Genomic DNA, 57,671 nt, shown 5'->3' on the forward strand with positions numbered 1-57,671 from the left:
GCCAAGAAGAAAATCGAAATCGGTTACTCCAGACATAAGTGTTGTTCCTCCAAAGTGTGATATTGTGGTTTCTGTGCTGTTATGGCCCCAGTATATACGCTTAAGCGGCGAGAAATGACCCTAATTAAGGCAGGATTACACAGAAATGTCTGCTACCTGGGAAGATCAATTATAAGCGATGTGAGTAGTCGCGTACACCAGTAGCAGGCCTGCTACTGGTGTACGCGACTACTTAGTTAGCGTGGGGTCAGGACTGCGCTGAAGGTCTGCCACATGCCGAGGAACATGGCGCGCGACATGCTGTGGAAGTTGGTGGGGGCGGAATCGGCGATATAGACGTTCTGCGCATCGCCACCGCGCACCACGAAGATATGCCCATAGGGGTAGTATGTTGGGTGGCGCACGCTCACAATCACAGGCTTGCCGCTGTTGGCGGTATCAATGACCTGTTGGAGCGTCATAGTGTGGCCCCAGTTGGTGTTGAACCCGAAGTAGTTGGCCGTCATGGAGATGCCCTCTTCACGTAAGAGGCCCTGATCGACGCTCCAGACGCCCAGGTTAAGCTCCTCTTGTAACACATCGGAGGCGATCAGGTGGCGTCCATAGGCATCCATGACCATCACCATAGCGAAGCCCGAGCAGGAGGAATAGACCCACGTCTGGCGCTCATAGAGCGTGGAGTACTGGCTGGAATCAGCGGAGTCGAGGCGTACCAGGCGCGCGCTCGCGTCGAGAAATACCGGATCGTTAGTACCTGGATTGCCTGGGGTGGTCTTCGCGGGCTGCTCCAGGACATGCCCAGAGGGCGAATAGCTTATGTTGTTGCTATACTGGCCATCCAGGGTGCCCTGCGAAAATTTCGCCAGCGTCCCACCCGCCAGGCCTACCTGGAGAAAGAGGGTTAAGCCAAAGAGCACGAGCACTCCTACGGAGACCAGCGAGCGCCTATGCGTCGACCAGGGAGAGCGCGTCGCGACTGATGGCAGCGAGGCCGTTGGACTCTCGATAGAGATGACCTGGCCCTCGTTGAGGTGCAAAATAGCGGTCACATGTCGGTCGAGCGGATGGGCCGGGAGGCGATTCTGCGTGGCAAGCACTTGCCTGTTATGCCTATGCTCTCGCCAGGCGCTTATCCCCACAACGGCGGTGATAAGCAACATCAAGATGGCCAGAAAAGACGTCATCGTAGCTGCCGACATAAATATCCCTCTATATATTCCTAATATATCTGGCGCCGCACGCCTCGGCGTTTCCTCTCGCCGGAAATGACGCCGCGCTTAGCATTTCTCCAGATTATATCGTTATCTATCAATAAGTATATGCGATAATGCTGGATATACTCCAGTATCTCCCCAAAAACGGCCATATACCGCGAGAAAAAGCCAGAATATTAACCACCACCATCCCAAATTTGAGAATGGCTTGCGAAAAGCGCTCAGTATACAACAAAGAGAAGAGGAGAGGGTGCAATTTGCATCCTCTCCTCTTCTGGAGCGTGTACGTGAATGGTTATCACGCACCCTCTACGTCACACGAGCTTATTTATACGCGCTCGTGTTGGCACAGGGGGAATCGCTGGACTTGTAGATGTTCGCCCATTGCTGTGGAGGAAGGATACCCTGTGCGTTGTCCACGATACCCTGGACACAGGGCTTGAGGACATAGCTCGAGGCACGCTGGTCGAAAGGAATCCAGGCCGCATCATCGACAAGCTGCTGCTCAATCTGGTTGTACTGGGCGAGACGCTCAGTGGTGTTCTGATTGACATCAGCCTGCAACATGAGATCCTGGGTCTGCTGCTGAAGGGCAACATCCTTGGCCTTACCCAGACCGTAGTTAGTATCATTATTGGCTGACCCCTTACCAAAGAGCAGGGTGGTCCAGTCCTCGGGATCAGGATAGTCAGCCCCCCAGGCAGAGGCCCACATCTGCAATTTGCCATTGCCGACCGTACCAGCAACATCAGCAAGGCGCTTGTTGAAGTCTTCATCGTTGATAGTGACGTTAACGCCCAGGGTCTCTTTCCACTGCTGCTGTGCGAACTCAAAGAGGTTCTTGGCAGTCTGTGAACCACTAGTGGCCGTCGTCATCGTGATGGCGGGGAAGTTGGCAGTTGTGTAGCCTTCCTCCTGCATACCTTCCTGGAAGAGCTTCTTGGCGAGGTCTTTGTCACCCTTGGTGCTGGTCACGCCAGCAGGGGCCTTCAGATCGGGGTTGTAGCCAGGCATACCCTGGGGAATGATATGGTTGGTCGCCAAACGCGCACCCTTGTTAATACTCTTCTCGATCGCGGCCTTGTCGATGGAGAGCGCGAAGGCCTGGCGGATCTTGACGTTGTTGAAGGGCTTGGCCAGCCAGTTCATGGAGAAGTAGTCGATGGTCAGCTGAGGTACCTGGCGGTACTGCTTGTTGGGCAGAGCGCGCGCCTCGGACAGGTTAGCACTCGGCACGCCAGCATTATCCAGCTGGTTGGTCTTGTAGGCTTTGTAAGCCGTCTGTGGGTCTTTGTAGAAGGCGTAGACGACTTTCTTCAGTTGTGGTTTGCCACCCCAGTAGTTGGTGTTGGGCACAAAGCTGATATACTTCCCGGAGGTGTACTGATCCAGCTTGAAGGGACCAGAGCAGCCACCCTCATTCAGGTGCTTCAGGAAATCAGTGTCGCCATACTTCTGCACAAAGCTCTTCTCCACGACCCAGGAGGTCGGGTAGGTCAGCGACTGCAAGAAGTACTGGGCGTTGCTGCTGGTCACGATTTTGACAGTTGTAGGATCGGGAGCAAAAAGGCTGTCACCGATCAGCGTGGGGACTTTGCCCGCGAAACGCTTATCGGAATCCTTGACAAGTGACAAATAAGAGGGGGCAACCGTCGACTTTAGTTCAGGCTTGAGGGCGCGATCGATGCTGAAGACCACGTCATCGGCAGTGATAGGATTGCCATCATTGAACTTCAGGCCGGAGCGCAGTTTGAAGGTCCAGGTCAGACCATCGCGTGAGACAGCATAGGACTGAGCCAGTTCGGGATACACCTTCAGGTTGTTGTCGAGCTGGACCAGGCCCGTGAACATCAGATCAATAGCGCCGATCGAGGGGCCGTCGGTCGAGAGGCCAGGGTCGAGCGTCGCGAGATCAGATAGACCTGCCTCCGGGTAGACATAGATTTGCTGATCAGCAGACAACTTGGTTGAAGAGGCACTATTCCCTGCTGAGTTGCCACCGCATGCTGCAACAAGCACAGCAAGCAGGGTCAGGAGCAATGGCAAAAATAGCGTCACAGGTTTCTTACCAGACTGCATTGAGTACATTCTCCTTAGAAAGGTATACAATTGGCCATGTCTGTTGAAATAGCAAAGAGCAAATATCGCCGTTTGAATCGGCCTATATAGCCTTTTCTTGGCTTTATCCGAGGATAAATTAGGCCCTCTCTATTCCCAAGTTCGCAAATACAACTGCCATGTAAGTCGAGCAAAGGCAGGATTAGCTCGCCTTTCTTGCCTTTACCTTTTCATATCCTTAGAAATGGATACTATCTTACCGCAACGTATTGTATATACATACGTCACGATTTTGTGTAATCTCTCGTTCCAAGTCCCAAAAACCAAAATTCACCTGCTTTGATAACTTATCTAGTGCAAGGTTATAAAGCCTTTTCTGGAAAAGATAAATGCTTTTCATAAACACATCCATATACTTCAGTTTTCCCCTAAAAACGGCCATATGCCGCCAGAGAAGACAGCGAAAATTCATCCCACCTACCCAAAAATGCATAAACATGAATGATACATGCATAACTGTAACATCTCTTCGCTGGTTGCTAAGTCGGGATGCGGGTCGGCGGAGCTATTCTCGCTCCTATCGTTAAAACCCATCTGAAATTGGTATCCAGGTTTGCCCAGCAGGGAAAAGAATCGTCTGGAGTGTGTGGAGGTCGAACGAGAAGAGAAGACAGGTTCATAGGTTCTCGCTTTCCGAATGTTTGATGAGAATCTATCTCCTCATTCTATCACGAAATATCCCAAAATCCCTTGTAGGCGCACCGAGAATCCTTATCATTTGATGTGCCTGCAAGAGATATGGCAAGCTATATCTATTCTGACAGCCTATTTTAGTGTCTAAGAGAGGCTTTGCTCCTGGTACCAGCGAATGGTTGCTCGAAGTGCTTCCCTCCAGGGCGTGGCATGCAAGCCAAAAATTTGCTCGATGGCACTACTATCGACAATTTGGGGCTCGGTATATTGATAGAACAACTCGGTATACTCATGCGCAAAGGTCTCGTCGAAGATACCAGTAGCCCTGGCTTGTTCTATGGTTGGCACATTAAAGATCTGGGGAAGTTGCCCAAGCTCCTGGCCAATGATCTGGAGTACCTGGCGCGTCGTAATGGTTGGAGCCACGGGTAAGAGCCATTCACGTCCCAGCGCATCATCCCGCTCTCCAAGTGTGGCCAGACCTTTGGAGATATCGGGCATATAGCTGTAACTATGGGGCAGATCGATGTTGCCAAGCGTCAAAACTGGCTGACCGGAGAGCGCTGCCGGAAAGACATACTGGCCCAACGATGAATTGAGGACGCGTGGTCCATAGAAGTCCGCCGCTCGCCCGATAGTCACGCGAGCCTTGCCCACACGATGGGCTTGCAAATATCCCCAGGCCAGTTGTGCTCGCATACGCCCCTTGCGTGAAGTGGCTGTATGGGCCATGGCCTCTGTCATTGGCTTCCCGCGTGTCTCGCCATAAAGGTACAGCGTATCGATCACCACTAATTTTGCTCCAGTAGCGGCTGCGCTTTCGATCATGTTTTCTTGTAGGCGGGGAAGCACCTCTGGCCACTGTTCATAGGGGGCGTGAGTGGCATTATAGATGACGGCCGCTCCTTGACTGAGTTCCTGCGCATTTGTGAGCTGGGACGCATCGCCTGCCATCAATTCAGCACCTGCGGGAATCTGCCCCTTCCCGCTACGGTTGACGAGGCGCACGCGTTTCCCCCGTGTGAGCAACTCCTCAGCTAGTGAGAGGCCAACCGGTCCGGTTCCAAAGATGACATGAAGTTCGTTCTGCGTATTCACTGAATTTTACCTTTCTCATTTACATCGTAAAGAAACCTAACAATGTTAAATAAAGAGAAAAACAACTAATGGACCTACTTAGAGAGGCTCCAAGCGGCCAGGAGATTTTGGAGTGTTTGTTGCGCCAGGCGCTCGGCTCGCAAGACCTCTTCCTGGGAGCGATCAATGATGTACAGGCTGACCAGTCCATGCAGAAGTGCCCAGAGAATCTCTACGGTCTCATCAGGATTGGCTAGTGTGACTCCATTGCTCTGTGTCCAGGCTGTCAATGCCTCTAAGGTAATCTGGCATACCTCCCTGGCGGCAAACATGCGCTCTTGCGCCTCTAAGGGAACACCTCCCAGGCCATTCATCACCTGGTATAACTCTGGATATGCGCGGGCAAACTGACAATAGGCGTTTCCAATGTTGAGTAGCCGCTGCTCGCTATCCTCGGTTGCGTGAGAGGCATGCTGCATCGTTGTAGCCAGGTCGCGGTATCCCTCGCGTAAGAGTTCCAGCAGCAGGTCATCTTTACTGGCAAAGTACTCATAGACCATCGGAGGACTGTATTCGATCTGCTCCGCTATTTTGCGAATCGTGACCGCCGACCATCCTTCCGTACGGGCCAGCTGGCGGGCCGCCTCAAGGATACCCTGGCGCATCGCCTGCTTTTCCCGTTCTCGTCGTTGTTTCAAACTCATTATCTAACCTCGTTTGAAAATTTAACGTCGTTAGAAAATAGCATACCCCTGAAAGAATCAAAAGTCAAGCCTTTGTGCTATGGGATAGTTTGTTTTTCTCGACGCCATCTCGCTGTGGCAAAAAGACCGTAAAGCGCAGGACTTCAAGGCGTCGTGTCAACTGTTCATTGAATATGCGCTCTGCCTGCGAAAAGAGAGGAGCTGCTAAGTAAATAAGCACTATTTTCTCCTATGGATCAAAACCAGTCTGAAGTTGGTATCCAGGTCTGCCCAGTAGGAAAGAGGATCGTGAGCACAGTGGCAAGATCATTGGGCAGTGTGCGCTCATATGCTTGTATCGCGCCGAGAATGGGGCGATACAAGCATATGGCCTGCGTGAAGGATGGCCTGATGATCAAGCTCTTGTGTGGAAAGGTCGTAGATATCACAAAAGCCATAGCGGTGGTAAAACTTGGGAATACCGTTGAGTAGCAACAGAGGATACTCATGAGCCTGCGCATATGCGATTGCGTCGTGCATAAGCGCAGTTGCTACGCCCTAATTACGAATTTCAGGGCGTGTATACACTCCTCCAATACAGCCAGTGACAAGCCGGGCGCTCCCTACTCGCAACACACGCTCATAGATCCTATAGCCACCCAATTGCTTGTCATCACGATATGCACTGCGTACCTGCTCCTGTCGATAGCCAGGTAGCGTTGTAAGCCTGTGGAGCAGGCGACTCGCGGTGTCCTCTGGCAATGGATCAGGAGAGAAAGATTGTGCAACCTCAACATAGCCCTGGATATGCTCTGATACTTCGTCTGGAGAGCGCGGAGGTCGAACGAGAAGAGAAGGCAGGCTCATAGGTTCTCGCTTTCCAATAGATCGCGTAACGCAACCAGTTCAGGGTCGCTCTTTGCGCGCTCTTTGAGACGAGGAGCGAGTGTCAATGCTTCCTGTAAGAGCGCGGCAGCTTTCTCCAGCTGGTTCTGTTGCGCATAGAAGCAGGCCAGATTATAGAGGAAACTCCCTTTCACCCATTCTGGCACCTCAGCCTCAATGATTCTGCTGACGCACTTCTCACGGATCTCAATCGCCCGTGAGAGATCGTGATGGTCGGAATAGTACTGCGCGAGATGCTCCTGGTCGTGCTCGTAGCAACCGCCCAGGAAGGCTGTATACAACGGCCTTTCCCCGGAAATCGAAGGGAAGCGACCCGGGGCTGTCAAATCTTCTTCGCTGAGTTGCTCAATTAACGTGATGAGTTCGGTGTGGACTCGCTCAGATTCGGTGTGTATCTCTGAGAAGGGGCGAAGCCTGTGCTCCTCAAAATTCCTCGAGTTGAGCTGGTCCTCGTCTTCTTCGCTCTCCGGGATCTCCTGATGCTGCTGGATGGCAGTCAACTTGCGTACAAAGTCCCGATGCCAGAACGTCCTATGAGCCACGTGATCTTTGGCAGACCAGAGTTCCGGCGTCCCAATGGCAGTCCGTTCGGTCTCGCTTAGCTCCTGCAAAAAAGCTTCTTTATCGCGATGCCCCTGCTGCAAGAGGTCGAGGACGATGGTCTTAAAAGGCTGTGCAGTCATGGAAGTACCCTTTCATATTTCGCAACGACAAATCTTCTAGTGAGAGTATCTCACGAAAAGCGGTCAAATTTGGCCCGCATTTGTGTGTACTTCCATAGTGAGGGGTGCGCTACTGGCGTACGCGGCTACTTTGGAGAGTAGCCGCGTACGCCAGTAGCGGGTTCGCATTACTCGCGTAGCGTGGTCAGGCGGCGGATGTCGGGAAAGGCGCCCGCGACGATGAGCACGACTAACAGGGTGCCAATGCCACCAGCCACGACCGCGGCTACGGGGCCCAGCAGTTGGGCCGTGAGTCCCGATTCAAAGCCTCCTAGCTGGTTGGAGGTGCCAATGAAGAGCGAGTTGACCGCGCTCACCCTGCCGCGCATCTCGTCCGGAGTGCGCACCAGCGCGAGGGTCGAGCGGATCACGACGCTGATGTTATCAAAGGCGCCGATGAAGATCAGTGCCAGGAATGAGAGCCAGAACCAGTGCGAGAGGCCAAAGACAATCGTTGCCAGGCCAAAGCCGGCTACCCCCAGCAACAGCACCGGGCCAGCCCTCTTGAAGGGAGGACGGCGTGCCAGGAAGAGCGCCATCGCGATGCCCCCAATAGAGTCTGCGGCCTGGAGCCATCCCAGTCCTACAGGTCCGACATGCAGGATGCCCGTCGCGTAGATAGGTAGGAGCGCGACGGACCCGCCAAACAGGACCGCGAAGAGGTCGAGCGTAATCGCCGCTAGCATGACCTTGGTCTGTCCAAGGAAGCGCACACCACTCACGAGTGAGCTGAGCTTGCGCCCCTCGCCCAGGGCTTTCTTTTGTGGCTGAACATGGATAAAGATTAGCAAGATGGCAAAGGTCAGGAAGAAGCCGCTGCTCAGGAGATAGACGGGAGTCGCGCCCTGAAAAAAGCCGATCAGAAAGCCGCCCGCCGCAGGTCCGATCACGGCTGAGAGCTGGCCGATGCTGCTGCGCCACGTCATGGCGTTCTCATAGGCCGTCTCTGGAATCACCTGCGAGACCAGCGCCGAGTTGGCTGGCTGACTGAAGCTCTGCGCGCCTCCTATCGCCGCCAGGCAGCAATAGATTAGCACCAGGGGACCATGCAGATAGGAGAGAAGTGCCAGGCTTAGAGCGGCCAGCACGTTGACGAGCTGTGCCACAAGTACAATATACTTGCGATTGACGCGGTCGGCGATATAGCCAGCGGGTAGGAAGAGGAGAATAAGCGGAATCACCTGGGCCAGCCCGACTCCTCCAAGCACAAGCGCGGACTTCGTCTGGATATATAGCTCCCAGCCAATGGCGACCGCCAACATCTGTTGCCCAAAACCCGCCAGGCCCACGCCAGTAAAAAGCAGGCGAAAGTCGAGGAACTGTAAGGCACTGGTGGAAGTATTTGGTGTCTCTACAGGAGGCGAAATATCTCTGGCTTGATCCTCTGATAATGCCGTTTCATCAGCGATAGGTTCCATGTGTTTTCCTTGATCTAGAAATTGTCTCCCGCGATAGCCTACTTAGGGTAGGGCTGGTGTGGAGTGGAAATGCCGAAGGCATTTCCACTCCACACCAGCCCTACCCTGCGAGCCACATAGTGGCGAGAAGTCTTGAAGAGATACTTTAAGACATAAGAGGTGTTAGGATAGTGGAAGAACAAAAAAGCGCCAACCTTCACATCCTACAGCCCTCTATGTTATCGCAGGCTATACCGATGTGCGTTGGTTGACGTTAAACGCTTACGTTTATTCAGTTTGCTGAATATAGTGTAGCCCCTGTTGAGTCTCCCTGTCAAGGAAATTGCCAATCTCTACTAAACACCCTTTGCCTTTGAGCGTTGCAGATAATGTGCTGCAGCCAATCCAGCTTGCCCATCAGTGTCGTTTGGTTACTCGCTCACACAAAGGGAGCAGCCAGGTTCCTGGTAACAGATGCAGGAAACAAGAATCCTGTCCCCTCAGAGAAGACCGCGTTCACGAGCATACATCACGGCTTGCGTTCGGTCTCGCAGGCCCAGTCGGCCACTCAGCACATTTGCACATCTGGACAGAGACACCCTCCTCTGCTGCACTCTGGATGAGACAGAGGTAAGGCTAGGATTTCTATAGAAATCCTAGCCTGATTTGGTGTGCTGGAACGCTGTTTTCTCTCCTGAGGGCTCGTTGGCTTGCTGTTCGTGGCTTTGACGCCATTCAGGTGAGTCCGCGCTGAAGACCACATGCGATCTCTCGGAAAATTCATCGAGAGCCAGGTATGGAGTCGTTTTGGGAGCAGGACTCAGCAGCGAGATGATCATTCCGAGCATGAACTTGAGCTGGATGGCGAAGCTCGGTTTGGCTCCCGGGATGGTGGCCACAGAGCGTCTCGCGATGGTCTCAAAATCCTCAGCCTCTCTCCCAGTGATGCGACGAACCACATCCGTCGGCGCATTGACGCCAAACGCATTCTTCTGGTAATCGATGGCGTATTGCTCATAAGCGGCAAGCTCGTAAAGAGACAAGCGCCCTCTCATGATCTTCGACAGCATCCGCATTGGCGCATTGCGGTACGTGACCTTCCGCCCAAGGACCTTGCCGAGGATGTCCGCGATGTCTTGCGGAGAGAGCATCTGTGGACCAGAGGGGCGATATGTCTTTCCTGCGTGTCCTTCTGGCCGCGCGAGAATCTCAGCCATAACACGGGCCATATCTTCGTTGGAAGGAGGCGCGTTGAGGCCAGAGCCATAGGGCAAGGACAGCAGCCCAAATTGAGCGGCAAACGGTAAGACTTGCATCTCGTTGTCCGCGAAAAATCCGGGGTTGATGTAGGTCACGGCGGTTCCTGGTAACAACGCAAACAGCCTGTCTGCCAGCCAGGCTTCGCGCGTGTGAATGGAAGGGTGATTGGGATTGGACAGCCACTGGCTCATAGCGACGACGGCTTCCAATTGTTGCTCAGCCGCGACCACTGTAAAGATAGCTGCCGCTTTGAGATACCCTGCCTCGTTGGGAGCACAGAAGTAGGCGCGCCTGGCACCTGCCATCGCTGTTCTCATATCGGTGATGTCGGTGAGCGAGCCAACGACGATATCGGCGCCTTTGGCCTTGAGGCGTTCGCTTCGCTGATCTGCTTGATGCACAAAGGCGGTAACGGGAAAGCCTTCGTCCAGGAGTTGAAGCGCAACAGGCATGCCGGTTCTTCCGGCGGCTGTCAGCACAAGAATTCTTGGTTTACTCATGGGATGTAGCTCCTGTTTGATACGTGGAGAGATGTCACTCTCCTCTGGAGGGAGGCACTCAAAGACAATTTTTCATGACACATGCGCTTCTTCCTCATCGCTCTGGAGCATGACGCAGGGGAGCAGGTGGCACGACAACCTCGACCAGCCCCGTCGTCACATCATAGACGAGTCCGGAAACCAGCCAGTTCCCGGGCAGGACGGGGTTCGCCTTGAGCGCGGCCACATCGACCGCTACCGCTGCGTGAGGATCAGTGACCGCTTTGGCCTTCAGTCCTTCTTTGCCGATGCCAAAATAGCTCGCCAGCATGTCAGGGTTCCCTTCGAGGTGAGCAATCCCGCATTGGGTGTGCTGAAGAACGATCAGGTGAAACTCGCCCGCAGGATTACCTCCTTCACCCTGAGCTATCCTCCTGAGCATCCCTATGGCCTGCAGCGTCCCTGGAGTGATTCGCCCACCAACATTGCGGATCACGACTGCCTCTCCAAGCTTGAGGCCGAGCAAGAGAGTCGGATCGACGCGCGGATCAACACAGCCAATGACCATAGCCCTTAAGGTCGGCATCAGGGGTAAATCCTTCAGGAAATGATGGGAAGCGAAGTCCTGGTTACGTTCTACCAATGTGTCAAGCATTGTCATGTTGCTTCTCCTTGACTAACACATTTCATGAATGCCAGTCAGCTCGTACGCTTATCTGAACATACGCCTTACAAGATGCCCGGTGTATTCGGCGATCGCGGCATGAAGCAAAAGAAAGCTTCATGCCGCTTCATGCCATGGATAGAATGAGCATACCGTTTGACGTAACGGCAATGTCAAGCCCCGCGTTCCAATCCCTCGACCGACGGCAGCAACTCAGATGAGGTGGGCAGGATGACCGAGCCTGGTCACGGGCAGTTGAATCTCGATCACCGCTTCGTCCTGTTCCTCCGATTGTGGCAGTTGGATCAGGATATCTCGCCCTGCTCCGCTCATCTGCCACCCATGGTGTTCCATCCAGGTAGCCAGTGCTCCATAACTCCTGTGGCTGTCGCTGACCCGCCCGACGTGTGCAAGTGTTGCCATGGTCTCAATGGCTGGCAATGTACGCAGCGTAAGCCGACATCCCTCGGAGAGTTCGACCGATTGTGGACCTTTCTGGGTGAGCAGGTAGCCGACTTCGACATCGAGTGCTTCGGGATCATACATGGGGGAATGGATGATGATGGTGATATGACCAAGGCTGTTGCGTCCCACCATTGCCGGAACAGCCGTAGCGATTCTGCGCACGAGATGCTGGATCGCGTCCATGCCGGGCAGCACGTCGCGTAACCCAAGAAACGGCGTTGCTGGCACCGCTTTCAGGATCACGTCAGGCTCCTGCATCTGCCCATGAGTGTCGATCTGCTGCAACCTGCTCTCCACAACGCGCAAGCGCTCCATCTCTTGCTGAACCGATTGCTCGATCTGGGCTTTGCGTAAGGTCAGCATCCCGCGAATTTCATCGACAGAGGTCTCCTGATCCAGGAGCCGAGCAATGTGTTCTAATGATAAGCCCAGTTCTTTCAGAACCAGAATGCGATTGAGCCGAGGCAGTTGCCGTGCGCTGTAGTAGCGATACCCCGTTTCCGGGTCGATAGACTGGGGACTTAACAGACCAATCTCATCGTAATACCGTAGCAGACGACCCGAAACCCGGGCAATTTGGGAGAATTCGCCGATACGAAGCATGTCAATTCCTCCTTGGAGAGTTCTCTACAGGGAGTGTACAGTTTGACGCTACGGCAATGTCAAGAGCATTTGCCCTTCTTCTATGAGTATGGAGGACATGGCGTTTATGAAGGAAGCTGACATTGCATCTAGTGTGGCTTCAACGGCACAAGGGTAGTGATGCAGCTTCTTGCAGCATATGAGCGGCTTCTTCGACAACGGCTTCCCACAATCTCTTTCCCAGCTCAGCACTCGCGTACGTCGGATCGCCGATCACACCGGTAGAGGAATAGCGAGCAAAATCCAGGTTGGGATCACTCCAGTCAACCTCTGTGGAATGGGGATTGGTGATCCACTCTTGTCGAACTGTTTCCGGTCTGAGATAGAGCGAAATCGATGTGGTAAAGCTATCTGCGTGCCCGACCGGAATCATGGGGTCAGCTAATCGGCACCAGATTTCATGAAAGGGATGAGGCGGTAAGAATGCTTGCGCCTTGCCCTGGTACATCCGATTGAAGCGCTCAACGACCCCGTTTAGAGCATGACCGCCACAGCCTCGCCAGATGACCATTCTCTTAAACCCCTGTGTCACCAACGAGGTCAAGGTCGCTTCGATCAATGCATCATGCAAGCTGACGGGGACATCAATAAATCCGCTGCCAAAGTTGCGATGTTCCGGCGTTGGCCCAAAGGGCATCGCCGGTAACACGACAGCCTGGACTGCAGCGTCTTGCGCCGCTTTTTCAGCGGCTGCAACCATGAGCGTTTCAGCAAACCAGGTATCAAAGTCGACCGGAAGGTGAGGGCCTTGCTGTTCGGTACAACCAGTAGGAATGATCGCTAACCAGCCCTGTTGAGCACGTTTGCCAATCTCCTGGTAGGTCAAATCACCGAAGCGCTTGCTTTTTTCTTCTATTGGGGACATATTTTCTTCCTCTCAGATTTCTCATTGCTTCTGAAGAGAGAATCTCTCTATTCCATTTGTCTGCTGTTTCTATTCTATGATATACTCATCCTTGTTGGGATGTTGGGAGGAACCTTTTTGTGGAACAAGGATGTATGCCAAAAACACCTGCAGCGACTCTCACCTGGTCCCCGGAGAGCAACGCCTACAAACTCCATGCCTCTGACCAACGGCCGATGTGGATTGAGTTGGGAATCGAGGGGCTGTGGTTTGCCTGGTTAACAACCCATACACTGCCCATATGGGCAGAGAGGCCACTGCCACCACGACACAGCAAGGCAGCGAACCTGATGAGCTGAGAACGACGATCGTGATGACCAGGCTCTCCCCTCCACAATTGCCTGCCACGCTGGTCGTACGAGAACGGTTGCTCGCAGCGCTGATCTCCTACGCGCGGACCCTTCTGTGTGCATTTGCCCAGGAACCAGGTGCTCAGCCAACCCGGGAGGCGCAGCCTCGCGGGGAGAATTCCCTGCTCCTGGACCCGCTCAGCGATCAAGAGCAGCGGGTTCTCCGCCTGCTGGCCGCCGGGCGCTCCAATCCAGAGATAGCAAACACCCTGGTGCTTTCGCTCAATACGGTAAAAACCCACGTCCAAAGCCTCTACCGCAAGCTAGACATTCACAGTCGTGTTGAAGCCAGCGAGGCGGCACGGCGCTTCTCTTTGCTCTAATCTCTCCTCTTCCCCTCACCCACTCACACATCTTCTCCAGCCATGTGATGACCCTGGTTGAGCAGCTCTGTGATCAGGTTGCGGTGATCGCTTCAGGGCGCGTGATTGCCTCTGGTTCCCTGAACCGAGCCTCATCTGCGAAAAAAGGATCTATTGCAGGCAAGTAGCGATATGGGGCAGGCCGTCCTTATGCTTGTACTGGTTCCCACAACAGCCATACCTGTGGCCTCCGTAGTGCTGGTTGGTATGATACAGAACAATGCCCTTCTCCAATGGGTGGGCGTTGGTGTGGGCATTGCTACTGGTGCTCTTTTCTCCTGGTTGCTTGGTCGTATTGCTTACCGACGACTTGAAGCTCGGGGATCTGAACTGCTGCATCTGATGCGTTCGGGATCGAGTAGCCCCTCCAGGCGCCGAGGCGCGAATGGCTTGCTCTCTGGTCTTTCTCCCGCAAAACGGCAAGTAGTTCTTCTTTGCTTAAAGGACATGCTCAACCTGGAGCATCAGACGTTCAATACTTTGCGTGCGTCGTTTTTGGCCTTTCCGGTTTTCCTTCGCGCAAAGAGAATGGATTGATATCTTCTCGCTTCCTGCGAGAGAAACAGAACGATTGAAAGGAGTTCTTAGATGAACGAACCCATCACACCACTCGACACCCAACACAGCGCCCCACGCGGAGGGGTCACGCCATGGGAGGAGACGCGTCAGGTGCTGGAAACAGCCGAGCTCTTTTGGCTCTCAACAGTGCGGACCGACGGTCGCCCTCACGTCACGCCGCTCGTGGCTGTGTGGCACGACGGGGCTCTTTACTTTACCGCTACCGACACCGCACAGAAGACTGTCAACCTGCGTGGAAACCCGCACGTCGTTCTGACAACCGGCTGCAACCAGATCGACTCGTTCCGCAAAAAAGAAGGGCTCACCGTGGTGGTTGAGGGCGACGCCGTGCGGATCACCGACCAGGACGCGCTCGAACGCTTAGCCTCGGTGTGGGCGACCAAGTGGGATGGAGACTGGCCATACCAGGTACGCAACGGTTATTTTTACCTCTACGATGAAGACGAACAAAGAGTTCTCACAGATTCGAACCTCGTGTTCTCCGTCAAAGCCACCAAGGTCTTCGCATTCGCCATAGGCCGCAGCCAAACCCGCCACCAGTTCTAACTGCTCGCGTCGCGTAGCCACGCACGCGGGGGAGTTGGCGGGGTGGGGTGGTGTCCCCCAAGTTGCCAGAGCTGGCCGGGGTGATCGTCGAGGCCTCGGCCTGGTCACTGGTGGTTTTCACTTGCCCTGATTCCCCCTTTAGTCAGGGCAGCGTGCCGCCCCCAGAGCGGGAGCAGGCCGAATTAGGGGCCGCTCCTGCTGCTCGAATTTACAAAAACGCTCCACACATGTTGGCTTGTGGCGTGGCCTGATCCGCTATCAATGGCTGAACTGCTCAACCTTCTGGGCAAATGTCAACCTTTGAGGGCAAAAACCGCTCACTTCGTAAGTCATTTACCATGTGCATCAGCTTGGCCGCTAGCGCTTTCCTCCGACCCGCTGCGCCTTCCCTTCGTGAGCGCCAGGGGCGCGAATAACTCTATTACATGCGAAATTTTTGAAAAGTTGTGAGCCTGATGCGTAAGAGGCAAAAATGAAAATTCATTGTGATAAGGCTATGATGATACCACCGGGATTTTCAACGCTGGTTGGCCCAAGAGAGAAAATGGCATAGGTAATCCCCTTGGTTAAGTTGATATCGTGTATGGCTTCCACTGAATCGTCGATATACGAGGTATCCTTTACCGTAGCCAGTAATTGAAACTGCTGATCATGATCAGAGATCAGGCGATACACATTGTACGCCGTAGCATTCTGCCCCGCGGACCAGGAGAGGGCAACCCCACCATTACTCGTGCGCTGATATTGCCCATGCCCAGGCGCGGCTGGTATCTGCTTTGCTTCTATCCACCTCACCTGCGTTGTGAAGGCAACTACTACCGCGCTCTCGCTTGCGTTAATCAGGATGGAAGGGGCGTATTGCTGCTGATAGGTGGCCGTCATCTGGTCCTTGAGCAATACGCCATTAAACGTGATAGTGACGGAGCCCGCCTCGGAGTTCACTACCTGGGTATAGTCGATAGCCGTGCCGCCATCTGTATGTAGCGTAACCTGGGCCGTTATGGGCGATGCTCCTGGACTGTAGACTTTGACGTGATTACTGTTGTCGACCACAAAGAGGAGGCGTTTCAGTTCGCCGGTGATCTCTGTTTTGATGGCATTTGGAGCCAGTGGTGTGATTGCTCCATTGTTGTCCTTTGTCGCCCCATCAGCGCTGGAAAAGTTGAGGGGCGTAGCGAGCAGGAAGTTTGTCGGCCCATGCAGGGCTGATGGCTGTAACGTTGAAGTCGGTACTGGTGGCGCAGAGGTTGGCACGGGTTGGGTCCGTGAGGCCGTGGGACCAGGGGGCAGAGAGGTCGTATGAGCATCGGTGCTACAACTGGCAAATGCTTGTAAAAGCAAGAGCATTGTTAGCGACAGAAGAAACCAATGCATGGCGCAACGACCATCACCCGCGTTTCGTGTAAGCAAGGCGCGACTCCTTTCGCAGCAGACTAAGATGGTTCAGGCGTGCGTGGTCCGACGCTATGAAAGTACGCGCCTACATATCCAGGCCATATGTAGGCGCGTACTTTCTCGTAGCGTCGTGCCAGTTGGCTTATTGCCCGGTGAATCCCTTAAAGCCTATAACTGGCCGGAAGCAGCTCAGGAGGTACTACATGTCGTGCCATTGAGAGTGAAGGACGTGGGAGGCGAATTGCTGCCACTCCACGAGCCATTGAAGCCCGGAGGGGAGCTCAGGGTCGCACCCGGAGCAATCGAGCCGTTATACGAGAGATTAGTGATCGTCACGTTGGCTCCACTCTGCGTGTAGTTCCCGTTCCATATCTGGGTGATGGTCTGGCCATTGGGGAAAGTGAATTTCAGCGTCCAGCCGTTGATCGCCGTGCTCCCGGTATTGGTGATCGCGATATTCGTGCCAAAACCGCCGGCCCACTGGTTGGTCACCGTATACACCACCTTGCAGCTCGTCCCAGGCGTGGGAGTTGGCGTCGTGCCAGGTGTGGGCGTGGGAGTCGGTGTAGTGCCAAGCGTGGGAGTTGGCGTCGTGCCAGGTGTGGGTGTAGGCGTCGGTGTAGTGCCAGGTGTGGGTGTGGGAGTTGGTATACCCCCGTTGGGGGTATTGCCCCAGACCTGCGTACTGCCATCAAACACCGGAATATTGGTGACCTTGACTGGAGTGGCGCCGGAAGGCGTAGCGACCCCCTGGTAGGACCAGTCGTTGGTAGGGTCCCACGCTCCCGAACTGGTGATGCGGAACTGCACCTGTTTCTGGTAATTGCTCTGCCCGCCAGGGTAGATTGGAGTGCCCGCGCAACTTACCGTTATATAGTAAATGTTGCCGGAGTATTGGGTTGGCCCTGAGAGGTGGCTTCCACACTCGGTATAATTGGTGTTCAATGAAAGCATGCTCGGGATCACTCCTGGCTCCAGCGTGAAGTAGTAGCGCAGGGAGAGATTGCTGGTTACGCGCGCGGGCCAACCGGTCTTATTGACGAAGATGGCTTTGATCTCGGTAAAATTTGTACCCGAGGCATTAACGGCGGCCGTCGCGTAGATCTCGTCGTCATCTTTGGCCTTGTCGGGCAGTGATGCCGCCGGACTGCCGCCATACTCATTGTACAGACGCGCCAGCGCGCCAGTGAGGGCTGCGTTGTAGTCGTCAGCAGGCTCATTGGTCTGATAATCCTGTCGATTATCGGTGAAGGAGTCGTTGGCTGAACTGGGACCACCAACCACAGCACCGTAGAGGATATGGCGCTGGTAGGAGGGGTCCGTGATGTTATCGTCCCATGAGCCATGCGAGGTACGATGATGCGGCGTCTGGGGAGAGCATGAGCCGAAGCCAACCATATAGCTACAGTTGCGCGGGTTCGCGCCCAGAATGTAATTGACCTGCTGAACGGCGAAATCATGGTAACGCGAGTACAGTGAATTGCTTGTTCCCAGGTAATCGGCATAGACAAGGGCTAAGAATGCTGTATTGGCCGCGTAGCGCAGCGATCCCCATTGACTGAGAAATGCCTCGCCACCAGGAGAATACGTAACCTTCTGCCCGTTTACCCCGACCGTCCACCAATCGAGGAAACGCTGGGCGTCGTCCTTATACTGTTGTTGGCCAGTGATCTGTGCCAGCAGTATGTAACAGCCATAGGAAACATCATCCCAGCTAATCGTCCACTGATAAGAGTGGATGGTGGTCTGTGACTGATAGCTGAGGTTGCTGTAATAGTTCTCAGCTTTAGTGAGATAGCTGGAGTCGTTCGTGGCGAGATAGAGCCAGAGGGCTCCCCAAACCAGTTCGTCATTATAGCCGCTATATGAGGTGTAGAAGCTGCTAGCGGCAGTAATGCAGGAGTCGTATTTGCCCCGGAAATTGTCGGCAAATGAGTAGAGCTGCTTGGCGTGGGTGAGGAGTGTACTGGCGTAGGTTGGATCGGTTGCTTGAAAAACAATTGAGGCCGAGGCCATCGCGGCGGCTGTCTCGCCTGCTAGATCTGAGCCTGGGCAGCTCTCACTGATCTTGTATGCTGGGCGAGCCATCTGCATAACCTCTGCTGGTCCCCAGAAGGAGTGATCTGCATTCGGGTCACCAACCTGGCCATATAAGACGTCAGGCGAAGGATGCGCCTTGATAAAGTAGTCGGTAGCCCACTTGATATTGTTCAAGCTATACTGTAACTGACCATCCTGGACATAGGCATTGCGGTTCGCGATGAGGCCCCAGTCGAGCATGGTCACACTATAGGCCATCGGCAAACCAAATTTAACATGGTCGCCGGCATCATACCAGCCACCAGTCAGATCAAGACCAACGTCTGAACCATCGTTCAGAGCGGAGTCTCCAACCCAGGGGACGCGGTTCCAGGACGGTTTAGGGCCAGAACTCTGCTCTTCGTAAAAGTAAATACTCTTTTGTAAGGCTTCCCCATAGTTAATGGCTGGAGCAGCATGTACGGTTGGGATATGCAACGGACCTATGAGAAAAACCACCAGGAGAAACACGCAGAGCAGGGGTAGGATCATCGTAAATGGTCGTTTCAACCTGCGTGTGCCGAGCGTCTTGAGCAACATCATATAACTCTGCATCCTTTCAGAGTGTACCCAGCTACGCCAGGTAGCATAGAGTACGTCAGCACAAATACTCGTATTTTGTGAACAGCGAGAACGACAGAGTAAATTGTTTGGGTCTTCCTATCTTGTCCCCCTTGTTCCTCTTGTCCCTTTAAAATCCAGGTATGATGTTAATATATCTAACCCCTGACCTGAGCACAAGAGCATATACTAGACAGTTGCTAAGCACCTGGCCGAGTATCCCATGTATTGTTGCTTTTACCTGTCTACAGGGTGTCTAGAGCATGTCATTGTGTATCAGAGAAGAGATTAGCTACAATACAAATAAAACCAGTCATTTTAGCATAGCAACATTACTTACACTCGCACGTGAACGTTGGGTGCCCGTCAATGTTTTGCAAGAGTTTTTCTATCCCATAGGCACTCGATTTATCGCGTGCAAGGCGATTTATCGCACAACTACGCAATAGCAGGCATCTTCCCCTCATAGGGTCTGGGGATATGACAGATACAGCAAAGGATCGTTTCTCGCGTTGCCTCTCAGGAAACAACCTGTCGTGAGAGGCAAAATACTCCCTATACCGTATTCCTGCGATAAATCGCCTTGCGCACGATAAATCGGGCGCCTATGGGATATATTATGCAAAAAGATGACATCCACACGTGAACGTTTACACGAACAAATTCACTTCTCGCTATGGGGATCGTCCCATCTGCGGCGCCCGATTACGGTACTCAGGCATCGAAGGAAGGAGGTGATGAAGCGATAGGTGAACTGCCCGCGATTTTTTATGATGGAACATCAATGTCACGAGCAGGCGGGCAATATTAGGATGACCTGCATCCTCTGGGTTAACATCTTTCATAACAAGGAGGTTAGAATGACCAGGAAGAGGATCTCTCAATCCATATCGCTGGTGATCATAGCAAGCGTGCTTGTGATTTCTGGCGTTTTAGGCGTCCAACGTATTCCGGTCGCGCATGCCAGTCCGGGCGCTACGCAAGCCACATCTACTTATACCCAGCGTTTCTTGACTTTGTATGGCGAGATCAAGAACCCGGCAAATGGGTACTTCAGCCCACTGGGCATCCCCTATCACTCGGTAGAGACGCTCATCGTTGAAGCGCCAGACTATGGGCATGAAACGACCTCGGAAGCCTTCAGTTTCTGGCTCTGGCTGGAGGCGACGTATGGTGAAGTGACGGGAAACTGGCAATCCTTCACGAGCGCCTGGGCGACGATGGACAAATACATGATTCCATCGCATGCCGACCAGTCGACCAATAGTGGCTACAATGCTAGCAGCCCCGCGCAATATGCGCCCGAGTCCCCCAACATCACCGATTATCCAACTCAATTGTCTACCAGTGTGTCTGTGGGACAGGACCCACTGGCGAGCGAACTCCAGCAGACCTACGGCACCGCCGACATCTATGGCATGCCCTGGCTGCTGGACACCGACAACTGGTACGGCTACGGCCATTGTGGGGATGGCACAACCAAGCCATCCTTTGTGAACTCGTACCAGCGCGGTGCCTCAGAGTCAGTCTGGAAGACGGTCGTTCATCCAGAGTGTGAGACGTTCACCTGGGGCAGAAACGATGGTACCGGCTTCTTGAGCCTCTTCAACACACCAGCTTCGGGTGGCGGCTACTCGCAGCAGTGGCGCTATACCGATGCTCCTGACGCTGACGCGCGTACCGTCCAGGCGGCCTTCTGGGCCTACACGTGGGCGAATGCCCAGGGGCAGGCGAGCGCCGTTGCCAGTCAAGTTGCCGAAGCCGCGAAGATGGGTGACTATCTGCGCTATGGTACGTATGACAAGTACTTTAAGACGTTAGGTTGTACGAGCACAAGCTGCGCTGCTGGTAGTGGCAAAAACAGCTCGACCTACCTGCTGGACTGGTACTACGCCTGGGGCGGGGCGGTCCCCTCTTCCGGTAGCTGGGCATGGCGCATTGGCTCCAGCGCGGCCCACCAGGGTTATCAGAACCCCCTGGCCGCGTGGGCGCTGAGCAGCGTGCCCGCGCTCGAACCGAAGTCTCCAAGCGCACCGGGTGACTGGGCAACCAGCTTGCAACGCCAGTTGCAGTTCTATACATGGTTACAGTCGTCTGAAGGCGCGATTGCCGGTGGTGCGACCAATAGCTGGAATGGCAGCTACAGTGCTCCTCCTGCCGGTACTCCGACCTTCTACGGCATGGCATATGACTGGCAGCCAGTATACCACGATCCACCCAGCAATAACTGGTTCGGCTTCCAGGCCTGGTCCATGGAGCGCGTGGCTGAGTACTATTATGAGACTGGTAACGCGACGGCCAAGTCGATCCTGGATAAATGGGTTGCCTGGACCAAGTCGGCGACGACGGTCAACTCCAATGGAACCTATGCCATCCCCTCGACTCTGAACTGGAGCGGCCAGCCGGGTGGTAACTGGACTTCCAGCACGACCTCGGTGAACAATTCAGGCCTGCATGTGACCGTGGTGGACACCACAACGGATGTAGGTGTAGCAGCTGCCCTGGCCAAGACATTGCTCTACTACTCCGCCAAGTCCGGCGATACCGCGTCACGCACCCTGGCCCAGACGCTGCTGGATGATATGTGGACCAACTACTCGGACAGCATTGGTGTTTCCAACCCGGAAACCCGCAAGGACTACAACCAGTTTAACGACTCCGTCTCCATTCCTTCTGGCTGGACGGGCAAGAACGCTCAGGGCGCGACGCTGGATTCTTCAACGACCTTCCTCACTGAGCGCCCCAAGTATCCATCGGACCCCGCCTGGTCGAAGGTGCAGACGTACCTGAACGGTGGTTCCGCGCCTACATTCAACTACCACCGCTTCTGGGCACAGTCTGATATCGCTATGGCCATGGCCGATGTCGATATCCTGTTCCCAAGTTCGTCAGGAGGGACGCCCACGCCCACACCGACCCAGACCATGACACCCACGCCCACGCCGACCCAGACCACGACACCCACGCCCACGCCAAGCTCAACACCAAGCCCGACACCCACCCCCGGCACTGCCTGTAAAGTGCAGTATACGGTGACCAACCAGTGGCCTGGCGGCTTTGGCGTAAACATCGCGATCACCAATACCGGGAGCACGGCAATCAACGGCTGGACGCTGAAATTCACCTTCCCCAATGGGCAGACGGTCACCCAGGTATGGAACGGGAACTACACGCAGAGTGGGGCCAACGTGACGATCACCAACCTCTCGTATAATGGCTCGATTGCTCCAGGGACTACCTTGAGCTCCCCTCCAGGCTTCAACGGTTCCTGGAGTGGCAGCAATTCGCCTCCCACGTCCTTCACCCTCAATGGCACGACATGTAGTACCTCCTGAGTCGCTTACATCCTCGCGTTGCGGCGCTCATAGTATATAGAGAGTGTTGGTGTGTTCATCCAGAACACACCAACACTCTCTATTGTGCACCTGGTCGAATGTCTACCTGGTCTGGTCCACTTTGCTCACAATGGTGAGGAACGTTCCTCTATGACACGCAGAACGATTTTCCCGCGTGCATGACCACTTTCGCTCAGTTCGTGTGCCTTATATGCTTCTGCCAGCGGTTGAACCATCGAAACCTCGACGCGTACACGACCTGTATCGATAAGCTTGCCAATCTCAGCGAGCTGTGCCGTCGTAGGAAGCAACAGGACTACGTCCTCAACGGTCAAAGAAGCCGAGGCCGCGCTCTCAGTGGAGTAATGGCCCCAGGTAGTTGGAATCAGCGTACCGCCGCGTTTGAGCACAGAGAGCAAGCGATTCCCGTTCTCACCGCCCACCGTGTCAATGACGAGATCAACGTCATGTGCAACCTGTTCCACAGGCGTGGTGGTATAGTCGATAAAGAGATCAACGCCAAGTTCGCGCAGAAATGCCTCGTTGCGTCCTGAGGCGACCCCGATTACCCGTGCCCCTTGCGCTTTCGCCAGTTGCACAGCAAAGTGCCCAACGCCTCCTGCTGCCCCATTGACGAGAACCGTCTGGCCAGCCACGACACGCGTACGCACAAAGAGCGTATGCCATGCGGTAAAGGCAGACATGGGCACCCCTGCCGCCTGAATGTGATCAATGGACACTGGCTTGAAAGCCAGGTGCGAAGGATCAGCAGTGGTATATTCCGCGTACGCCGCGCCGTGAGTGGTCATGCCATACACTGCATCTCCCCTCTGGAAGGTCGTGACACCGGGTCCAACGGCTTCCACAATCCCAGAGACATCATAGCCTGGAATGTAGGGGAGCGGGACGTCGATTTGGAATTTTCTGTGGGCAAGCCCTGAACGCATCTGCCAATCACCGGGATTCACCCCAGCAGCATGGACACGAACGAGCACCTCTCCTGCTTGGGCACTGGGCAATGGAATGTCCTCAAACTGTAACACTTCGGGGTCTCCGTAGGTATGAAAGCGTATGGCCTTCATGGTTTTGGGAATATCGATCTCCATCTATTTCTCCTTTGACGGTATTGCTCAAATAGTCTTGCCTGTCTGTCATTCCTGTTGCCAGGCCAGGCAAACGTTGTCTACAATAATAAGGAGAAAATGCACAGCAAGCCATGTGCAATCAAGCCCTTTTGTCGGTTAGGGAACAAAAGAGCCCGTCTGTCGGGAAAAAGGGTACAGTATCTGGCAGAATCGTGGCCAAAGAAAGCAGGAACAGGAGCACTTGCCAATGGCGACCCCTCCGAAAAACATCGATCGACGTGCCCAACGCACTCGTCAGGTATTATGGCAGGCTTTCCTTGAAATTATGCAAGAGAAAGGTTTTACCGCCATGAGTATTCAGGAGATTACCGAGCGAGCTAATGTCCATCGAGGAACCTTTTATGCTCACTTTGCAGATAAGTATGCATTGTTGGAGGCCATTCTCCGTGAGGAATTCCGAGATTTGCTGACAAGCACGCTCCCGTCCGAGTCGCAATGGGAGCGAAAGACCTTGCATTTGCTCATTGAGACTTCGTTGGACTATTTCAAGAGCATGCATCGTCAGTGCCCCCCATTGGATATCATTGACCCCTTGGTTAAACAGGTAACCCAGGAGGAACTGGCCACACTCCTCAACATCTGGTTGAAAAAGAGCAGGCGCACGCAGATAAGGTGGCGGATACCAGTGGAGATGGTGGCCCAGCTCATGAGCTGGACGATTCTCGGAGCGGCTATCCAGTGGAGCCAGGATACCACTACGATGTCATCAGAACAGATGGCCCAGAATGTCTTGCTGATGCTTTTAGAAGGTGTAACATATCTGGCTCCTGATGCGTTGCCAGAGTAACACCTCCTCTTTTTACAGCAATCCGAGTTCTCTGGCTTTGAGTGCCGCCTGCGTCCGGTCGCGTACCCCTAGCTTGCCCAGGATGTTGCTGAGGTGATTCTTGACGGTGCCGCTCGCGATGTAGAGGGTCTCGCTGATCTCACGATTGGAGGCACCACGCGTAAGCAAGGTCAGAATCTCCCGCTCTCGCTCGGTTAACTGCTCTACGTCGCACACGCCATCGAATGTAGGGGGAGCAGGAGCGGTCACGGCGGGCAAGCTTTGTGCAGAAGAAAGGGAAGTCAGGACTTTATGTGCAACATCGGGATGCAGAAGAACCTGTCCCTGTGCGACCACCCGAATAGCTGCCGCGAGTTGCTCTGCGGTAATGTCTTTGAGCACATAGCCCAGAGCCCCTGCTTGCAGACCAGTCTGGATCAGCTCTCGATCGTCAAAGGTTGTCAGGATGATGACGCGGATTTCAGGCCAGCGCTCTTTGAGAGCATGCGTCGCGGCGATTCCATCCAGACGTGGCATGCGTACATCCATCAGCACCACATCAGGAAGCATGTGTTCAGCCTGGAGGCGTTCGACGATCGCCAACGCTTCCTTGCCATCTCCTGCTATACCGATCACCTCCAAGTCCGATTCCAGCTCAATCAGCTTGCGAAAGCCCTCGCACAGCAGGCGCTGGTCATCCACAATCATGACACGAATCCGTTCTGCCATAGCTAGACGTTCTCCTTCTTTTGGCGTGCGTAAGTTGAGCTCCGCTCCGCTTGCCCTTGTTGTGTGAGTGGGATGATCACTTCAACGCGCCAACCGTGCCGGGGTTCCGGACCAGCCCGCAGTGTCCCACAAAGACTCGCGACACGCTCGCGCATGCCCCGCAGGCCGAAGCCAGATGCGCTGTGCTCGTGCTTCGGTAGATGCCCCTGGCCGTTGTCCAGCACCGTCAGTTCTACCTGCGCATCGTTTGTGGAGAGGCGTAGCAGCACTTTCGTCGCGCGTGCATGCTTGCGAATATTGGTTAGCGCCTCCTGTGCGCAGCGGTAAAGCGTCAGGCACACGTCTGGATGCAATGGGGGGAGCACCTCTTCCAGATCAAGCGTGATCCGGGGTTCTCGGCTGATGGCTTCGCAGGCCGTCACCAGCCTGCGCAACTGCTCATGCAACGAACCGCTGGTGGCTTCGTCGGGCCGGAGCGCCTCGACGGAATGACGAACGTCCGTCAGGCAGGATTTCGCCACCTGGCGCGCTTCCAGGAGCTCCTCGCGCAAACGGGGATCGCCGCGCATTTCGTGCTGCGTGGCCGTTTCCAGTTGGACCGCGAGCAGCGTCAGCGAGTGGCCAAGCGTGTCGTGGATCTCGCGGGCAATTCGGTTGCGCTCGCGGATGATGGAGAGTTCCTCCACCTGGGCGCTATACTCCCGTAGTTGTGCGTGGGCCGCCGCGAGTTCGCTGATGGTCGCCGTGCATCCACAGGTAGAGCTAAACGAGATCAGGAGAATCATCTGACCGCCAGCATCCCACTGCCGGGTGAGGAGGCCAAGCGCGAGGCTGGTACTCAGCCAGAGGACACCTGCCGCGAGCAGACCGAGAACGCGTGGTTTGGTCACCATCATCAGGCAAGCAGTCATGGTTGGGAGGATCGGGAGCCAATAGACGTTCGTGCGCGGCAAAGGGAGAAAGAGAGAGGCGCAAGCCAGACAGAACAAGGCAAGCAACCAACCGAGATGGGCGCGTCGTCTTCCGAGATGATAGATCAAGAGCCAGGCACCATAGATCCCCGTAAGCAGAAGAACGCTGACCAGGGTGCGCTGCACCAGAAAGAGACCGAAGAGATAGCCAATGCCAGCGACGCAAGAGGCAGCCGAGCGTTGGAACCAGCCGAATGGGATGGGATGTGTATGGATGATCTGTTCTCGCTTGCCTATCATGGATCCGTCCAGCTTCCTGTGAGAGATATGTTGTGTTTGTTTTCCTCAGTATACCCGACGTTTCTTCTCGCTCGCTAGTGTCTGCGGTCATAGGTCCGCCCGATTGACCTATGACGCAGGTCATACCAGAGAGGCGCAGAAATAGACCTGTGATTCGTGACCGATGGGACGGGCGTCAATGAGCTGATGCCGGCTATACTCGACCCATCGAGTTCACCGAATGGTCGAACCGAAGACAGAGAAACAACAGGCACGTTTGAAGAAAGGATTATATCATGACTGCCCGCATCATCACCGAAGAACACCTGAATCATCCGCAGAGTCAGACGGCATTCCGTAACGTGAAGCTGCTCGTTGGCTGCTACCTTGGCCTCAGCATGCTTACCCTCGTGGCCATCGTCTTGCTGCGCGACAACACCGCAATCGTGACCCCGGCGGTCTGGGTCCGTGGGACCATTGTCGTGGCCTCTGCCTTGCTCACGACCTTCTTCGCCGCCCAGATGGCCCGCGGCTCCCGTGGGGGGTACCTTCGACTCCGGCTTGTCTCCGCCATCATGTTGGTAGCCATTGTGGTCATCATCGCGCTCCCTGGCACCTTCCCGCTGTGGATGAAGATCGAACAGGGTGTCTGCGGACTGCTCCTGCTCGGCGTCGTGGTGGTTGTCAACAGCAAGCACCTGAGATCAACATTCACTACCAAGTAGAGCAAGCGCCCCCCGCGTCGTCGCTGTTTGAACACAGCGGCCCTTTACGGTGGTAATCGCTAAGGGCCGTTTTTGTTCGTTCCCGGCTTAGGTATCTCTACCTGCTTCACAGGCAGCGGCTTGAAATTCGGCTTTTTAATTCCGTTGTAAGGTATCAATGAATTAGTTGGTCGGCGTCCCATTCAGGGTAAACGAGGTCGGGGTAGGATTGCTTCCGTTCCAACTTCCATTGAAGCCCAGCGAGATAGAGCTTCCCGGAGCAATCGTCGCGTTATAGCTGGCATTAGTAATCGTTACCTGGTTCCCGGATTGCGTCACCTGACCATTCCAGAGATTGGTAACCTGTTGCGTTCCAGGAAACGAGAACTTTAATGTCCATCCATTAATGGCCGTCGAAGTATTGTTAGTAATTGTGACATTTGTCGTAAAGCCGCCCGGCCACTGGTCTACCACCTGATAGGCCACATGGACACTTCCAGCAACAGGCGATGGAGTTGGGGATGGTGTATTTATTGGGGTCGGCGTGGGAGTCTGGCCGATTGGCGTGGGAGTGACGCTTATCCCACCACCAAGAGCTTGAATAACAGCAGTGTATGCTGGCTTCGGGTTGTAGTTGTCATCAAAAAGCAGTGCCGCCCCTTGACCAGAGAAGGCGCCTGGTATCCATGAGTCCGGATCTCCAACACCCCATGTTGTAATATCGTTGCAACGAGTAACTGCCAGGCAGGCAGTTACAACCTTACTGTAGTCGGTCGCTTGCTGCTGAAGGTTCGCGCTACTGGCAGGAGTTGGCATACGAATATCCAGCTCCGTAATCTGTACATCAAGGCCGAGATCGGCGAAGCGCTGCAAGTTGGTCTGGAAGTCTGATGGCTCCTGACCCACGATCAGGTGCGACTGGAAACCGACACAGTCGATGGGGATACCCCGTGCCTTGAAGTCCTTGACCATGTTGTAGGCGGCTGTGCTCTTTGCATTAATGCCTTCGATGTTATAGTCGTTGTAGCACAGCTTGGCATTGGGGTCAGCCGCGTGAGCAGACACAAAGGCGTCTTCGATATAGGCGTTCCCGATTTCATTCTGGAAGATGTCACTCCGGCGTGTCCCATCATCGTTGAGTGCCTCATTGACGACATCCCAGTACCAGATCTCGCCCTTATAATGGCTCACTTCACCGGTAATGTGATTCTGCATAGCACTCAGGAGCGCCGTACCCGAGGTGATATTGCTGACCCAGCTTGCAAGCTGGTTATGCCAGACCAGAGTATGACCACGCACTTTCATGTTATGAGCCTGGGCATGAGCGACAATGGCGTCACCAGGTCCGAAATTGAACGTACCTTGCGAAGGCTCGGTCGTCTGCCATTTCATTTCGTTGCCGGGAGTGGTGCCTGTGAACTCACGATCAAAAATGGTCGTGTACGGCGTCGTGCCAAGGAGATTACCTGTGACTGCGGCCCCAAAGACACGGCCCTTTGTCGCTGCTGTTGAACCGAGCGTATCGGCGGCCGATGCCTTGAGCAAAGGCATGCTGCACACAAACGCTAAGAGGAGAAACACCAATGTTACGACGAAAAATCCTTTTCGAGTGAGACGATGAAACATCATTATTTTCCTTTTCCTTCCTTGGACCAAGATCTTATTCCGAAACCCAACGTCACTGGCGTGCCTAGCGCTTCGCGCTCAGGGTTTCGGATAAGTAGTAAGGAAACATCCAGGATTATCTAGTGTTCTGTCAATCTTCATGGAAAAGGTTTCATGCCGCCTGCGGCGGCAGGGAATTGAGACGCAGAGGAGCTGACGCCCCTCTGCACTCCCTACCTTTCCAATCAACTTTGATAGAGTACTAGTGGAATATCATCCCGTTGTCTCTCATGGTGGAACGAATACTGGAAATTATTTGTGTTCAGTGAGTCGAGCGGAAAATTGGGCGTGAGACGAGGGTGAGACGAAGCAGGTGACTGACCAGCCGCCTGCTTCGTTTACGATGTTTATCCGACGCTACAATGAGAACCATTGAGAGTAAAGGAGGTCGGCGGATTATTAGCGCTGCTCCAGGACCCATTAAAGCCAGGTTCCGAGCTTACCGTGCCTCCCGCGGGAATGCTTCCGTTATAGGAGAGGTTGGTGATCGTTACGTTGGCCCCGCTCTGCGTGTAGTTCCCGTTCCACAGCTGGGTGATCGTCTGTCCATTAGGGAAGGCGAATTGCAGGCTCCAGCTGTTGATTGGCGTTGACCCGGTATTGGTAATCGTAAAGGTCGCGCCAAAGCCACCCGTCCACTGATTTGTTACCGTGTAGGTTACCTTACAACTCCCGGAGGTCGGAGTAGGTGTAGGTGTACTCGTAGTGGTTGGAGTAGGTGTAGGCGTACTCGTGGTGGTTGGAGTAGGCGTAGGTGTATTGGTTGAAGTCGCGGTCGGCGTGGGCGTAGGCGTGCCACCCAGTGAGAGCAAGTGCGCTTTGTATCCAGCGCCATAGTTCGTCGGCGTACCGTTCCAGTCGCTGATCAGCGCTGGTGTGCCGCCGCAGTTGCCGCTGGCTGTCCAGGTCCAGGCCAGATATCCAGTATTATGAGAATCGAACCAGCTCGTCAATGTATTGACAAAACCAGAGGCGCAATCATTCTCGCCGATCTCACCAGCGATCACTGGTACCTGCGCGATGACTGGCGCGATCTGCGAATCCCAGCAACTACTGTTGGAGCACGCGTTAAAATTGTAGATGTGCACTGAGGCGGCCAGATTGTTCTGCGGATCGCTGGGCTTATTCGCCAGCCACTGCGAGAGATCATTTGACCACGCCAGGCCGCCCAATAGCAGGATATTGGTCGCCCCTGTGGCACGCACGGTGTTGATCAGCGTCTGCATTCCGGCCACGGCAAATCCCACACTGGAGCAGTTCCCCGATTGGGGGGCCGTACTACCGCTAAGCCAGCAGGCCCAGCTAATGTCGTGGGGCTCGTTATATAGATCGAACATTACCGATGAATTGCTCTTGAACGTATTTGCCACCGAGGCCCAGAAAGCCGGGGCGTGATCCAGGTCCGTCATTGGTTGCTGACCTGTCGACTGATTACTTCCGGAATTGTTCCAGTGCAGATCAAGAATGACCACCAGGCCATTCGCGTTCAGCAAATTCACCCAACTGACAATGTCTGCCTGGTATTGCGCGGCCGATCTCCCGTTGGCGGGAAAGCCATTGATGCCCAGCCAGCAGTCTTCATTCAGAGGTACACGCACGCTGTTGATGCCCCAGGCCAGCATATTGTTGACGGTTGCCTGGTCGACTGGCCCGTCGAAGTCGGTGGGCGCGTTTGTCGCGCTCTTGGTACACTGGTATTCCGTGCCCATACGGTCTACCCCGTGGGACACAAAGACATGGCCACTGCCATCTACAATCTGGTTTCCTACCACATGCAGGCCCGTTGGTACGCTGGCTGCTCTGGCAGCACCAGGCGACTGCAGCGTGACCATTGCCGCGACGGAACAGAGTAGCAGCGCTACAATGGCAAATGATAGTAGTCGAAAGTGTCTCTTCCTTGACATACTTTCCTCCTAGATATATGAGCATGAAGCATATCCCTCCTGCTCTCAATGGGGTCCACCCATCCCGCTCATAGTGATACAGAAGAAAAGTATACTGTTTCTCTCCAGCAAAACCACAGCATGTACGAAGCATCCAATCGACAGATAAGAGGCAGGTCCCTTAAAAACATGTTGTCGCATTGACGGTCAAGTGTCTTCTATCTGTTCTGGTGCATTCTTCGGAGCTCACGCGATGACAAGTTGTTGAGAACCCCAGGCAACTGCCCCGGGAGAAGAGCCTCCCAGAATCTCAACAGCATACCCTGTCTCCTGCGCGTACAGTGCAGCAATGTGTTCAATTTGCGCCTGTGAGCCGCGTCGGGCAAGGACTGCGATGGTTCCACCACTGCCACCGCCAGTAATCTTTGCTCCATAGAGATTGGCTTTCGGTCCGACCTGACGCACCAGTTCTACCAGACGGTCGGTTCCGTTTGAGCCAAGGCCACAAGCGCTATAGCTGGCATGTGATTGATACATCAGCTCGCCGAGCAGGTAACAGTCTTCTTCAGTGAGCACTGGGCGCGCGAGTAGGGTACGGAAGAGGCGTACGCGATGGTGCTCGTAAATCGGGTGGGCTGTCGGCTGACGAACGGCGTATGTACACGTTGGGTCGATATGTGTCACGCTATCCGTCGAGCCCTGGTACTGACGCAAAAAGGCTGTGCCATGGATCTGGTGTGGAAGACGATCGCGATACGCTTCCTCCCAGAGCGAGGGGGAAATATTTGCCAGATAGCCCTGCCATCTACTGTCCTCGATGGAAACGCTTTGCTCACCCTGGGCTTGGACTGGCAGGCCAGCCAGGTCAGCAATGATGCGGTAGCCCATAAAAGCTCCGATGCGTACTGAGCCATAATCTGCGCCGGTCACGGCATGACGAATCCCTGAATCAATTCCCCAGACTTCTAGCTCGCTTGGAAGCGTGATGCTCTCCTGCAATTCGGCTGGCTGGCAGAGCAGGGCCAGCAAACTATCCTGCTCGCCACAGGCCGAGGTCATCTGGTCCATAATACCGCATGGCGCCCCAACAACGAGATTTTCCACTTTCTGGCAGAGAAGTGCCAGCTCACGACCAGCGATACGCATCTCATAGAGCGTCGATAACGCCTGCATGGTCGCAACCTCGAGCGCGGCCGACGAACTGACGCCCTTGCCTGCCGGAACATTTGAGTGGAGAAAGAGACGCAGGCCACGCTCCACTAGCAACCCACACTCACGTTGTAAAACAATCAGACATCCGGCGACATAGGCTGCCCAGGAACGCTCGGGATTACGGGTGAGGAGGGTGTGTGCCGCGGCATAATCCAGCCTGGCGAGTTCGGCGAGTTCTATCGTCACCTGCGGTGTATCCTCAACCCCTGTACTCCGCAGCGTGATTGCTGGCTCATCGCTAAACTGGACTGCTGCCCAGGTGGCGGCGGCAAGCGGCAACTCCAGGACGAGCGCGCCCGAATAATCGGCGATTCCGCCCATCAGATCCAGGCGGCCAGGCGCGCGCGCCACCACGACTGATTGCTGGGGAGAGAAAAAATCAGCCTGCTTGTTCAGGTTCGACAGAAAGCGTTCGGCGTCCGCCCGTGTCGACTCTGGCACGTGTGTAAATCGCCACATTATGAATATTCCTTTGTTGTTTGAGAGGTGAAAAGCCCTCGCTGGCGCAGCGCGTCGTGTAACACTGGAGCGACCTGCTGCTGAATAGCCTGGTTGGCATAGCCGATCCAGGTGACGTTGGAGGTCACATCGAGCGGTGCTGAAAGCAGTTCTCCATGCTCGTCGGTCACGATGATCCCTGCCTCACGCGCAATCAATTCGGTGCAGAGATCATACGGATGGCCGCATAAGCCAAAAATCTGCCCCCGAGCGCGCATCTGGGCCTCAATGCCGGGGCGCAGGTCCGCGATCCAGCGATCGTGCCCCACTAATAATTCGTAGAGCTGGCCACCCGATGAGATGTACTGATCTTCAAAGGTGCGCGCCCTCCCCTCGCTTCCTGGACCAAGGATACGCTCAATCACTGTATCCTCAATCTCTGCCAGTTCGGCGCGGCCACCTGGGAAGAAACGCGCGATGCTACCATACCCATTGGCGATCGTTGTCGCCTGTGACGGCTGGATCTGCAGCGGAGAGTGCTCGCCTGTTATGCGGTTCACGCGTTCGCCTTGCGCGCCCTGGCCCGCAATAGCCCAGAGCGTATCGCTCAGGTGCTGCTTAACCAGCGGAATCTCTGTCTGAAGCGCGATCTCGATATCGTGGAGACCGGTCAGGGGACCACGATTAGGAGCCACCCCTGTTAAAATCCAGGCCGCACGTTTCTGATACATCAACCCTCGTGTTCCATCAATGGGGTCGATAATGATACGTAGCTCTGCCTCGTCAGGCGCAGTTCTCGCAGGAAAGGTCATAATTCCATCCTCGCCCAGACCTTCTGCTATTAACACAAATGAGCGTTCCTGGGACAGGACGCTGAAATGTTCGATCAAGACCTCTTCAGAGATGCGATCAATGGCGAAAATGGTATCACCGGCCTGTTCTGCCACCACCAGCGAGAGCTGCTCAATGGCCTGTTGCTCGCAAACAGTCACCACCGCATCACGAATGGCGGCATGGATAGTGCGTAACTGGGCCAGGAGCTTGGCTGCATTTGCGATCATTTCACACCTCACAACTCTCGATAATGCGTTGTTGGTAGAGCCAACAGTTCAGCGGCTTTCGCCTCCGGGGACGTGTCGCTGATGAAATTTCCACCCCCGATTTCGGGGCCAGCCAGATATTTGAGCACATTTGGGCGTCGCAAGGGTGGGTGAAAGGCAATGAAGAAGTGATAGGCGCGATAGTCTCCACCATCACAGGGGGCCTGGTGCAACGGCATCACGTAGGGAAAGGGCATCTGCCAGAGGTTATCAAAACGCACAGTCACCTGCTTGAGTGCCTGTGCCAAAGATGCCGTTTCCGCGTCGGTCAAGGCGTGAATATGTGGCACGCCTCTCTTTGGTGCGAGGTAAACTTCATACGCGTAACGCGCAAAATAGGGGATAAACGCAATGCTATACTCATCTTCAAAAAGAATACGCCGGCCATCGGTCTGCTCAGCGGCAATGATATCGGCAAAGAGGCGACGCCCGGTCTCATTCAAGTAGCGTTGCGAGGCTTGCAATTCTTGCTCAATCGTCTTAAACACAAAGTTGGTTGCATAGATCTGGCCATGTGGATGTGGATTGGAGACTCCAACCACCTCGCCCTTATTCTCAAAGCAGAGCACGTGCTTTACAGCATCGCGCGTGCCCAGATCCAGCGTTTGTTGTTGCCAGACCTGGACCACTTCAGTGATATGAGCAAGGGGCATCTCGGCAAGCGTCAAATTATGCAATGGGCTATAACAGATGACCCGTGCATGTCCCTGGGCGCGGCGTACGCGGTTAGGGGGTGCAGGAATAGCCAGTTCGGCGGGCGCATCCTGACCAACGCAGGGATGATCATTATCAAATACAAACGTCCGTTCATAATGCGGATTACTCTGACCACTGATACGCTGGTTGCCGGGACAGAGATAGCAATCTGCAAGATAGGATGGGACAGAGGCGGCCGTGTTTTCGACCGTTGCCCCAATCCAGGGACGATTTTGCCGATGGGCGGCGATAACCACCCACTCCTCACGTAGTGGATGCCAGCGCTCTTCCCAGATAGCTTCTGCCTGGTGCGCTGTTGGGGGTAGTGTCATAGCATACTCCATACCTAATGAGAAGGAATGCTTGAACAAGTTTGTGGAAAGGTGGCATGTGCTCAGTTACGAAAACCCTGCACATGCGTGCTGTGCCATTTCCAGGCCGTTTGCAGAATGACTTCCAGATCATACTGGGCTTTCCAGTCCAGCTCACGTTCTGCTTTGCGGCAATCAGCCCAGACTGCCGCAGGATCGCCAGGGCGGCGTGGAGCATATTCTACCTTGAAGTCAACACCACTGATACGCCTGGCTGCGTTGATCACTTCCTGGACCGAATTGCCTACGCCCGTTCCCAGATTATAGGCCTCGCTGGTATTGGTCCGCTGGATATACTCAAGCGCTTTCACATGCGCAATCGCCAGGTCCACCACATGGATATAGTCACGCACAGCGGTCCCATCCGTGGTGGGATAATCAGTGCCAAACACCTTGATCGATGGGGTAACACCCAGCGCCGCCTTCATGACCAGCGGAATCAGATTCTGTGTGCGGTCCCAGTCTTCGCCGATCACATTGTCGAGCGAGGCGCCTGATGCATTAAAATAGCGCAGCGCCGCATAGCGAATGTCTCGCGTTTTCTCAAACCACCTGAGCAAGGTCTCGCCCATCAGCTTCGTCTCGCCATACACACTCTCTGGGCTGAACGGGGCATTCTCCGTGACGGGCAGTTGCGTAGGGGTACCAAAGACAGAACAACTGGACGAAAACACAATGAAGCGTACCTGGTGGCGAGCCATTGTTTCGAGCAGCGAGATGGTCCCGCCAACGTTGGTACGAAAATATTTTTCTGGCTCGAGCATTGACTCACCCGGCGCTTTGTAGGCGGCAAAGTGAATAACTGCGTCGGGCTTTTCCTGTGCAAAGACGCGCTCAAGAAACGCATCATCGGTAATACTTCCTTGATAGAAGGGAAGTGAACCAATCGTCTGCCTGCTACTTCTCTCCAGCGTATCAAGCACCACCACATCATAGCCACGAGCTGTTAGTTCTCGCACTGTGTGTGAGCCAATATAGCCAGTACCACCAGTGACTAACACTTTCATAGAAGATCTAAGCTCCATTTTCTACTATAAAGAAGTGATCATATCGTTCTCTTCCCAGTATAATGCGTCAATTGATCGCTGTCAATGCACATTCGTGCAAAAATATTGCACGCTTTTAGAAGATTCCTACAAAATATGCGTGATTATTGACTTATGATCAAGGGAGGCCTATAATGGCCCCACTGAGAATGTGCACGAGAGGGAACATGACCAACGGAGCAAAGCGAGCCGAATTTATCTTACAGGAATTACGTCGTCTTGGACGCGTTGATGCAGAAGAGTTGAGTTGTCAACTAGAGGTAAACACTTCTACGATCCGGCGGGATTTAGAGCGCCTGGAAAAGCAGAACCTGCTTCGCCGCGTTCACGGAGGGGCTGTTCTCATCGACATGTTGTCCTATAGCGCTTATGGCCATGAGCTGACGTTTCAAACGAATATGAGTAAGCAGGTCGAAGAGAAGACGCAAATCGCGCAAGCCGCCCTACATTTGATTCAACCAGGTGATGCCATAGCGCTTTCTCCAGGCACCACAACGACCTACCTGGCACGCGCTATCCGTCACGCCCAGATCCAACCATTGACGGTAGTGACGAATGCTGTCAACATTGCCATGGAACTGGCGGGCACAAAGGGGATTACGCTAACATTGACCGGCGGTTTACAGCTGGACGATTTCTTTGCTCTGGTTGGCCCTCTTGCTGAGCAGAGCTTGAGTCAGATCTATGTGGAGAAGGCCTTTCTCGGTGTTACTGGCCTGCACCCCATTTATGGGCTAACGGGCCCCAATCAACTGGAAACCCTGACACATCGCCTGACGATGCAGCGCGCGCAACAAACCATCATCCTCGCAGACCACACGAAAATTGGCAAAGTCGCACTCCATTCGATCACGCCAATAACAACTATGCGGACGCTAGTCACTGATCGCGACGCTCCCACTGATGTGGTGATGCACTTACAAGAAATGGGAATCACCGTTTGCATGGCTTGAGAGTCGGGTTGGTTCTAAACATGTAGCTGTCCCCTGCCTCTCCTTCGCGGGAGGCAGGGGACAGGTCTTTGTGGTCATGTTTATGAGGCAACGCTGTTCAGCTCGGTCAGCTCGTCCTCGGAAAGGGTCAGCGTGGCACCGGTGACATTGTCGCGCAGATGCGCGACGGATGAGGTACCTGGGATAAGCAGAATGTTCGGTGAGCGCTGTAGCAGCCACGCCAGCGCGACGGCCATCGGTGTGGCGTCGAGACGGGTGGCGACTAATCTCAGCTTGTCGGACTGAAGAGGGGAGAAGCCACCGAGCGGGAAGTAGGGCACGTAGGCGATGTTCTGTGCGGCGAGGGAGTCGATCAGCTCATCGTCGACCCGGTGGGCGAGGTTGTAGAAGTTCTGCACGCACACAATCGGCGCGATGGACTGTGCCTCGGCGATCTGCTCGGCGGTCACGGTGCTAAGACCTAGGTGCTTGATCAGTCCTTCTTGCTGCAGTTGTGCGAGCGCCGTGAACGGCTCGGCGATCGAGCCGGGAGTGGGGCTGTCTAACCCCCCGACGCGCAGGTTGACGACGTCGAGCACATCGAGCCCGAGGTTCCGCAGGTTATCGTACACGGCCTGGCGCAGTTGCTCGGGAGCTAGCGCCTGCGGCCAGTTGCCCTCGGCGTCTCGCAAAGCTCCGACCTTGGTAACGATGTGCAACGAGTCGGGATAGGGGTGCAGGGCTTCCTTGATGATCTGGTTGGTGACATGCGGGCCGTAGAAGTCGGCCGTGTCGATGTGCGTGATACCCAGCGCCAGCGCCTCGCGCAGTACGGCCACGGCAGCGTCGCGGTCGGCGGGTGGGCCGAACACGTGCGGGCCAGCCAACTGCATCGCGCCATACCCCATGCGGGTGACCGTCAGACCCTCGGCCATGGTGAATGTTCCTGCGGCTGTGGCTGGCAGATTACTATGTTCATTCGCTGAATGCGATACCATAAAAATTTTTCTCTTTCTCTCGTTGAAACGACGACAATCACGATGTGTGATACACTGAGGAGTATGCCATGGTGGCTAGCGTATAACCAGAGCCGCTTTATCATATGATTGAGACTAGCAGGATAAGGAGCAACGAGGATGATAGGCGACGAACAACGTAGACAGGACCTGGCGGATTTTCTCCGCACTCGGCGTATGCGCCTCTCGCCTGAACAGGTCGGGTTAATACGTGGTGGGAGGCGGCGCACCCCAGGATTGCGGCGCGAAGAGGTGGCGCAGCTAGCGAATGTGGGCGTTTCCTGGTATACCCTGTTGGAGCAAGGACGCGATATTCATCCTTCAAGCGAGGTGCTCCATAGCATTGCAGATGCGTTACAACTCACGCCCGCCGAACGGCAACATCTCTTCTTGCTTGCCGGTCAGCAACACCCCGTCGATACACACGCATCTCATGAACAGGTAAGCCCTGCGTTACGCCATGTGCTTGACGCGCTCAATCCTACTCCCGCCTTCGTCGTTGGTCGTCGTTGGAATTTTCTCGCCTGGAACACTACTGCTGAGCATGTCTTTTTGCTGTCGAGGTCGGTGCCGCCATATGAATATAATGCTGTCTGGCGTATTTTTGCTGATCCGATGAGTCTTCATATATACAACCCTAAGTGGGAGCAGGTAGCGCAGAAAGTGCTAGCGGAATTCCGTGCTGATAGTGTGTATTATGCCGATGAAGAATGGTTCAAACGCTTGATCGCCGACTTACAGCGCGTAAGCCCTGAGTTTCGCGCATGGTGGCCCCGTCACGATGTACGTGGTAGAGCCGATGCACGGAAAGGCATAGAGCATCCGCTCGTAGGACGCCTGATGTTTGAGCATACAACCTTACAGGTGCCTACCACGCCCGAACTCAAAATCATGATCTATACACCGCTGCCCGAAACGGATACGCTAGCGAAGTTACAGCAGTTGATGGATATGAAGGTAGCTGAGAATGTTATGTATTGATGCCGACTCTATTCTCGTGGCTTACGCGAGGCCAGCCAGCGCCCATACCTTGTCCAGGCTTTGTTTGACTGCGTCCACCCTCTCATCGGCAGGCAGCTTCGCCAATTCAGCATTAAACGGCTCAACGACGACTGGACCTTCATAGTGCATACGCTTCAACACTTGAAGGAAATCAGTGATATTGATCTTTCCACTTGTGCCTGGTAGAAGGCGCTGATTATCTATCTGTTCATCAACGCTCCTATGAACAGGGGCATCATTCAAGTGAACAGAGACCACCTGATCAACGCTTAAATATGTGAGATCTTCAGATGAACCATGCGAGGTATACCAATGGAAGCTGTCAAGCAGTAGTCCTACATTCCCTGTGGCGATGCGTTCGCCAAGGTCTAAAATCCCCTGAAGTGTAGAGATAAATTCATAGCGATGACCGGCCCGAAATGTCTTCGCCCCAACAAATTCCAACCCGAAGCGGCAGCCAGAATCAGCAAGGATGCGCGCAATTGGCCGCAAGCGCTGTATATGGAATTCCAGGTTGGCTTCATACTCTAGTGTATCCGAGAAAGGCTTAACCCAGGTACAGCACCGGGGACTCCCCAGTGCCTGAGCGAACTTCGCGTATGCTGGGAGTAGCTCCAATCCAGCCCGATACGACGCTTCGTCCCCATAATAATCAACCGGTGGTGCCCAACTCCCAGCACGCACTCCTGTTGAATGAAAGAGATCCTTTACCTCTTGCACAGATGATGCTTCCGCGAGTCGAAACAATTCACCGATAGGAAGATCCAGGCCCGCGAAACCATGGCGAGACGCTAGCCCCAGTGCTTCCTCAACATGCACAGATAATGACAATGCACCCGTATTGAGGCAACGAAACATCTTCAACCTCCTGCAAAATTCTCTACTGAAATTGCCATCAATTGTATTCGTTAAGGCAAATTGTACGCTCCAATCCTGCGCTTTTTCAATGCGGCGAGGCGACACTATGGTAAGAAAATACGACCTCTTCATTTGATTTTAATTTACAACAGGGAGCATTAAATTGATTAATCTTTGCTCCACGAATTGACTAACCACTCCGTATGCGGCATTCCACGTTGTGAAAGGAGTGCGAGGAACCCTTCGATATCAAACGGCACCCGGAGAAGCTCGACGCTGAATCGGTTCTCATCGATATTCAGAATGGCATATTCCCCCCAGGGTGGATTACGTGCTCCCATCTCGACTCTTACCCGTATGCGATCCAGTGGCTGGCCAACGCTACCGGGATTGAGCACCAGTTTGTCTCTGTAACGGAGGAAGAGTTGTTGATGGGTATGTCCACCGACCAGAATCTGCGCCGTTGTATGGTTGGCGAAGTACTCGTCCAATTGTTCCGTTTGGGTAGTAGGATAAATGCGCTCCAGAAACGACCTGGGAGAGCCATGGTAGGCCAGCAACGTTGTCTTCTCATTGAGCCGCCATTCAATGGTGGGCTGAAAGGTGCTTAGAAAAGCTTTGTCTTGATCCGTCAGCTGCTGTGATGACCAGTATTCAACATCCTGCAAATTCTGCCCATACAGATTTGGGTATTCGCGCAGATGAGGTTTTATCACCCAGGCATCGGTATTGCCCATTACAGTAGGACAGCCGATTTCTCGCAGGCGAGCGAGCGCCTCACGTGGTTGAGGACCAGAGGTAACAACGTCTCCCAGACACAGGATATGCTCAACCTTACGCCGACGAATATCCTCTAAAACCGCATCAAAGGCGAAAAGATTTCCATGAATATCAGAAATTAAAGCCAGTTTCATTTGCTATCCTTTCTCCTGTTCTTACTACTTATCCGAAAACCCTGAGCGCGAAGCGCTAGACACGCAAGTGGCGTTGCCGTGTCCCCGAATGGGGAGGTTTCGGAATAAGATCTTAGAGAAGAACCTTACCTCATCCGCAGTACGATCTTTGTTGCTCTGGCTGTGCCCTTGACCAGTTCGGCAAAGGCAGCTGGTCCCTCAGCCAGCGGGCGTTCTTCCAGCCAGTCAGCCTCTGGCCGCAGCTTGCCTGCTTTCAACATGGCCACGGCGCTGCCGAAATCATGGTAGGTATAGGCAAAACTGCCGGTAATGGTCACTTCTTGCCGAATAAGATAATTCGCGGCGAGCGGCGATTCCTCATCATGGAGGCCAATAAAAACGACGCGGCCACCAGGGACCACGGCCTGAATGGCCTGCGCTCGTGTGGCGGTTGCGCCAACGGCGTCAATCACCGCCATTGCGCCGCCGCGATAGATCTGCTGGACGCTTTGCACGACATCGCTTGTGCGCGCATTCAGGGTTGCGCTTGCTCCCCATTGCTGCGCAATCTCTAGGCGCGCAGGAAGCATATCGCTCACAACGATTTCTGTAATACCTAGTGAATGGGCATAGGCCAGGCAAAAGAGGCCGATGGGGCCGGCTCCCATGATGAGCAGGCTGTCTCCCGGAGAGATATGAGCGAGTGTGACGGCGCGGATGGCGCAGGCCAGCGGCTCTGCCAGAGAAGCAGCAGTATCCGAGAGATTCTCTGGCACGGGCCAACATTGGGTGGCAGGAACGGCTACGTAGGAGGCAAAAGCGCCTGGGCGGTGCGCACCAACGAGCTGGCGTTGGCGACAGAGGTTGGTGTAACCTGCACGACACCGATCACAGGCACCACAGACGATCAGCGGATTGAAGGTCACACGCGCCCCCACCTGGCCTGGGGTGCCATCAGCGAAGGTCGTTTGTTCGCCTGCTTGTAGGATACGACCAGAAGCTTCATGCCCCATAATCAATGGTGGACGGCGCAGGCTGTTCTGGCCGAGATATCCGCTTAGTTCAGAGCCGCAGATGCCGATAGCGCTTGTCTCAATCAGCACTTCACCGGGAGCAGGTTCGGGGAGTGAGATAGTGCGAAGCTGCATATCCTCCGGTCCCAGCCAGACTAGTGCTTTCATCTCTGTATCGGTCAACATTCCATTGTCTCCTCTCATGATTCAGCCGTTGTAGTCGGCTGGGGCGCGGTCGTGGTGGCACTGGCCGCGAGATCATCGAGCAGCGACTGCTCGATATGGGTAAGGTGTTGATACATGGCCTGACGCGCAGCCTCGGAATCACGCTGCTTGAGTGCGTGGATAATGGCACGGTGATCTTCAATAACCTGGTAAGCGATCCCCGGCAACACAGCGGTGCGTTTACGACTGGCGAGGCTCAGATGATGGATGCTGGCCATGATCCTGCTGAGAATAGGGCTTGCGGCTGCTTCGGTAATGATCTCGTGCAACTCCACATCAGCCTGAAAATACAGTTCCGCATCGGTCAATCCAAGCAGCGATTTTTCCAGGCAGCGTTCCAGGCGAGTGATCTCTTCATTAGTGATGCGCTGCGCTGCCAGGCTACAGATGCCGACCTCTACCACCTTGCGTGCCTCAAAAAGCGAGAGGTAGGTTGAATCAGCCAGAGCAAAGACAAAATCAAGATGCTCGACCAGACGTTGGGGTTCGAGAGAAGAAATGTATGTGCCAGAACCCTGCCGTATTTCCACAACATGCATGATCGAGAGCGCTCGCAAGGCCTCCCGCAGCGAAGGGCGGCTCACCTGGAGTTGTTCCGCCAGATCTCGCTCGGAGGGTAGGCGATCGCCCGGTTGGAGTTTCTTTTCCTTGAGGAGAGCGAGCAACTTGTTCACGATGTCTTCGGAAAGGGCATTTTTGGGAGATATTTCAAACACCGGCTTCTCCTCCTTTCTCAATCGTCTTTCGAGGTTGACAAACTGAGTGGTTATTGGCTACAGTAATTGGTAATATAACTTTACCAATTACTGTAGCCAATAACCACTCAGTTTGTCAACCTGTTTTCAGGGAAGGAGCAATGCCATGCGAGAATCGCGGGTTGGAGTAGGCGTGATTGGTCTGGGGGGTATCAGTAACAGCGTCCACTTGCCCGGGTTGAAGCGCTGCGAGCAGGCGGAAATTATCGCTCTGTGTGATGATAACGTCGAGCGGCTCAAGCGGGTTGCGCAGGAGTATCATGTTTCGAATACCTTCACGGAGTACGAGCGCTTGCTCCAGCATCCTGCTGTGGACGCGGTGGTTATAGCTACACCCACACTGCTGCACGCGCCGATCGCGCACGCGGCTATCGCGGCGGGGAAGCATGTGCTGGTTGAGAAACAGCTTGGCATGACCTACGCTGAGACAGTAGAAATGTATGAAGCAGCGGTCGCCGCTGGGGTGCGCCATATGACCGCGTTTACCTATCGCTTTGTGCCCGCTATGCGCTATCTCAAACACCTGGTGGGCCAGGGACTGGTCGGTCTGCCGCGTCAGTTGCGCGTGGCACGTTTGCAGGATTTTCCAGAGACCTCGCTTGGCTGGCGCCAGCAGCGTCACCTGGCAGGCTCTGGTGAGGTGGGAGATATGGGCGCGCACCGCATCGATTTCTGTCATGACGTAATTGGCCCGATCGCCCGTGTGGTCGGCCTGACACGCACGTTCGCGCCTGTGCGCCCGACTCCTGACGGAGAACCGTTCCCCGCGGATGTTGAGGATGCCTCTGTTTTTCTGGCCGAGTTTGCCGCTGGTGTGGGTGTTGAGCAGGGCACAATGGCCTCGTTCGATCTGAGCAAGGTCGCCAAAGGACGCGGAAAGGGCGGATATGGCCTCGATGAGTTTGAAGTATACGGAACAGAAGGCACGCTCATCTATCATCTGCATCGCCCTCACGAGGTTCTCGTCGGTCACCCTGATGGCACGCTGGAAGTGCGGGAGGTGCCACCTGAGTTCCTGGTCTATCCCGATTCGCCACGCAATCCCTCTCTCGGCGAACCAACCGTGACTTTCCGCTATGATCAGGATTTTGCTTTTATTCAGGCTATTCTCACGGGAGGCAATGACATTCCAACCTTTTACGATGGGATGCGCTGCCAGGCGGTGATCGACGCTGTTTTGCAATCCGCGCGGGAGCGGCGCTGGGTCGATGTGCCAGATGTGCCGCCCGTCACACGGCCAATCGCCGCCGCCAGGCCGTAGTTGTCACAAAGGAGTAGTGTCTATGGCGCTTGACATGTTTAAGCTGGATGGCCGGCTCGCGCTGGTCACAGGGGGAACGCGAGGACTGGGCCTGGTCATGGCTCGGGCTCTGGCGGAGGCTGGAGCTGATGTCGTAGTCACAAGCAGGGATCAAGAGAAAGCGCAGCGTGGCGCGGAGGCTCTGGCTGCCGCGACTGGACGCCGTATCCTTGGCTTGGCGGTCGATGTCACCGACGCCCGGCAGATCGAGCAAATGGTTGAGGCCGTTATCGCAGCCTTCGGGCGCATCGATATCCTGGTCAACAACGCCGGCATCAATATTCGTAAGCCAGCCGAGGCTTTTGACGAAGCCAGTTGGGATCTGGTGCAACAGACCAATCTCAAGGCACCGTTTCTCTGCGCACGAGCTGTGGCTCCCCATATGAAGAGACAGGGCGCGGGCAGAGTCATCAATCTCGCCTCAATGCTTGCGCAGGTCGCTCTGCCTGAGCGCAGCGCCTACGCCTCCAGCAAAGGTGGTGTGCTTCAACTGACCAAAGTTCTGGCGCTGGAATGGGCCAGACATGGAATTACTGTCAATGCCCTCTGTCCTGGTCCCATGGCGACTGAACTCAATGCGCCGGTTATCAATGATCCGCAGGCCAACCAGTTCTTTCTCAACCACATTCCGCTGGGGCGTTGGGGCAAACCGGAGGAACTGGCGGGAGCGATCGTCTTCCTGGCTTCGGATGCCTCTAGCTTCATGACCGGCGCAGCCCTGACCATTGACGGCGGATGGACAGCCGAGTAAGAAAGGAAAGATTCTATGCGGCTTGGCCTTACAGCATATGGTACCGTTTTTAGCATGGGCCTGACTCCCCAGTCCGGGCGCCCCCGGATCAAGCCGATCCAGCTTTTAGAGCGTGCGCGGATCTGTGGACTGATGGGAGCTGAGCTGCCGGCAGTGCTTCTGGAGGGGGAGGACATTGATGCTGTGGCACGGTACGCTCGGGAGCATCAACTCTTCCTGAATTTGGCAACAGGAGGATATGCCCCTGAAAAGCTGGCGGAAACGCTTGAACTGGGAGCGCGCCTGGGTGTGGAAACAGTGCGTACCGTGGTAGGAGGCGCGCAAATCGGCGGGGATCGCAGGCTCATTGCAAACCGTTGGAAGGCGTTTTTAGAAGAAGTGCTGGAGGGATTGCGCGCGGCCACACAGGTTGCCGAACATGTCGGAGTGAATCTCGCCGTCGAAAATCATCAAGACCTGGCTTCGGAAGAGCTTCTCTGGCTATGCAACGCTATCGACTCATCCCGCTTTGGAATTACGCTGGATACTGGTAATCCGCTGGCTACGGCTGAAGAACCCCTGGACTTTGTCAGGCGCATCGGACCACATCTCAAAAACGTCCATCTCAAAGACTACTGGATCTTTCCTACAGACGAAGGCTATCGCCTGGCACGCAGTCCCATTGGTCAGGGAGTCATCGACTTCCCGCAACTTTTTGCCATTGTGGCAGAATTTTGCCCAGATATTACCATGTCCTTGGAAATGGGAGCCTTAGAGGCGCGTCATATCCGAGTGCTAGCCGACGATTACTGGCCAGCGTATCCACAGCGTTCAGCGCCACAGCTTGCGCGTGTGCTGCGCTTCGTTTATACGAACGCAAGACAATCCGAGAACTGGCAAACGCCTTTTGAACGCCATGAGCCAGCCGAGGTCATCGTGGCCTATGAAGAGCAACAGCTGATGGAAAGCCTGACCTACCTCAAGCAATTTACACATGCATAAAAAGCGCAGGCCAATCATCAAGCGGATCAGATCAAAGACCAGTAGTCGCTTTCAAGAAATAAGGCAGAGAATGAGCACGCAACGTATTTATCTTGTTGGGGCGGGAGTCATTGCGCGTTCCCACGCCGCCGCTATCCAACGCCTGCCTGACCCGGAACAGGTTATGCTGGCGGTCACAGACCCCAATCCTCAAGCAATGGCAGCTTTTGTCAGGGAATATCCTCAGGCGCGGGCCTTTGAGGACGCGCAAACCATGCTGGCTGAAGCAGCAGATGAGAATGACATCGTCATCATCTCAGCTCCACCGTTCGCGCACGAAGAACTGACCTGTGTCGCGCTGGCTACAGGCCGGCATGTGCTGTGTGAGAAGCCCCTCGCGCTCAATCAGGAGCAGGCGCGGCATATGCTGGCGGTAGCCCACGCTTATCACCGTTTGCTTGGCTGCTGTAGCGTCAGGTGTCTTAACTGGCCGCCAGCCGAGGAGGCACGCCGTCTCCTGCAGAAGCAAGCACTGGGCCAGCTTTATCATGTGCGCTTTCTCAATCTAGAGCAGCGCAATCGGCCAGGGATCGAGTTTCAGCCTCAGACAAACTGGTTTCTCGACCAGGCCAGAAGCGGCGGCGGAACCTTAATGGATCGCGCTCCCTACGAATTTACCGTGCTCAATGACCTCTTACAACCCAGGCGCGTGGAGGTGCTCAACGCCTGGCTGGCCAATCCCTCCACCGCCCTGCACCTTCCTCCGCAAACCATCGTTGACGTCGAACAGCACGCCGGAGCTACGCTCCGCTATACGCTCGTCGATGGCAGCAACGTGATCATGAATTACGAACGCGCCTCTGGCACTCATAGCGAGGAGCAGTCCATGATCGAATTTACCGGCGTCAACGGTTCCTTACGCTGGAGCTGGCCGTTGTCCAGAGGTCGTGCCACCCTGACGCACACCTATGACCGCGACGGGGCAAGCGAGAGCCGAATCATCGCTTTTCCCCCACCAGCAGCAGAGGCACTGCGCTTCGGAGAGAAACCGCTCGTGTATTTCTATCAACGCATACACAATCAACCATCAGCAGCAGTAGTAAATGAGCAAGCACTCTTCAATTTTTCCTGTATCCGTGCCATCTACGACTGCGCAACATCGGGACTGGCCCAGGTTGTGGAGAAGCAATCTCTTTCGTAGAAGATGTAATTCTCATCAAAGTGGAATGGTAGGTGATGGTTACTCGCTAACTGCCTATGCTGCTGGCTTGTATTGGTCGAGCAGCACATCATGGAGGCAGGTAGCCACCACTAGAGACACAAGGGTGTTTACCCCGCTGCAACAAATCGGCAATCCATTCCGCGTCCTGAACGTCCGTCTTACGACCGGGCACAGCCTTCATATAGTGATTGGATCAACGAAAGACCTGAAAGGAAGAGTGGTGGATTGTGGTCAGCTACAACTCAAAGAAATACTTTTCAGGCTCATTGGGCTGGATATAGACATTGACTTTGCTCTTGTTGGGATAGAGGACACGCGGGAGATTATATACCCAACGACTTTCATAATCATAGGAGAGATCTGTTAGGGGATCCTTCCAGTGTGCATAGACCTTATACTTTGTATAAATGCGGCGGTTGTAGACTCGTTCGCGTTCTTCAATATCAACAACTGTGGCAATGACTTCTTTCCCATGGGTCTTATACCAGCGGCTTCGATAGACCTGGATACCAATGTAGATCAAGAAACCGAGTAAAACTATGCCTGCCAGAACAAGAAGAATCAAGAGATTTTGTGACATATCAAATCCTTTGAAGAAGCTTTGCGTGCATTCTAATAGGTGAATATGGCGCTGTCAAGAGCGGGAATCCCAAAGAGAAATGGCTAGATGTCCGCCCTCGTCTTGTTTGTTGTACACATAGGTGAAAACAGAAACGTATGAGGTAGACCCGATGTGGAGAAGGCCCCGGAAGCACAGAACCTGATCCAGATCCTGTGCTTCCGGGGCCTTTTTCAAGCGTCCTGTGGAGGAGGAGCCTGGCATGAGGCTTGCTCGCCGCGTATCCTGGCCAGCTCGTCGTGGACGCTGATATCTTCGCCAGCGAATTTGAAGAGCAGGCGCATGGCGGTCTCATCGCTGAGCCAGCCCTGGGCCTTGGCGGCGGTGAGGGCCTGCGTGAGGGCGTTAGCGGCCCCGGCCAGCTGCTTGTTATCGTCGAGGTCAATCTCGGGAAAGATCAGGTCATAGCTGAGATTGACGTTTTCACCGAGGCGACCGGCGCCCTGAGCTTCGGCAAGCACGCGGTCGAGGATACAGCGCAGAATATATTTCATATAGCGCTGGCGACGCTGAAACTTGAGCAGGGTGGGCATGCCCATCTCGGCGGCGGTGGCGCGATTGCCGTTGCTTGAGTCTGCCAGGTAGTGTTCTGGTAGGCCAGCGCCAACTGCGATCATAAGCTTCAAGGCTCGTCCATCCTCTTTTGCGTCATTGGCGTTAATGGCGGGCTGGACGGCCTGCCAGCTCTCGGCCTCATTATGCAGCAGGACGGAGCCAGGCTGGGGAGGTGTCGAGTACTCCATGCGCTTGGTATCGATGGTCTTGCGGTCGGCCCCGCGCAGGGTCACATCCCAGATGAAGGCCCCTTTATATTTATTGATGCGTACACGGTCGGTGAGCCAATCTTTATAGCGACGGAGCCAGGGGAGCATGGTTGCCAGGTCGGAGTTGCCACGCTTGGCGTTGGAGACCTTGTTGATGGCGAACTGCTGCATCTGGCTGTCGGCCTCAAACCACTCGCCCTCCGTCTCACGCTCGCCCGGCCGGAAGATCAGCTTTAAGCCGCCAGTCGTCGAGGATGGAGCGCTGGCGCTCTCGCCCACCGGGCGACGATGGAAGCGGAGTGGCGTCTCGATATCCTCGGGATCGGTCTCGATCTGGTCGATAAGCGAGGGGTCGGTCAGGCGCACCTTGACGCTGCCATCGAAGCGATTGACGAAGTAGCGCACAAAGATCTCGCCATACAGGGCCAGCTCATTGCAGATGGTGTAGACACGCTCATCCATACTATTGGCCTGCCAGAACTCGTCGAGGACCTTCTTGACACGCTTATTGCTGGCATCCAGCTTGACACCGCGCCCCAGGACAAAGCTGGTCGTCATCTCAATGATGGCAAAGGCCAGGGGATTGGCGTGATAGGCCTCGTAGACCTGGTTGTGCATCTCCAGGTAGGCTGAGGGCACAAGATCCTTCAGGTAGAAGTTGTCCGAGAGGCGCCGCCAGTAGTAGTCCTCCTCGGTGCCGCTGGCATAGCCCCAGCGCCGCTCCTCCTCCACGCCTGCCGTCGAGGAGAAAAAACCGGGATTCATCTGCTCACTGATACGCGCACCCCGCACACCACCACTCACTGCCTGGCGTATACGTCCAAACCACGATATCTGCTGCTTCTGTTCCACACGTCACCCATCCCTTCCAACATGCGCACGTACAGAGAATACCTTACGAGGATATACTGGAGAGGCTTGTTTTTGAGGAAGAACTATGCAACTGTAATTATAGCATAAACACGTAAAAAATGCAAATAAGTAGTAATCGATTCGGTCTGTGAAGGTGTCATCCCTTGAGTGCGCCCTGGAGGAAGGCGAGCAAGGTGTCGATTTCGCTCACGTAACTCGTGGACGTGCTGTCTTTACGTTCCATTACCAGGAGTGATACGTAGAGGGTTCCCACATAACGACCAAGTTTGTCGTCTGAGATATCAGTACGGATCTCCCCCCGCTGCTGCCCTTGTTGAACAATCGTGACAAGTGTCTTGAAAAAGCCATGACCGTGGCTGAGCTTCATCATCGCGGGCTGTGGCTGAAAGAGTTCGGCTCGCAGGCCTCGCTCCATCTCAGGGAGTGTGAGTACTTGCTCGTAGATGCTCATGAACAGAAACCGTAACACATCACGTGTGGCTGGTTGCTCCTTCAGATAGGAAAGTATCTGTGGCTGAATATTCTTCTCGTAGAGGTCATTTGCGAAAGGAAGCAGCAGGGCTCGCTTGGTGGAGAAATAATTAAATAATGTGGCCCGGCTAACCTCTGCCTTGTCTGCGATGTTGTCCATCGTCGTCTGGTCGTAGCCAGCGGTGGAGAATAATTCGATCGCTGCCTCAATAATACGCCGCATTGTACGTTGCCGATTTCGTTCACGCAGGGGTAAACGGTCAATCTCTTGCTTCACGCATGCCCACCCCCTTTCAAGAAAATTGGCGCGTTTGCTTTCCATAGTGGAGAGGACTGATTGATTGTAGTGCGCCCGCACTGCAATCAATCAGTATCTGAGGCTTTCGACTAAAATGCGACGGGAAGGCTGGTCAGGCCACGCAGATTGAAGGAGCCTCGCCAGGTAACCGATTCGCGTGGTACATTGAGTCTCAGGTCGGGCATACGCCGTAGCAGCGTCGTGAAGGCAATGTCTCCTTCCAGACGAGCGAGAGGGGCACCCAGGCAGATATGAATGCCCTGCCCAAAGGCGATATGCCGATTCAAGTCACGTGCGATATCCAGTTCATCGGACTGTGAGAACTGTGTTTCATCACGATTCGCAGACGCCAGTGCCGTAATAATGATATCACCTTTGCCAATGTGCTGCCCGCCTAGCTCTGTGTCTTCTGTGGCAAAGCGTGGCGCGGGCATGAGCACCGGTCCGTTAATGCGCAAAAGCTCTTCGACTGCTGAGGGAATAAGACTCATGTCGGCCTTCAACTTTGCCAACTGTTCTGGATTATCAAGCAAGACGAGCGTCCCGATGCCAATCAGGTTGGATGTCGTCTCATGGCCCGCGAAAATGAGCAGGCCCACCATCGAGAGGAGTTCTGGTTCACTGAGATAGTCGCCTTCGGTTTCGGCCTGGATAAGCTGGCTGATCAAATCATCCTGTGGGTTCTTGCGCTTCTCGGCGACCAGTTCCACAATGTAGTTGGAGAAGGCTTGAATGCGTTTGCGACGTTGTTCATCGCCGGGCCCTCCAGTGGCAAGAGCCTCTGACCACTGGCGAATTTGCTCCCGGTTCTTCTTAGGTACCCCGAGCATATCGGAGATGACATTGATGGGGAGCGGATAGGCATAGTCATGCACAAGGTCCATATGCCCCTGGTCCTGTACACGATCAAGCAATTCATCGGCAATATGTTGAATGGAAGGTCGCAAGCTCTGGATATATTTGGGCGTAAAGGCTTTGGAAACCAGTCCTCGAAGACGACGATGGTCTGGCTCGTCGACCGAAATCATGGATTGCCCGAGTAGACCAGGAGCGTCAGCGAACTCACGTTCCCGTTGACGAAAGAAACCTTTCGAGTCGGCTGCCCTTCTATCAACAGTGAAGCGTTTGCTGTCCTTGAGGACCTGTACTGCTTCCTCCATTCGTGTAATCATCCAGGCTTTCTGCCCGTCACTGTATGGAAGAGGAACCGGGAGAGCGGCCCCCATTGAGCGTGCCATGGCAAGCAATGGAAACGGATTCTCAGAAGACTGGTTGCTGAAGAAGTTGAATGCCACTCCTCCACCGTTCATATCAGGTTGCTTATTCACACAGCTTCTCCTCTCATCTGTTTGCTATATTGAATATAAGCATACATCGGGAACAAACTTATACTGAGTATAAAATTTTGGGGGAGCAGGTGTCAATGGCATAAGCCATTGAAAAGGAAAAGTGGGGAGTGCAGAGGGGCGTCAGCTCCTCTGCACTCCCTTTCCCCTACCGCCGCAGGCGGTATGAATCCCTTTCAAACGAAATTGAACAGCGTACTAGCCCTCAACAGGGACCAGGAAGAAACAGAAGAAGGAGAGAGATGATGAGTGAACGAGATCCCAACACGCGCATGCGTGCGCGCGAGGCGGGGATTATCCTGGGGACACTGCCTCCGGGAACAACCAATAGCATCGCCGATGTCGCAGGCGTACGTGTTGGCCATACGACGCTCATACGCGGGAATGGCGCACTGGTTCGCGGAGTGGGACCGGTACGCACCGGTGTCACTGCAATCCTGCCGCACGATGACGATCTTTTCCGCTTGAAGGTGCCGGCTGCAGCTTCGGTGTTCAATGGTTTCGGCAAAACCATCGGCCTGGTGCAGCTTGATGAGCTTGGGCAACTCGAAACGCCCATTCTGTTGACAAACACGCTCAACGTGGGTCGGGTTGCTGACGCGCTCGTGGCCTTTATGGTCGAGCGAAACCCGGCGATCGGCGTCACGACGGGCACGGTCAATCCCGTCGTGTGTGAATGCAACGATGGCTTTCTTAACGATATCGGGGGCCGGCATGTTGGGGAGCAAGAGGTACGTGCTGCGCTCACTGTTGCTCCTGGTACGCCGGTCTTGGAGGGCAACGTTGGAGCAGGAACGGGGATGACGACTTATTGCTTTGCTGGCGGGATTGGAACAGCTTCCCGGTGTCTCTCGCCCACTCAGGGCGGATACACGCTCGGAGCGCTAGTACTATCGAATTTTGGACGCTGCGGCGATTTGGTTATCGGTGGGGTTCCGGTCGGTCGCGAACTGGAGGAGCAGCGCCAGAAGCGTGTGGCGCAACACGTGGGACAGGAGCCGGGACGGGAGCAGGGGTCAATTATTGTGGTATTAGCAACCGATGCGCCCCTTGATGCGCGCCAGCTTGGTCGCCTTGCTCGGCGGGTGCCGCTTGGTCTCGCACGTACCGGGACCTCTGGCGGACATGGCAGTGGCGACCTGGCTATCGCCTTTTCGACGGCTGACCGCATTCCACATGATGCAGGTCCTCTCGTCCGCAGCGTGCAGGTGCTCAACGAGCAGAACCCAGCCATAGATGGACTCTTCGCAGCAGTGGTCGAGGCAACTGAAGAAGCCGTGATCAATGCGTTGTGTACCGCGCACTCCATGGATGGGCGAGATAACCATTGGGCACAATCCCTTTCACTCGTCGAGACCCTGGCCATTTTGAAGCGGTATGGGCGTATCCAGTGAGGATTATTGGTCGTTGGGAATAGGATACGGCAGGATGAAATTTGAGCGGCTAGTTTCCTCCGCTCGTGTTCATGAGTGGAGGAAACTGGCCCGGTCTCTCAGAAATCAAAGAATCTATCCCAAATACTGGCTCGTCAGCGAATGCCTGGCGCCGAGGAGTTCTCGCGGAGTCCCCTCGAAGATGACCATGCCGCCCTTATTGCCGCCTTCTGGACCCATATCAATGATCCAGTCTGCGTTGCGAATCACATCGAGATGGTGCTCAATCACAATCACGGTGTTCCCGCCATCGACCAGCCGGTTCATGATGGTGAGCAGGCGACCAATATCCGACAGGTGCAGGCCAGTTGTTGGCTCATCCATGACATAGATACTGCCCTGTTTATGGAGTTCGCTGGCTAGCTTGAGCCTCTGGCACTCACCGCCGGAGAGCGTACTTAATGGTTGACCAAGTGTCAGGTAGTCAAGACCCACATCACTCATGGCCTGGAGTTTTTGCTGCACACCTTTGACTGTAAAAAACTCCAACGCCTGGTGGATGGTCATGCCCAGGACATCGGCAATGGATTTCCCATCTAATGTATACGTCAGCACCTCGTCCTTAAAACGCTTCCCACCACACACTTCGCAAGGAAGCTTGACGCCCTCAAGGAAGCCCAGGTCGGTGTAGGTCACACCCAGACCCTGACAATTGGAGCAGGCCCCCTTTGAGTTAAAGCTAAATAGACCGGCATCGACGTGGTTCACCGCTGCAAAAGCTTTACGAACGTCATCCATGATGCCAGTATAGGTGGCGGGATTAGAACGGCTGGAGGTGCTCAGGGACACCTGGTCAATCACCACCGCCTCGCGGTGCTGGCCCAGGAAAGCCTCATTGATCAGCGAGCTCTTGCCCGAGCCAGCCACGCCGGTGATGACCGTCAGGACGCCAGTGGGAATATCCACACTGACGTTTTTCAGATTGTTGACGGTGGCGCGGACAATCGGCAGGCTGCCGGTCGCCTGACGGAAGGTGTCCTTGAGCGGCCTTGCAGACTGCAAATGGTTGCCGGTGAGCGTGTCAGCTTTGAGCAGGCCAGCAAAGCTACCCTCGTAAACGACCTGGCCGCCTTCACTCCCTGCATACGGCCCCATATCCACAACATAGTCCGCGACTTTGATGACATCGGGATCATGCTCCACCACAATCACCGTGTTCCCTTTAGCACGCAATTTTTCGAGCAGCTCGTTCAAACGGTGGACATCGCGCGGGTGTAATCCGATACTCGGTTCGTCGAAGATATACATCACATCCACAAGGCTCCCGTTGAGATGCTTGACCATCTTCACTCGCTGTGACTCACCACCGGACAGCGTATCGGTGGGTCGATCCAGGCTGAGATACTCCAGGCCAATCTCCACCAGATGTTGCAGCCGTTCGGTCAACGTGCGAACGATTGGCGCCGCCGCCGGTTCTGTGATACCCTTGACTACCTCTAAAAGCTCATCAACCTCCATTGCTGCCATGTCGGCAATAGTGTACCCCTTGACCTTACAGCTTAAGGCAGCCTGGTTGAGCCGGGCACCCTTGCAGAGCGGACAGGGGCCGAGCTTCAATAAAGGCTCGACCTTTTGCCGGATGCGGGGCGAAAGCGTCTGGATGTCCCGCGCAACGAACTTGCGATTGAACTTGTACACCAGACCCTCATAGGTGTTGTACGCCAGACCCGTATGTTTGCGCGGTTCGCTGGAGAGAAGCAGGTCCAGTTCCTCTGGTGTATAATCGGCTATCTTCTTGTCGTTGTCGAAGTAGCCAGAATTCGCATAAAGTTCGCTTTCCCATCCGGCCAGTCCTGGGGCGATAACAGCTCCCTCGTTCAGCGATTTTGTTGTATCAATCAGATCTTGCGGAGTAATGCCGACCTTGCGGCCAAGCCCATTACACTCCAGACACATGCCCTGGGGATCGTTGAAGGAAAACGCATTTGCAGAGCCCACGTAGGGTTGACCGATCCGCGAAAAGAGCAGGCGCAACACAGACGCGATGTCAGTAACCGTGCCCACCGTCGATTGCGATCCCCCACCCAGGCGTTTCTGATCAACAATCACCGCCATGCTCAGGTTCTCAATCGCATCGGCGTCTGGTTGAGGATAGCGTGGCAGGAAGCTGCGAATGAACATGCTAAAATTCTCGAACAACAGCCGTTGTGCTTCGTTTGCTATGGTATCAAATACCACCGATGACTTCCCCGAACCAGACACGCCGGTAAAAATGGTGATTTTGCGTTTGGGTAGCCTCAGTGAGACATCCTTGAGGTTGTTCTCGCGGGCGCCACGAATCTCGATATATTCTTGAACCATGTTGATATATGTTCCCTCTTGATCTTTTAATCAGGATTTACCTGGCTCGCGCTGTCGGAACGCCTTTGTTCAGGCCCTCCGCGTCTCCGCTTCTAGCTGTACAAAGCAGCAGTATAACATAGAAGGATTGACAAAACTTCTTCTCTTTTGCTCTCGAGTGCGATTCACCTTTGGGAAACATACAAGCATGTCGGAAGCCTGATCTGTCGTCAGCCAGAGGTAATGGTGACTCTGTTGGCGTAGCTGGTGATTTCGATGTCGTAGCATGGGGCAGTCGGATCAAAACCAGGACTTTGCAGTTGCGAGACGTTGCCCGCAACGCTGAAGGTTTGATCGTCGAAGGCTAGCTCGGAGGCCCAGCCCTTGAAGTTGATGCGGATGGCGACGCCCGCGGGGCGGTGCACAGTAATCTCTGACGCTCCTCCTGCGAGTCGTATAGGAACCATGCTAGAGGGCGTGGGGAGATCCAGACGGATCGTGTTAAATCCTCCCTTGACTTCCAGCCCGGCGAGATTGAGCCCGCCCAGCTCGGCGACAGCCTCTGCTGCTCCGCCCTGGATCGCGATCCGCCACGGGATGGCGACACTGAGCGCGACCACCGCCTGGCCCTGCTTCTCGCCCAGGCCCAGTAGGCGCCGTGGATAGCGGATGTTGACCACCCCATCTTTCGCTTTCATGCTCGGTACCGGTCCCTCGAAGCGGGCCTGGTAAAGCTCCGCCATTTCCTCGTCCGCGCGCACAGTCAACCGGGAGATTCCGCAGGAGACGGCGAGCCGGCCACTCTCCTGGCCTTCCAGCGGCGCGGAGAAGATCTCCTCTTCGCCCGCTGGCGCCTCCTGTTGCAACTGAGCAAGTTCTTTCCTGGATCGCGTGTTGCTATATTTGAGAAACTCCAGGAGGAAAGCGATCTGCTCATCGTCATAGCGCGATGCCACCTCATCCCACGTCTTCTCAACGGAATCCAGAATCGAGCGAACCTTGCTCATTTCATCCTTGCCCCTTTCGAGGCGGACTATGACCTTGCGGCCATCGTTGGGATCGCGCTCCCGGCGCACAAGCCCGGCTTTCTCCAATCGGTCGAGTATTCTGGTGATCGCCCCGGTCGTCAGTCCTGTGAGATCGGCGAGCTGCCCAGCAGTCGCCGGGCCGATGAGATCAAGGATATCGAGCACCTGCATATCCGTAACGGCTATCCCGATTCGAGCCGCCGCCACCCGAAAGAAGGAGGCGTTGATTTCAGTGAATTGCCGGATCTCCCGCGAAAACTCCTCACGGGTGTTCGCGCGTTCATCCTGAGAAAAGCTTGACAAGGCTCGTCCCTCCATCCTACAATATATTTACCTTACATTATCAGATAAATTTATCATATTTATCTGATAATGTAAGATTAGATCCCAAATATTCGCTGATATAAGCAGCGAATATAGTATAGCATGGTGAGGGTCAGGTGTCACGATGAGGCGAAGCAGGGCGAGCGTGCCTGCTCCTTCAGCGACATGTCGTGCCCGGCGTCATCAGACTATTCCACTTTTTATTATTAAAATTTGAGGAGGACAAAGGATGCATGTAATGGCTGTTTCCACGATCGCTGACAACGACAAGTTCTGGGGATCCCTAAAGAAGGCATACGGCCAACTGCCCAAGGGGGCCAGGTGGACCCTGGCAGTGGGGAGCACCGACGGGGCTAAGGCGGTGAACGTTATCGTTCATGACTCGATCGACAGCGTCAAGAGCTTCTTCGAGGAGCACGCCGGTCCCTTTGGCACGACGGAGTATTTCGAGGCCGACGCCGCTAACGCGGTCGGCCTCCCGAAGAAGTAGCTGCCGACACCAGCACAAGACTGAGATAAGGAGGAAGCCCTCAATGACAAAAGGGATAGATCCAACGCAGATTCAAGCTCGGGTTTCCGAGCTCCTTTCGGAATACAGGATCCCGAGTGCTGCGATCGGTGTGCTTCATGACGGAGAGATCACCAACTTCGCCGTCGGTGTCAAGAACCTGTCAACTGAGGAATCCGCGACGACAGACACTATCTACCAGTGCGGCTCCATGACCAAGACATGGACTGCCCTCGCCTTCATGCAACTCGTCGACGAAGGGAAAGTCGGCCTGGACGAGCCGGTGCGGACCTACCTTCCCGGTTTCAAGGTCGCCGACCCCGAGGTCAGCGCCAAAGTCACGCCCCGGCATCTCCTGAACCACACGAACGGTATCGAGGAGGACTACGGCTATCCCGGCGAAGACGACGATGTCTATGAGTGTATGGTCGACAACATCGTCAGTGCACCGCAAGTTCAGCCTTTGGGCTACACCCATGGGTACAGCGCAGCCCTGGGCTACGCGATTCTCGCACGCATCATGGAGGTGATTGACGGCAAGCGGTGGGACGACATCATGAAGGATCGTCTCTTCTATCCCCTGGAATTGACCAGCACGAGCAGCTGGCGTGAGCAAGTGGACCAGGATCGGGCTGCGACGGGGCATTTGATCCGGTCCCTTGAAGAGGGACCCATTGTTTCGCCACTGGGTTACCTGCCGCGTGCTTTCGGCCCTGGAGGCAACGTCACCTCGACAGCTCGGGAAGTGCTCGCGATGGCACACGTCTTCCTCAACGGAGGCAAAGCGCCAAACGGAACGCGAATTGTCTCAGCCAAAATAATGCGCGAGATGATGGAGTCTCGTGTTCCCATACCTGACCCATACATGTTTGGGCCGTACTGGGCGCTGGGTCTCATTGTGTGTAATTGGCACGGCGAGACAGTCTATGCGACCGACGGCAGCACCGTTGGTCAGAATGCGCGCCTGCGAATTCTGCCGGATTCGAACATCGCGATCTCGATGCTAACCAACGGAGGACCGCGAGAGAGCTTCTACAAAAAGGTGTTCAATGAAATCCTGGTCGACCTTGGAGCAGCCACGATCCCAGACTTGCCGAAACCCGATCCGACGCTTTCGCTCGACTTATCCAGGTATGAAGGTGCTTACGAGCGGCCCGGTGTCCGTTACGAAGTAGAAGCCGAAGGCGGGAAGCTCTACCTGACATTCGTCCTCAATTCTCTGCAGGCACAAATTCTTGATAAACCAGAACGCATCAAATACGAGCTGCTTCCGATAAGCGAGACGCACTTCTTAATGCCTTCGGACGATCCGCTTGAGGACACACAGACCGTCGCGATCTACGACTTCAAAAACGGAGTCGCGCAGTACCTTCACACCAATTGTCGTGTCAATCCAAGAGTTATAAAGGACGTATGAGCCAACCTTCTTGACAGATACCTGACCTACCCATTGGACTAAAAATCCTTGTCAGGACAACATGAAC

Annotated in this window: 53 protein-coding genes (1 of these 53 cut by a window edge); 17 read left to right on the plus strand and 36 right to left on the minus strand. The window is 54.7% G+C overall.

Annotated elements, in window-relative coordinates; genetic code table 11:
* The 14 genes from JMJ16_RS06545 to JMJ16_RS06605 all read right to left on the minus strand — a co-directional run.
* Nucleotides 1-36, minus strand: the beginning of a protein-coding gene (locus JMJ16_RS06545) for a DUF1579 domain-containing protein (RefSeq protein WP_201379449.1). 444 nt of this gene lie to the left of the window's left edge; 36 of the gene's 480 nt are visible here — the first part of the coding sequence; its start codon is at nt 34-36; the stop codon falls past the left edge of the window.
* Between the two features lie 200 nt (nt 37-236).
* Nucleotides 237-1,199, minus strand: coding sequence for a C39 family peptidase (locus JMJ16_RS06550; RefSeq protein ID WP_201379450.1), 963 nt, complete (start codon nt 1,197-1,199; stop codon nt 237-239).
* A 339-nt stretch (nt 1,200-1,538) separates the two neighbouring features.
* Nucleotides 1,539-3,293 carry an ABC transporter substrate-binding protein gene (locus JMJ16_RS06555; protein WP_201379451.1) on the minus strand — a complete coding sequence of 585 codons (1,755 nt, stop codon included), beginning with the start codon at nt 3,291-3,293 and terminating at the stop codon, nt 1,539-1,541.
* An 816-nt stretch (nt 3,294-4,109) separates the two neighbouring features.
* On the minus strand, nt 4,110-5,063 hold the full coding sequence (locus tag JMJ16_RS06560; protein WP_201379452.1) for an NAD-dependent epimerase/dehydratase family protein: 954 nt from the start codon (nt 5,061-5,063) through the stop codon (nt 4,110-4,112).
* A gap of 74 nt (nt 5,064-5,137) precedes the next feature.
* Complete coding sequence (locus JMJ16_RS06565; protein ID WP_201379453.1) at nt 5,138-5,746, minus strand: TetR/AcrR family transcriptional regulator; 609 nt, start codon at nt 5,744-5,746, stop codon at nt 5,138-5,140.
* Between the two features lie 64 nt (nt 5,747-5,810).
* On the minus strand, nt 5,811-5,966 hold the full coding sequence (locus JMJ16_RS56745; protein ID WP_374228930.1) for a nucleoside 2-deoxyribosyltransferase domain-containing protein: 156 nt from the start codon (nt 5,964-5,966) through the stop codon (nt 5,811-5,813).
* 16 nt (nt 5,967-5,982) lie between these two features.
* Nucleotides 5,983-6,183: a hypothetical protein gene (locus tag JMJ16_RS06570; RefSeq protein WP_201379454.1), complete on the minus strand. Its 201-nt coding sequence runs from the start codon at nt 6,181-6,183 to the stop codon at nt 5,983-5,985.
* A gap of 100 nt (nt 6,184-6,283) precedes the next feature.
* Nucleotides 6,284-6,592, minus strand: coding sequence for a hypothetical protein (locus JMJ16_RS06575; protein WP_201379455.1), 309 nt, complete (start codon nt 6,590-6,592; stop codon nt 6,284-6,286).
* A complete protein-coding gene (locus JMJ16_RS06580; protein ID WP_201379457.1) occupies nt 6,589-7,314 on the minus strand; it encodes a DinB family protein in 726 nt (241 codons plus the stop codon). Before JMJ16_RS06580 ends, JMJ16_RS06575 begins: the two co-directional genes overlap by 4 nt.
* A 167-nt stretch (nt 7,315-7,481) precedes the next feature.
* Complete coding sequence (locus JMJ16_RS06585; protein ID WP_201379458.1) at nt 7,482-8,771, minus strand: MFS transporter; 1,290 nt, start codon at nt 8,769-8,771, stop codon at nt 7,482-7,484.
* 635 nt (nt 8,772-9,406) lie between these two features.
* Nucleotides 9,407-10,510 carry an NmrA family NAD(P)-binding protein gene (locus JMJ16_RS06590; RefSeq protein WP_201379465.1) on the minus strand — a complete coding sequence of 368 codons (1,104 nt, stop codon included), beginning with the start codon at nt 10,508-10,510 and terminating at the stop codon, nt 9,407-9,409.
* Between the two features lie 94 nt (nt 10,511-10,604).
* Nucleotides 10,605-11,150, minus strand: coding sequence for a carbonic anhydrase (locus JMJ16_RS06595; protein WP_201379467.1), 546 nt, complete (start codon nt 11,148-11,150; stop codon nt 10,605-10,607).
* 216 nt (nt 11,151-11,366) lie between these two features.
* Nucleotides 11,367-12,221 (minus strand): MerR family transcriptional regulator, encoded by an 855-nt coding sequence (locus JMJ16_RS06600; protein ID WP_201379469.1) that lies wholly within the window; start codon nt 12,219-12,221, stop codon nt 11,367-11,369.
* 139 nt (nt 12,222-12,360) lie between these two features.
* Nucleotides 12,361-13,125: a creatininase family protein gene (locus tag JMJ16_RS06605; protein ID WP_201379471.1), complete on the minus strand. Its 765-nt coding sequence runs from the start codon at nt 13,123-13,125 to the stop codon at nt 12,361-12,363.
* A gap of 134 nt (nt 13,126-13,259) precedes the next feature.
* Here JMJ16_RS06605 and JMJ16_RS06610 point away from each other — a divergent pair, with 134 nt between their 5' ends.
* The 5 genes from JMJ16_RS06610 (at nt 13,260) to JMJ16_RS06630 (ending at nt 15,252) form a co-directional block, all read left to right on the plus strand.
* Nucleotides 13,260-13,463, plus strand: coding sequence for a hypothetical protein (locus JMJ16_RS06610; protein ID WP_201382903.1), 204 nt, complete (start codon nt 13,260-13,262; stop codon nt 13,461-13,463).
* A gap of 14 nt (nt 13,464-13,477) precedes the next feature.
* Nucleotides 13,478-13,837 (plus strand): response regulator transcription factor, encoded by a 360-nt coding sequence (locus JMJ16_RS06615; protein ID WP_236601540.1) that lies wholly within the window; start codon nt 13,478-13,480, stop codon nt 13,835-13,837.
* Between the two features lie 153 nt (nt 13,838-13,990).
* Entirely contained in the window at nt 13,991-14,413 is a 423-nt protein-coding gene (locus JMJ16_RS06620; protein ID WP_201379473.1) for a hypothetical protein, read from the plus strand.
* Between the two features lie 51 nt (nt 14,414-14,464).
* Nucleotides 14,465-15,001: a pyridoxamine 5'-phosphate oxidase family protein gene (locus JMJ16_RS06625; protein WP_201379475.1), complete on the plus strand. Its 537-nt coding sequence runs from the start codon at nt 14,465-14,467 to the stop codon at nt 14,999-15,001.
* Nucleotides 15,002-15,048: 47 nt separating this feature from the next.
* The gene (locus JMJ16_RS06630; protein ID WP_201379477.1) at nt 15,049-15,252 is read left to right on the plus strand and encodes a hypothetical protein; all 204 of its coding nucleotides are present in this window, start codon (nt 15,049-15,051) and stop codon (nt 15,250-15,252) included.
* A gap of 229 nt (nt 15,253-15,481) precedes the next feature.
* Here JMJ16_RS06630 and JMJ16_RS06635 read toward each other — a convergent pair whose 3' ends face one another.
* On the minus strand, nt 15,482-16,411 hold the full coding sequence (locus JMJ16_RS06635) for a hypothetical protein (RefSeq protein WP_201379478.1): 930 nt from the start codon (nt 16,409-16,411) through the stop codon (nt 15,482-15,484).
* Nucleotides 16,412-16,585: 174 nt separating this feature from the next.
* Entirely contained in the window at nt 16,586-19,018 is a 2,433-nt protein-coding gene (locus tag JMJ16_RS06640; RefSeq protein WP_201379480.1) for a glycoside hydrolase family 9 protein, read from the minus strand.
* 878 nt (nt 19,019-19,896) lie between these two features.
* On the opposite strand from JMJ16_RS06640, the gene JMJ16_RS06645 reads away from it, so the two are divergent.
* Nucleotides 19,897-22,371, plus strand: coding sequence for a glycoside hydrolase family 48 protein (locus JMJ16_RS06645; protein ID WP_201379482.1), 2,475 nt, complete (start codon nt 19,897-19,899; stop codon nt 22,369-22,371).
* 125 nt (nt 22,372-22,496) lie between these two features.
* Here JMJ16_RS06645 and JMJ16_RS06650 read toward each other — a convergent pair whose 3' ends face one another.
* Nucleotides 22,497-23,477 carry an NADP-dependent oxidoreductase gene (locus tag JMJ16_RS06650; RefSeq protein WP_201379484.1) on the minus strand — a complete coding sequence of 327 codons (981 nt, stop codon included), beginning with the start codon at nt 23,475-23,477 and terminating at the stop codon, nt 22,497-22,499.
* Between the two features lie 226 nt (nt 23,478-23,703).
* On the opposite strand from JMJ16_RS06650, the gene JMJ16_RS06655 reads away from it, so the two are divergent.
* Nucleotides 23,704-24,303 carry a TetR/AcrR family transcriptional regulator gene (locus tag JMJ16_RS06655; RefSeq protein WP_201379486.1) on the plus strand — a complete coding sequence of 200 codons (600 nt, stop codon included), beginning with the start codon at nt 23,704-23,706 and terminating at the stop codon, nt 24,301-24,303.
* Nucleotides 24,304-24,315: 12 nt separating this feature from the next.
* Here the strand turns inward: JMJ16_RS06655 and JMJ16_RS06660 are convergent, their stop codons facing one another.
* On the minus strand, nt 24,316-25,011 hold the full coding sequence (locus JMJ16_RS06660) for a response regulator transcription factor (protein ID WP_201379488.1): 696 nt from the start codon (nt 25,009-25,011) through the stop codon (nt 24,316-24,318).
* A gap of 2 nt (nt 25,012-25,013) precedes the next feature.
* Nucleotides 25,014-26,222 (minus strand): sensor histidine kinase, encoded by a 1,209-nt coding sequence (locus tag JMJ16_RS06665; RefSeq protein ID WP_201379489.1) that lies wholly within the window; start codon nt 26,220-26,222, stop codon nt 25,014-25,016.
* Nucleotides 26,223-26,497: 275 nt separating this feature from the next.
* On the opposite strand from JMJ16_RS06665, the gene JMJ16_RS06670 reads away from it, so the two are divergent.
* Complete coding sequence (locus JMJ16_RS06670) at nt 26,498-26,926, plus strand: hypothetical protein (RefSeq protein WP_201379490.1); 429 nt, start codon at nt 26,498-26,500, stop codon at nt 26,924-26,926.
* Nucleotides 26,927-27,088: 162 nt separating this feature from the next.
* Here JMJ16_RS06670 and JMJ16_RS06675 read toward each other — a convergent pair whose 3' ends face one another.
* The 6 genes from JMJ16_RS06675 to galE all read right to left on the minus strand — a co-directional run bounded on the left by JMJ16_RS06675 (nt 27,089) and on the right by galE (nt 35,277).
* Nucleotides 27,089-28,534: an endo-1,4-beta-xylanase gene (locus tag JMJ16_RS06675; RefSeq protein ID WP_201379491.1), complete on the minus strand. Its 1,446-nt coding sequence runs from the start codon at nt 28,532-28,534 to the stop codon at nt 27,089-27,091.
* A 383-nt stretch (nt 28,535-28,917) separates the two neighbouring features.
* The gene (locus JMJ16_RS06685; protein ID WP_236601230.1) at nt 28,918-30,474 is read right to left on the minus strand and encodes a cellulase family glycosylhydrolase; all 1,557 of its coding nucleotides are present in this window, start codon (nt 30,472-30,474) and stop codon (nt 28,918-28,920) included.
* Between the two features lie 225 nt (nt 30,475-30,699).
* Nucleotides 30,700-32,124 carry a galactokinase family protein gene (locus JMJ16_RS06690; protein ID WP_201379492.1) on the minus strand — a complete coding sequence of 475 codons (1,425 nt, stop codon included), beginning with the start codon at nt 32,122-32,124 and terminating at the stop codon, nt 30,700-30,702.
* On the minus strand, nt 32,124-33,164 hold the full coding sequence (locus JMJ16_RS06695) for an inositol monophosphatase family protein (RefSeq protein WP_201379493.1): 1,041 nt from the start codon (nt 33,162-33,164) through the stop codon (nt 32,124-32,126). The genes JMJ16_RS06690 and JMJ16_RS06695 overlap by 1 nt, the downstream gene beginning before the upstream one ends.
* An 8-nt stretch (nt 33,165-33,172) precedes the next feature.
* On the minus strand, nt 33,173-34,231 hold the full coding sequence (gene galT, locus JMJ16_RS06700) for a galactose-1-phosphate uridylyltransferase (RefSeq protein ID WP_201379494.1): 1,059 nt from the start codon (nt 34,229-34,231) through the stop codon (nt 33,173-33,175).
* Between the two features lie 62 nt (nt 34,232-34,293).
* Nucleotides 34,294-35,277, minus strand: a complete 984-nt coding sequence (gene galE, locus JMJ16_RS06705; RefSeq protein ID WP_201379495.1) for a UDP-glucose 4-epimerase GalE — start codon at nt 35,275-35,277, stop codon at nt 34,294-34,296.
* 206 nt (nt 35,278-35,483) lie between these two features.
* On the opposite strand from galE, the gene JMJ16_RS06710 reads away from it, so the two are divergent.
* Complete coding sequence (locus JMJ16_RS06710; protein WP_201379496.1) at nt 35,484-36,269, plus strand: DeoR/GlpR family DNA-binding transcription regulator; 786 nt, start codon at nt 35,484-35,486, stop codon at nt 36,267-36,269.
* An 80-nt stretch (nt 36,270-36,349) separates the two neighbouring features.
* Here the strand turns inward: JMJ16_RS06710 and JMJ16_RS06715 are convergent, their stop codons facing one another.
* On the minus strand, nt 36,350-37,246 hold the full coding sequence (locus JMJ16_RS06715) for an aldo/keto reductase family oxidoreductase (protein ID WP_201379498.1): 897 nt from the start codon (nt 37,244-37,246) through the stop codon (nt 36,350-36,352).
* 138 nt (nt 37,247-37,384) lie between these two features.
* Here JMJ16_RS06715 and JMJ16_RS06720 point away from each other — a divergent pair, with 138 nt between their 5' ends.
* On the plus strand, nt 37,385-38,245 hold the full coding sequence (locus JMJ16_RS06720; RefSeq protein ID WP_201379500.1) for a helix-turn-helix transcriptional regulator: 861 nt from the start codon (nt 37,385-37,387) through the stop codon (nt 38,243-38,245).
* Between the two features lie 21 nt (nt 38,246-38,266).
* Here JMJ16_RS06720 and JMJ16_RS06725 read toward each other — a convergent pair whose 3' ends face one another.
* From JMJ16_RS06725 to JMJ16_RS06740, 4 genes are all read right to left on the minus strand, one after another.
* A complete protein-coding gene (locus JMJ16_RS06725) occupies nt 38,267-39,124 on the minus strand; it encodes a sugar phosphate isomerase/epimerase (protein WP_201379502.1) in 858 nt (285 codons plus the stop codon).
* A 167-nt stretch (nt 39,125-39,291) separates the two neighbouring features.
* On the minus strand, nt 39,292-40,038 hold the full coding sequence (locus tag JMJ16_RS06730; protein ID WP_201379504.1) for a metallophosphoesterase: 747 nt from the start codon (nt 40,036-40,038) through the stop codon (nt 39,292-39,294).
* Between the two features lie 125 nt (nt 40,039-40,163).
* Nucleotides 40,164-41,216 carry a zinc-binding dehydrogenase gene (locus JMJ16_RS06735; RefSeq protein WP_201379506.1) on the minus strand — a complete coding sequence of 351 codons (1,053 nt, stop codon included), beginning with the start codon at nt 41,214-41,216 and terminating at the stop codon, nt 40,164-40,166.
* A 14-nt stretch (nt 41,217-41,230) separates the two neighbouring features.
* Entirely contained in the window at nt 41,231-41,971 is a 741-nt protein-coding gene (locus JMJ16_RS06740) for a FadR/GntR family transcriptional regulator (protein WP_201379508.1), read from the minus strand.
* A gap of 145 nt (nt 41,972-42,116) precedes the next feature.
* On the opposite strand from JMJ16_RS06740, the gene JMJ16_RS06745 reads away from it, so the two are divergent.
* From JMJ16_RS06745 to JMJ16_RS06760, 4 genes are all read left to right on the plus strand, one after another.
* Entirely contained in the window at nt 42,117-43,271 is a 1,155-nt protein-coding gene (locus tag JMJ16_RS06745; protein WP_201379510.1) for a Gfo/Idh/MocA family protein, read from the plus strand.
* Nucleotides 43,272-43,293: 22 nt separating this feature from the next.
* A complete protein-coding gene (locus JMJ16_RS06750) occupies nt 43,294-44,061 on the plus strand; it encodes an SDR family NAD(P)-dependent oxidoreductase (RefSeq protein ID WP_201379512.1) in 768 nt (255 codons plus the stop codon).
* 15 nt (nt 44,062-44,076) lie between these two features.
* Entirely contained in the window at nt 44,077-45,042 is a 966-nt protein-coding gene (locus JMJ16_RS06755; RefSeq protein WP_201379514.1) for a sugar phosphate isomerase/epimerase, read from the plus strand.
* A 70-nt stretch (nt 45,043-45,112) separates the two neighbouring features.
* Nucleotides 45,113-46,222 carry a Gfo/Idh/MocA family protein gene (locus JMJ16_RS06760; RefSeq protein ID WP_201379516.1) on the plus strand — a complete coding sequence of 370 codons (1,110 nt, stop codon included), beginning with the start codon at nt 45,113-45,115 and terminating at the stop codon, nt 46,220-46,222.
* 256 nt (nt 46,223-46,478) lie between these two features.
* Here the strand turns inward: JMJ16_RS06760 and JMJ16_RS06765 are convergent, their stop codons facing one another.
* The 4 genes from JMJ16_RS06765 to JMJ16_RS06780 all read right to left on the minus strand — a co-directional run bounded on the left by JMJ16_RS06765 (nt 46,479) and on the right by JMJ16_RS06780 (nt 50,596).
* A complete protein-coding gene (locus JMJ16_RS06765; RefSeq protein WP_201379518.1) occupies nt 46,479-46,823 on the minus strand; it encodes a hypothetical protein in 345 nt (114 codons plus the stop codon).
* Between the two features lie 212 nt (nt 46,824-47,035).
* Nucleotides 47,036-48,478, minus strand: coding sequence for a phage portal protein (locus JMJ16_RS06770; protein ID WP_201379520.1), 1,443 nt, complete (start codon nt 48,476-48,478; stop codon nt 47,036-47,038).
* 157 nt (nt 48,479-48,635) lie between these two features.
* Nucleotides 48,636-49,247, minus strand: coding sequence for a TetR/AcrR family transcriptional regulator (locus JMJ16_RS06775; protein WP_201379522.1), 612 nt, complete (start codon nt 49,245-49,247; stop codon nt 48,636-48,638).
* Nucleotides 49,248-49,357: 110 nt separating this feature from the next.
* Nucleotides 49,358-50,596: a cytochrome P450 gene (locus JMJ16_RS06780; RefSeq protein ID WP_201379524.1), complete on the minus strand. Its 1,239-nt coding sequence runs from the start codon at nt 50,594-50,596 to the stop codon at nt 49,358-49,360.
* Nucleotides 50,597-50,886: 290 nt separating this feature from the next.
* Between JMJ16_RS06780 and JMJ16_RS06785 the strand changes: the two genes are divergently transcribed.
* Nucleotides 50,887-52,008 carry a P1 family peptidase gene (locus tag JMJ16_RS06785; protein WP_201382760.1) on the plus strand — a complete coding sequence of 374 codons (1,122 nt, stop codon included), beginning with the start codon at nt 50,887-50,889 and terminating at the stop codon, nt 52,006-52,008.
* Between the two features lie 114 nt (nt 52,009-52,122).
* Here JMJ16_RS06785 and JMJ16_RS06790 read toward each other — a convergent pair whose 3' ends face one another.
* Together JMJ16_RS06790 and JMJ16_RS06795 are read right to left on the minus strand one after the other, a co-directional pair.
* Complete coding sequence (locus tag JMJ16_RS06790) at nt 52,123-54,348, minus strand: excinuclease ABC subunit UvrA (protein WP_201379526.1); 2,226 nt, start codon at nt 54,346-54,348, stop codon at nt 52,123-52,125.
* 209 nt (nt 54,349-54,557) lie between these two features.
* Nucleotides 54,558-55,658 (minus strand): MarR family winged helix-turn-helix transcriptional regulator, encoded by a 1,101-nt coding sequence (locus tag JMJ16_RS06795; protein ID WP_201379528.1) that lies wholly within the window; start codon nt 55,656-55,658, stop codon nt 54,558-54,560.
* 259 nt (nt 55,659-55,917) lie between these two features.
* Between JMJ16_RS06795 and JMJ16_RS06800 the strand changes: the two genes are divergently transcribed.
* On the plus strand, nt 55,918-56,169 hold the full coding sequence (locus tag JMJ16_RS06800; RefSeq protein ID WP_236601236.1) for a hypothetical protein: 252 nt from the start codon (nt 55,918-55,920) through the stop codon (nt 56,167-56,169).
* Nucleotides 56,170-56,212: 43 nt separating this feature from the next.
* Nucleotides 56,213-57,604, plus strand: coding sequence for a serine hydrolase (locus tag JMJ16_RS06805; protein WP_201379532.1), 1,392 nt, complete (start codon nt 56,213-56,215; stop codon nt 57,602-57,604).
* The last annotated feature ends 67 nt before the right edge of the window (nt 57,605-57,671 follow it).

The organism is Ktedonobacter sp. SOSP1-52 (assembly GCF_016587395.1).

What these genes read in the sequence shown, in the direction of transcription:
- JMJ16_RS06550 (WP_201379450.1), bottom strand. Translation starts at nt 1,199, where the DNA reads ATGTCGGCAGCTACGATGACGTCTTTTCTGGCCATCTTGATGTTGCTT.
- JMJ16_RS06555 (WP_201379451.1), bottom strand. Translation starts at nt 3,293, where the DNA reads ATGCAGTCTGGTAAGAAACCTGTGACGCTATTTTTGCCATTGCTCCTG.
- JMJ16_RS06565 (WP_201379453.1), bottom strand. Translation starts at nt 5,746, where the DNA reads ATGAGTTTGAAACAACGACGAGAACGGGAAAAGCAGGCGATGCGCCAG.
- JMJ16_RS06570 (WP_201379454.1), bottom strand. Translation starts at nt 6,183, where the DNA reads ATGGCTTTTGTGATATCTACGACCTTTCCACACAAGAGCTTGATCATC.
- JMJ16_RS06575 (WP_201379455.1), bottom strand. Translation starts at nt 6,592, where the DNA reads ATGAGCCTGCCTTCTCTTCTCGTTCGACCTCCGCGCTCTCCAGACGAA.
- JMJ16_RS06580 (WP_201379457.1), bottom strand. Translation starts at nt 7,314, where the DNA reads ATGACTGCACAGCCTTTTAAGACCATCGTCCTCGACCTCTTGCAGCAG.
- JMJ16_RS06585 (WP_201379458.1), bottom strand. Translation starts at nt 8,771, where the DNA reads ATGGAACCTATCGCTGATGAAACGGCATTATCAGAGGATCAAGCCAGA.
- JMJ16_RS06590 (WP_201379465.1), bottom strand. Translation starts at nt 10,510, where the DNA reads ATGAGTAAACCAAGAATTCTTGTGCTGACAGCCGCCGGAAGAACCGGC.
- JMJ16_RS06595 (WP_201379467.1), bottom strand. Translation starts at nt 11,150, where the DNA reads ATGACAATGCTTGACACATTGGTAGAACGTAACCAGGACTTCGCTTCC.
- JMJ16_RS06600 (WP_201379469.1), bottom strand. Translation starts at nt 12,221, where the DNA reads ATGCTTCGTATCGGCGAATTCTCCCAAATTGCCCGGGTTTCGGGTCGT.
- JMJ16_RS06605 (WP_201379471.1), bottom strand. Translation starts at nt 13,125, where the DNA reads ATGTCCCCAATAGAAGAAAAAAGCAAGCGCTTCGGTGATTTGACCTAC.
- JMJ16_RS06610 (WP_201382903.1), top strand. Translation starts at nt 13,260, where the DNA reads ATGCCAAAAACACCTGCAGCGACTCTCACCTGGTCCCCGGAGAGCAAC.
- JMJ16_RS06615 (WP_236601540.1), top strand. Translation starts at nt 13,478, where the DNA reads ATGACCAGGCTCTCCCCTCCACAATTGCCTGCCACGCTGGTCGTACGA.
- JMJ16_RS06625 (WP_201379475.1), top strand. Translation starts at nt 14,465, where the DNA reads ATGAACGAACCCATCACACCACTCGACACCCAACACAGCGCCCCACGC.
- JMJ16_RS06640 (WP_201379480.1), bottom strand. Translation starts at nt 19,018, where the DNA reads ATGATGTTGCTCAAGACGCTCGGCACACGCAGGTTGAAACGACCATTT.
- JMJ16_RS06645 (WP_201379482.1), top strand. Translation starts at nt 19,897, where the DNA reads ATGACCAGGAAGAGGATCTCTCAATCCATATCGCTGGTGATCATAGCA.
- JMJ16_RS06650 (WP_201379484.1), bottom strand. Translation starts at nt 23,477, where the DNA reads ATGGAGATCGATATTCCCAAAACCATGAAGGCCATACGCTTTCATACC.
- JMJ16_RS06655 (WP_201379486.1), top strand. Translation starts at nt 23,704, where the DNA reads ATGGCGACCCCTCCGAAAAACATCGATCGACGTGCCCAACGCACTCGT.
- JMJ16_RS06660 (WP_201379488.1), bottom strand. Translation starts at nt 25,011, where the DNA reads ATGGCAGAACGGATTCGTGTCATGATTGTGGATGACCAGCGCCTGCTG.
- JMJ16_RS06665 (WP_201379489.1), bottom strand. Translation starts at nt 26,222, where the DNA reads ATGATAGGCAAGCGAGAACAGATCATCCATACACATCCCATCCCATTC.
- JMJ16_RS06670 (WP_201379490.1), top strand. Translation starts at nt 26,498, where the DNA reads ATGACTGCCCGCATCATCACCGAAGAACACCTGAATCATCCGCAGAGT.
- JMJ16_RS06675 (WP_201379491.1), bottom strand. Translation starts at nt 28,534, where the DNA reads ATGATGTTTCATCGTCTCACTCGAAAAGGATTTTTCGTCGTAACATTG.
- JMJ16_RS06685 (WP_236601230.1), bottom strand. Translation starts at nt 30,474, where the DNA reads ATGTCAAGGAAGAGACACTTTCGACTACTATCATTTGCCATTGTAGCG.
- JMJ16_RS06690 (WP_201379492.1), bottom strand. Translation starts at nt 32,124, where the DNA reads ATGTGGCGATTTACACACGTGCCAGAGTCGACACGGGCGGACGCCGAA.
- JMJ16_RS06695 (WP_201379493.1), bottom strand. Translation starts at nt 33,164, where the DNA reads ATGATCGCAAATGCAGCCAAGCTCCTGGCCCAGTTACGCACTATCCAT.
- galT (WP_201379494.1), bottom strand. Translation starts at nt 34,231, where the DNA reads ATGACACTACCCCCAACAGCGCACCAGGCAGAAGCTATCTGGGAAGAG.
- galE (WP_201379495.1), bottom strand. Translation starts at nt 35,277, where the DNA reads ATGAAAGTGTTAGTCACTGGTGGTACTGGCTATATTGGCTCACACACA.
- JMJ16_RS06710 (WP_201379496.1), top strand. Translation starts at nt 35,484, where the DNA reads ATGACCAACGGAGCAAAGCGAGCCGAATTTATCTTACAGGAATTACGT.
- JMJ16_RS06715 (WP_201379498.1), bottom strand. Translation starts at nt 37,246, where the DNA reads ATGGTATCGCATTCAGCGAATGAACATAGTAATCTGCCAGCCACAGCC.
- JMJ16_RS06720 (WP_201379500.1), top strand. Translation starts at nt 37,385, where the DNA reads ATGATAGGCGACGAACAACGTAGACAGGACCTGGCGGATTTTCTCCGC.
- JMJ16_RS06725 (WP_201379502.1), bottom strand. Translation starts at nt 39,124, where the DNA reads ATGTTTCGTTGCCTCAATACGGGTGCATTGTCATTATCTGTGCATGTT.
- JMJ16_RS06730 (WP_201379504.1), bottom strand. Translation starts at nt 40,038, where the DNA reads ATGAAACTGGCTTTAATTTCTGATATTCATGGAAATCTTTTCGCCTTT.
- JMJ16_RS06735 (WP_201379506.1), bottom strand. Translation starts at nt 41,216, where the DNA reads ATGTTGACCGATACAGAGATGAAAGCACTAGTCTGGCTGGGACCGGAG.
- JMJ16_RS06745 (WP_201379510.1), top strand. Translation starts at nt 42,117, where the DNA reads ATGCGAGAATCGCGGGTTGGAGTAGGCGTGATTGGTCTGGGGGGTATC.
- JMJ16_RS06750 (WP_201379512.1), top strand. Translation starts at nt 43,294, where the DNA reads ATGGCGCTTGACATGTTTAAGCTGGATGGCCGGCTCGCGCTGGTCACA.
- JMJ16_RS06755 (WP_201379514.1), top strand. Translation starts at nt 44,077, where the DNA reads ATGCGGCTTGGCCTTACAGCATATGGTACCGTTTTTAGCATGGGCCTG.
- JMJ16_RS06760 (WP_201379516.1), top strand. Translation starts at nt 45,113, where the DNA reads ATGAGCACGCAACGTATTTATCTTGTTGGGGCGGGAGTCATTGCGCGT.
- JMJ16_RS06765 (WP_201379518.1), bottom strand. Translation starts at nt 46,823, where the DNA reads ATGTCACAAAATCTCTTGATTCTTCTTGTTCTGGCAGGCATAGTTTTA.
- JMJ16_RS06785 (WP_201382760.1), top strand. Translation starts at nt 50,887, where the DNA reads ATGCGTGCGCGCGAGGCGGGGATTATCCTGGGGACACTGCCTCCGGGA.
- JMJ16_RS06790 (WP_201379526.1), bottom strand. Translation starts at nt 54,348, where the DNA reads ATGGTTCAAGAATATATCGAGATTCGTGGCGCCCGCGAGAACAACCTC.
- JMJ16_RS06800 (WP_236601236.1), top strand. Translation starts at nt 55,918, where the DNA reads ATGGCTGTTTCCACGATCGCTGACAACGACAAGTTCTGGGGATCCCTA.
- JMJ16_RS06805 (WP_201379532.1), top strand. Translation starts at nt 56,213, where the DNA reads ATGACAAAAGGGATAGATCCAACGCAGATTCAAGCTCGGGTTTCCGAG.